The organism is Roseinatronobacter sp. NSM (assembly GCF_052379845.1).
In the GTDB taxonomy this organism is placed as follows: Bacteria; Pseudomonadota; Alphaproteobacteria; order Rhodobacterales; family Rhodobacteraceae; genus Roseinatronobacter.
Genome location: NZ_JBQTCF010000034.1, coordinates 1 through 44,306 on the forward strand (window position 1 = coordinate 1; position 44,306 = coordinate 44,306).

At 60.6% G+C, this 44,306-nt stretch carries 36 protein-coding genes and 1 pseudogene; 26 read left to right on the plus strand and 11 right to left on the minus strand.

All coding sequences use genetic code 11. The features are described 5' to 3' along the window. Nucleotides 1–116 precede the first annotated feature (116 nt). Nucleotides 117–854: pseudogene (locus tag ACTZWY_RS16230) on the plus strand (IS5 family transposase); the annotation flags it as partial. A gap of 168 nt (nucleotides 855–1,022) precedes the next feature. On the opposite strand, the gene ACTZWY_RS16235 reads toward ACTZWY_RS16230, so the two are convergent. After that, nucleotides 1,023–1,547 carry a gamma carbonic anhydrase family protein gene (locus ACTZWY_RS16235; RefSeq protein ID WP_444791786.1) on the minus strand — a complete coding sequence of 175 codons (525 nt, stop codon included), beginning with the start codon at nucleotides 1,545–1,547 and terminating at the stop codon, nucleotides 1,023–1,025. Beyond that, nucleotides 1,547–2,425 carry an NAD(P)-dependent oxidoreductase gene (locus ACTZWY_RS16240; RefSeq protein ID WP_444791754.1) on the minus strand — a complete coding sequence of 293 codons (879 nt, stop codon included), beginning with the start codon at nucleotides 2,423–2,425 and terminating at the stop codon, nucleotides 1,547–1,549. Before ACTZWY_RS16240 ends, ACTZWY_RS16235 begins: the two co-directional genes overlap by 1 nt. Nucleotides 2,426–2,522: 97 nt before the next feature. Here ACTZWY_RS16240 and ACTZWY_RS16245 point away from each other — a divergent pair, with 97 nt between their 5' ends. The 5 genes from ACTZWY_RS16245 (at nucleotide 2,523) to ACTZWY_RS16265 (ending at nucleotide 9,061) form a co-directional block, all read left to right on the plus strand. After that, nucleotides 2,523–4,979 (plus strand): penicillin acylase family protein, encoded by a 2,457-nt coding sequence (locus ACTZWY_RS16245; RefSeq protein WP_444791755.1) that lies wholly within the window; start codon nucleotides 2,523–2,525, stop codon nucleotides 4,977–4,979. A 153-nt stretch (nucleotides 4,980–5,132) separates the two neighbouring features. After that, the gene (locus tag ACTZWY_RS16250) at nucleotides 5,133–6,203 is read left to right on the plus strand and encodes an outer membrane protein transport protein (RefSeq protein WP_444791756.1); all 1,071 of its coding nucleotides are present in this window, start codon (nucleotides 5,133–5,135) and stop codon (nucleotides 6,201–6,203) included. Between the two features lie 122 nt (nucleotides 6,204–6,325). Beyond that, a complete protein-coding gene (locus ACTZWY_RS16255; RefSeq protein ID WP_444791757.1) occupies nucleotides 6,326–7,183 on the plus strand; it encodes an ATPase in 858 nt (285 codons plus the stop codon). 29 nt (nucleotides 7,184–7,212) lie between these two features. Beyond that, nucleotides 7,213–8,130 carry a homoserine O-acetyltransferase MetA gene (metA, locus tag ACTZWY_RS16260; RefSeq protein WP_444791758.1) on the plus strand — a complete coding sequence of 306 codons (918 nt, stop codon included), beginning with the start codon at nucleotides 7,213–7,215 and terminating at the stop codon, nucleotides 8,128–8,130. After that, nucleotides 8,105–9,061 (plus strand): alpha/beta fold hydrolase, encoded by a 957-nt coding sequence (locus tag ACTZWY_RS16265; RefSeq protein ID WP_444791759.1) that lies wholly within the window; start codon nucleotides 8,105–8,107, stop codon nucleotides 9,059–9,061. The genes metA and ACTZWY_RS16265 overlap by 26 nt, the downstream gene beginning before the upstream one ends. On the opposite strand, the gene ACTZWY_RS16270 is transcribed toward ACTZWY_RS16265, so the two are convergent. From ACTZWY_RS16270 to ACTZWY_RS16310, 9 genes are all read right to left on the minus strand, one after another. Continuing rightward, on the minus strand, nucleotides 9,051–9,833 hold the full coding sequence (locus tag ACTZWY_RS16270) for a sulfite exporter TauE/SafE family protein (protein ID WP_444791760.1): 783 nt from the start codon (nucleotides 9,831–9,833) through the stop codon (nucleotides 9,051–9,053). The two genes, ACTZWY_RS16265 and ACTZWY_RS16270, sit on opposite strands and share 11 nt — an antisense overlap. A 6-nt stretch (nucleotides 9,834–9,839) precedes the next feature. Next, nucleotides 9,840–11,288, minus strand: coding sequence for an IMP dehydrogenase (guaB, locus tag ACTZWY_RS16275; protein WP_444791761.1), 1,449 nt, complete (start codon nucleotides 11,286–11,288; stop codon nucleotides 9,840–9,842). 85 nt (nucleotides 11,289–11,373) lie between these two features. Further along, nucleotides 11,374–12,366, minus strand: a complete 993-nt coding sequence (locus tag ACTZWY_RS16280; RefSeq protein WP_444791762.1) for an SLAC1 family transporter — start codon at nucleotides 12,364–12,366, stop codon at nucleotides 11,374–11,376. Between the two features lie 10 nt (nucleotides 12,367–12,376). Next, nucleotides 12,377–13,036: a phosphoglycolate phosphatase gene (gph, locus tag ACTZWY_RS16285; RefSeq protein WP_444791763.1), complete on the minus strand. Its 660-nt coding sequence runs from the start codon at nucleotides 13,034–13,036 to the stop codon at nucleotides 12,377–12,379. After that, nucleotides 13,033–13,731 carry a ribulose-phosphate 3-epimerase gene (rpe, locus tag ACTZWY_RS16290; RefSeq protein WP_444791764.1) on the minus strand — a complete coding sequence of 233 codons (699 nt, stop codon included), beginning with the start codon at nucleotides 13,729–13,731 and terminating at the stop codon, nucleotides 13,033–13,035. The genes gph and rpe overlap by 4 nt, the downstream gene beginning before the upstream one ends. A gap of 161 nt (nucleotides 13,732–13,892) precedes the next feature. Beyond that, nucleotides 13,893–14,843, minus strand: a complete 951-nt coding sequence (gene lipA / locus ACTZWY_RS16295) for a lipoyl synthase (protein WP_444791765.1) — start codon at nucleotides 14,841–14,843, stop codon at nucleotides 13,893–13,895. 103 nt (nucleotides 14,844–14,946) lie between these two features. Next, entirely contained in the window at nucleotides 14,947–15,882 is a 936-nt protein-coding gene (locus ACTZWY_RS16300; protein ID WP_444791766.1) for a hydrogen peroxide-inducible genes activator, read from the minus strand. A gap of 317 nt (nucleotides 15,883–16,199) precedes the next feature. After that, nucleotides 16,200–19,649: a transcription-repair coupling factor gene (gene mfd / locus ACTZWY_RS16305; RefSeq protein WP_444791767.1), complete on the minus strand. Its 3,450-nt coding sequence runs from the start codon at nucleotides 19,647–19,649 to the stop codon at nucleotides 16,200–16,202. 58 nt (nucleotides 19,650–19,707) lie between these two features. Next, nucleotides 19,708–20,253, minus strand: coding sequence for a component of SufBCD complex (locus ACTZWY_RS16310; RefSeq protein WP_444791768.1), 546 nt, complete (start codon nucleotides 20,251–20,253; stop codon nucleotides 19,708–19,710). A gap of 224 nt (nucleotides 20,254–20,477) precedes the next feature. On the opposite strand from ACTZWY_RS16310, the gene gap (ACTZWY_RS16315) reads away from it, so the two are divergent. From gap (ACTZWY_RS16315) to ACTZWY_RS16410, 20 genes are all read left to right on the plus strand, one after another. Further along, nucleotides 20,478–21,482 carry a type I glyceraldehyde-3-phosphate dehydrogenase gene (gap, locus tag ACTZWY_RS16315; RefSeq protein WP_444791769.1) on the plus strand — a complete coding sequence of 335 codons (1,005 nt, stop codon included), beginning with the start codon at nucleotides 20,478–20,480 and terminating at the stop codon, nucleotides 21,480–21,482. Nucleotides 21,483–21,610: 128 nt separating this feature from the next. Next, nucleotides 21,611–22,030, plus strand: a complete 420-nt coding sequence (locus ACTZWY_RS16320; RefSeq protein WP_444791770.1) for a rhodanese-like domain-containing protein — start codon at nucleotides 21,611–21,613, stop codon at nucleotides 22,028–22,030. A 276-nt stretch (nucleotides 22,031–22,306) separates the two neighbouring features. Next, nucleotides 22,307–23,548 (plus strand): glycosyltransferase, encoded by a 1,242-nt coding sequence (locus ACTZWY_RS16325; protein WP_444791771.1) that lies wholly within the window; start codon nucleotides 22,307–22,309, stop codon nucleotides 23,546–23,548. Between the two features lie 284 nt (nucleotides 23,549–23,832). Next, nucleotides 23,833–25,101 (plus strand): nucleotide sugar dehydrogenase, encoded by a 1,269-nt coding sequence (locus tag ACTZWY_RS16330; protein ID WP_444791772.1) that lies wholly within the window; start codon nucleotides 23,833–23,835, stop codon nucleotides 25,099–25,101. Nucleotides 25,102–25,140: 39 nt separating this feature from the next. Further along, nucleotides 25,141–27,081 (plus strand): glycosyltransferase, encoded by a 1,941-nt coding sequence (locus tag ACTZWY_RS16335; protein WP_444791773.1) that lies wholly within the window; start codon nucleotides 25,141–25,143, stop codon nucleotides 27,079–27,081. A 40-nt stretch (nucleotides 27,082–27,121) separates the two neighbouring features. Continuing rightward, the gene (locus tag ACTZWY_RS16340; protein ID WP_444791774.1) at nucleotides 27,122–28,078 is read left to right on the plus strand and encodes a Gfo/Idh/MocA family protein; all 957 of its coding nucleotides are present in this window, start codon (nucleotides 27,122–27,124) and stop codon (nucleotides 28,076–28,078) included. Beyond that, entirely contained in the window at nucleotides 28,075–29,205 is a 1,131-nt protein-coding gene (locus tag ACTZWY_RS16345; protein ID WP_444791775.1) for an ankyrin repeat domain-containing protein, read from the plus strand. Before ACTZWY_RS16340 ends, ACTZWY_RS16345 begins: the two co-directional genes overlap by 4 nt. After that, nucleotides 29,205–30,359 carry a DegT/DnrJ/EryC1/StrS family aminotransferase gene (locus ACTZWY_RS16350; RefSeq protein ID WP_444791776.1) on the plus strand — a complete coding sequence of 385 codons (1,155 nt, stop codon included), beginning with the start codon at nucleotides 29,205–29,207 and terminating at the stop codon, nucleotides 30,357–30,359. Before ACTZWY_RS16345 ends, ACTZWY_RS16350 begins: the two co-directional genes overlap by 1 nt. A 4-nt stretch (nucleotides 30,360–30,363) precedes the next feature. Next, complete coding sequence (wecB, locus tag ACTZWY_RS16355) at nucleotides 30,364–31,413, plus strand: non-hydrolyzing UDP-N-acetylglucosamine 2-epimerase (protein WP_444791777.1); 1,050 nt, start codon at nucleotides 30,364–30,366, stop codon at nucleotides 31,411–31,413. Between the two features lie 259 nt (nucleotides 31,414–31,672). Beyond that, nucleotides 31,673–32,674, plus strand: coding sequence for a type I glyceraldehyde-3-phosphate dehydrogenase (gene gap / locus ACTZWY_RS16360; RefSeq protein ID WP_444791778.1), 1,002 nt, complete (start codon nucleotides 31,673–31,675; stop codon nucleotides 32,672–32,674). 175 nt (nucleotides 32,675–32,849) lie between these two features. Continuing rightward, the gene (gene rpoN, locus ACTZWY_RS16365; protein WP_444791779.1) at nucleotides 32,850–34,187 is read left to right on the plus strand and encodes an RNA polymerase factor sigma-54; all 1,338 of its coding nucleotides are present in this window, start codon (nucleotides 32,850–32,852) and stop codon (nucleotides 34,185–34,187) included. 237 nt (nucleotides 34,188–34,424) lie between these two features. Further along, a complete protein-coding gene (locus tag ACTZWY_RS16370; RefSeq protein ID WP_444791780.1) occupies nucleotides 34,425–35,960 on the plus strand; it encodes an ABC transporter substrate-binding protein in 1,536 nt (511 codons plus the stop codon). Nucleotides 35,961–36,088: 128 nt separating this feature from the next. Further along, the gene (locus ACTZWY_RS16375; RefSeq protein ID WP_444791781.1) at nucleotides 36,089–37,102 is read left to right on the plus strand and encodes an ABC transporter permease; all 1,014 of its coding nucleotides are present in this window, start codon (nucleotides 36,089–36,091) and stop codon (nucleotides 37,100–37,102) included. Next, nucleotides 37,099–37,992 carry an ABC transporter permease gene (locus ACTZWY_RS16380; RefSeq protein WP_444791782.1) on the plus strand — a complete coding sequence of 298 codons (894 nt, stop codon included), beginning with the start codon at nucleotides 37,099–37,101 and terminating at the stop codon, nucleotides 37,990–37,992. Before ACTZWY_RS16375 ends, ACTZWY_RS16380 begins: the two co-directional genes overlap by 4 nt. Further along, nucleotides 37,989–39,002, plus strand: coding sequence for an ABC transporter ATP-binding protein (locus ACTZWY_RS16385; protein WP_444791783.1), 1,014 nt, complete (start codon nucleotides 37,989–37,991; stop codon nucleotides 39,000–39,002). Before ACTZWY_RS16380 ends, ACTZWY_RS16385 begins: the two co-directional genes overlap by 4 nt. Next, nucleotides 38,999–40,018, plus strand: coding sequence for an ABC transporter ATP-binding protein (locus tag ACTZWY_RS16390; protein WP_444783163.1), 1,020 nt, complete (start codon nucleotides 38,999–39,001; stop codon nucleotides 40,016–40,018). Before ACTZWY_RS16385 ends, ACTZWY_RS16390 begins: the two co-directional genes overlap by 4 nt. Beyond that, complete coding sequence (locus ACTZWY_RS16395) at nucleotides 40,015–41,115, plus strand: C45 family autoproteolytic acyltransferase/hydolase (protein ID WP_444783164.1); 1,101 nt, start codon at nucleotides 40,015–40,017, stop codon at nucleotides 41,113–41,115. Before ACTZWY_RS16390 ends, ACTZWY_RS16395 begins: the two co-directional genes overlap by 4 nt. Further along, nucleotides 41,112–42,119 (plus strand): sigma-54 interaction domain-containing protein, encoded by a 1,008-nt coding sequence (locus ACTZWY_RS16400; RefSeq protein WP_444791784.1) that lies wholly within the window; start codon nucleotides 41,112–41,114, stop codon nucleotides 42,117–42,119. Before ACTZWY_RS16395 ends, ACTZWY_RS16400 begins: the two co-directional genes overlap by 4 nt. A 296-nt stretch (nucleotides 42,120–42,415) precedes the next feature. After that, on the plus strand, nucleotides 42,416–43,789 hold the full coding sequence (locus tag ACTZWY_RS16405) for an acyclic terpene utilization AtuA family protein (protein ID WP_444791785.1): 1,374 nt from the start codon (nucleotides 42,416–42,418) through the stop codon (nucleotides 43,787–43,789). Beyond that, entirely contained in the window at nucleotides 43,786–44,118 is a 333-nt protein-coding gene (locus ACTZWY_RS16410; RefSeq protein WP_444783167.1) for a DUF4387 domain-containing protein, read from the plus strand. Before ACTZWY_RS16405 ends, ACTZWY_RS16410 begins: the two co-directional genes overlap by 4 nt. Nucleotides 44,119–44,306 lie beyond the last annotated feature (188 nt).

The following is a 44,306-nucleotide window of genomic DNA, read 5'->3' on the forward strand; positions in this document are numbered from 1 at the left end:
GAACTTGAATGCGGGGGGTGTTCTCGTATGCGTCCATAAGAACACTCAATAACCGATCAGCCCGCTATCCAGCCAGACAGCCCTCGGCGAAGGCTTACTAAGAGCAGACGGACTTTGACAGACAGTGGGCGATCATTGCGCCCCTTGTTCCTCGCAAGGAGGGGGATCGTAGGCGCATTGGGGCCGACACTCGGCTGTTCCTCGACGCAATCCTATGGCTGGCGCGGGGGGCTTCACCCTGGCGCGATCTTCCCCCTGAACCCGGCAATTGGCGCAGAGTGCATTCGCGTTTACGGCGCTGGACGATTGCTGGCGCTTGGGAGAGCCTTTTCAAAGCGTTACGCACTGACCCGGACTTCGAATATGTCCTTGCCGATGCCACGATCTGCAAGACACATGCGGACGCAACCTCTCAAAAGGGGGGCTTGAAGCTGCCGGTATTGGCCGCTCCAGAGGCGGCCTGACGACCAAGATCCATGCCGCGGTCGATGCGCCAGGCCTACCGATCCGGTTCGCGATCACGCCGGGACATTGGGATGATTGCCCTCAGGCGCGGGGTCTGCTCGAAGGCCTCAGGGGCGTCAGCCACATGATCGCTGACGCGGCCTACGACGCGGATCACCTGTGCGGTTTCAGTGCCGACAGCCCCTAAGCAGCAGGCGCAGATCAAGCAGAACCTGAGCCGCGCGATCGACTATCCCATCGACAGGGCTCTCTACAAGGAGCGCAACCTTGTCGAGCATTTCTTCAATCAGGTCAAACGCTTCCGCCGCATCGCATTGCGTTGCGAAAAGGCAGTCAGCTCATCCACCGCCTTCGTAACTCTCGCCTGCGCAATGGCTTGGATTCGCTAAATGCAGACGACGCCTAACCCGAACAGCGCCCCACCCGAATTGACCAGTCGCGGCTTTCATTCTGGCAAAAATATCCACCGGGGTTTCTGAAGGGGGGCGTGCGCCCCTTCAGGCAGGGGGTTTGGGGGGCAGCCGCCCCCCAAGCCTCCTCCCCGAACAGGCCAGCATTCAAATCTCGCGCAAACCCGCCTTGAAGCGCGCCATATTCGCCCGGTATCCAGCCGCCGATTGCACCAACCGCGCGCGTGCGGCGTCATCCAGCGCGCGCACCACACGCCCCGGCGCACCCATCACCAGCGACCCGTCAGGAATTTCCTTGCCCTCGGTCACCAGCGCGCCCGCCCCGATCAGGCAGCCTTTTCCAATCACCGCACCGTTCAGCACTGTTGCCCCCATGCCAATCAACGACCCCGCACCTATGGTGCAGCCGTGCAAAATAGCCTTGTGCCCAATGGTGCAATCCGCCCCGATTGTCAGCGGATAGCCCATATCAGTATGAAGAACGCAATTCTCCTGAACATTCGTTCCCGCGCCCAGAACAATCGGTTCATTATCCCCGCGCAGGGTGCAGCCAAACCAGATTGAAACACCCGCCCCCAGCACGACATTTCCGATAACATGCGCCCCCGGTGCCACCCAGAAATCCCCGTCCTCGGGCAATTCGGGCCGCTGCCCATCCAGGTCATACAGCATCATTCCCCCCCGAATTTGCGCAAGCGTTCAATCAGGCTTGATGTGTCCCAACGCCCGCCACCCATACGCTGCACATCCTTGTAGAACTGGTCAACCAGCGCGGTCACTGGCAGGGACGCGCCCACATCCTCGGCCGCCGCCAGACAGATGGTCAGATCCTTGCGCATCCAGTCCACCGCGAATCCATGGTCGAATTCACCCTCCAGCATCGACGCGTGCCGGTTGACCATCTGCCATGACCCCGCCGCCCCCTGGCTGATCACCTCGACCACCGCGCGCCCGTCCATCCCTGCTTTCTCGCCAAAATGCAGCGCCTCTGCCAGCCCCTGCACCAGCCCGGCAATGCAGATCTGGTTCATCATCTTGGCAATCTGGCCTGCGCCGCTGTCGCCCATGCGTTTGCACACCCGCGCATAGGCGTCCATCACTGGCGCGGCGCGGTCAAATTCCGACGCGTCGCCACCGCACATGATGGACAGAACACCGTTCTCCGCGCCCGCCTGCCCGCCGGACACTGGCGCATCCACAAACCCCAAGTCCTGCGCGTGCGCCATTTCATACAATTCGCGTGTCACCTGCGCCGAAACTGTCGTATGGTCCACGAACACCGCCCCCGCTGCCATGCCCGCGAAAGCGCCGTCTTCCCCCAGACAGACGCTGCGCAAATCATCGTCATTGCCCACGCAGGCCATCACGAATTCGGCCCCTTGGGCAGCTTCGCGCGGGGTTTGCGCGCATGCGCCGCCATTGGCAGCCACCCAGGCTTCGGCCTTGGCCTGTGTGCGGTTATAGACAGTTACATCATGGCCCGCGCGGGCCAGATGGCCCGCCATCGGCCCGCCCATGACCCCCAGTCCCAGAAACGTGATTTTCGCCAATGCCCCGCCCTTTCCTATAGTTGTGATTGCGCTTGCGCTGCCCAGATACTAGGTATCATCGCCATACGCACCGTCAACCGAAAGCCGTTTTGCGCCCATGTTCACCCTGTTTCGCTGGCTTGTCTATTTTCTGTCCGGCTTGTTGGCCCTGACAGCGCTGGCGGCGCTTGCAGTCTATTTCTTCCTGTCGCGGTCTTTGCCCGACTATAACGAGGATTTTACGCTGGACGGCGTGAGCGCCCCGGTCGAGATTGTGCGCAACACCCATAATGTGCCGCATATTTTCGGGCAGGCCGACAGCGATGTTTTCTTCGGGCTGGGGTTTGCGCATGCGCAAGACAGGTTGTGGCAAATGCAAATCCTGCGGCGCACCGCGCAGGGGCGCTTGTCGGAAATGTTCGGCCGGCGCACATTGCGCACAGATGAACTGATGCGCAGGCTGGATCTTTACACCCTTGCGCGCGCCTCCTTCGATGTGCAGGACAGCGCCACACAAGACGCGCTGCGCGCCTATGCCGACGGGGTGAATGCCTGGATGCGGCTGGCATCGGACCGCGCGCGCGGTCGGGGTGCACCTGAATTCTTCATGTTCCAGACAGAAACCCCCCTGTGGCAACCCGCAGATTCGCTGGCCATTCTAAAACTGCTGTCTGTTCAGCTGAATTCCCAGATTTCACGCGAAGTGCTGCGCGCGCGTGCATCGACCTTGCTGGACAATGACCGGCTGCGCGACCTTATGCCCGACGCACACGGCGCGGGCATGGCCGAAGTGCCGGAATATTCCAGCCTGTTCCCGGACCTGCCCCCTGCAACGCAGATTGCAACGGTGGGCGACCCCTTGTCACCCATCAGACCCTACACACTGGCGGGCGCGTCCAACAGCTTTGCCGCTGCGCCTGCGCGCGCGGCGGGGGATGGCGCGCTGCTGGCGAATGATCCGCATCTGGAACTGACAGCGCCCGCGCTTATGTATCTTGCCCGTCTGGAATTGGCTTCCGGCGGGGTGATCGGGGCAACCATACCGGGAATTCCGGCCGTGCTGTCTGGTCGGTCCGCGGCCTTGGGGTGGGGTATAACATCGGCCTATGTCGATGATACGGATGTGTTCATTGAAGAACTAAACCCTGAAAACCCCGCACAATACCGCGCGCCAGACGGCTGGGCCGATTTTGAAACCCGCGGGTCCATTATCCGCATCAAGGACGAAGACCCGCTGACACTGACCTTGCGCTGGTCCGAAAACGGGCCTGTCCTGTCGGGCGCGCTGTATGATCTGGGCACCATCACACCGCCGGGGCATGTGGCCACGCTGGGCTGGACGGCGCTGACCGCGCAAGATACCACCATGACTGCAGCAATCCGCCTGATGGGGGCGCAAACAATCGAAGATGCCATCGATGCGGGGGAATTGTTCGTGGCCCCTGCGCAAAACCTGATGCTGGCCACGCGCGACCGCGTGGCCATGCAGACTGTCGGGCACCTGCCCCGCCGCGATGCGGACCACCAGACACAAGGGCGCATGCCCGCACCGGGCTGGGAACGCGCAAACCGCTGGCTAGGCACGCTGCCTTATTCGGCCAATCCGCGCTTCGTGGACCCTGAAGGCGGCATTTTGGGCAATACAAACAACAAGATCCTTGACCGCCCCTTTCCGTTGCATGTCAGCCATGACTGGGGCGATACGCAGCGCATAACCCGTTTTCTGCACCTGATGCGCGCGCGCAACGTCCATACCCGCGACAGTTTCATAGAAGCGCAGCTGGACACGGTCAGCCCTGCAGCGCGGCTGCTGCTGCCACTGGTGGCGGCTGATCTGTGGTTCTCGGGCGAGGCCGCACCCGCAGGCACCCGCGCCCACCTGCGCCAGCGTGCCCTAAGCCTGCTGGCCGACTGGAACGGCGAGATGAACGAGCACCTGCCCGAACCCCTGATCTATTCAGCATGGATGCGCGCCTTGCAAACCCGCCTGATCCGCGATGAGCTGGGACCGCTGGAAGATGCGTTCATTCACGTCAATCCAGATTTCATTGAACGCGTGTTCCGCAATAGGGACGGCGCGGGGCAATGGTGCAACGTGGTGCAATCCTCGGTGCGCGAAAGCTGCACCGAAATAGCGCTTCTGGCGCTGGATGAAGCCCTGCTGCGCCTGACAGAACGCTATGGCACATCGGTGGAAAGCTGGCGTTGGGGCGATGCGCATACGGCCACGCACCGCCACAGTGTGCTGGGGCAAGTGCGCGGCCTGCGCCCCTTCGTCAATATCCGCCATTCCACATCGGGGGGCGATCATACCTTGATGCGCGCGCGCACGTCCGGGCAGGACCCTGACCCGTTTGCGAATGTTCATGCCGCCGTTTACCGCGCTGTTTATGACTTCGCGGACCCCGAAAGTTCGGTGTTCATCCTGTCCACCGGGCAGTCGGGGCACCCGCTGTCGCGTCACTATGATGATCTGGGCGACCTGTGGCGGCGGGGCGAATATATCCCCATGACGCTGGACCCCGATCTGGCACGCGGGGGTGCGGTGGGGCTGACAATTCTGCGCCCGAATTAACGCGATAGTAACCGCATAGTTGTAACCTGGCCACAAATGCGTGGCGCGTGCCAAAAGTGACGCGAAGTCAGATGTGACAGTTTCACAAATAAGATGTCTACCTTGCCTTGCGGGTGTCAGAACACCCTGACGGCAAAGAAGGAGGAGCTTTCCGTGCACAAATATATCGCAGCGGGCCTTGTGGCCTTGGGTGCAAGTCCCACAATCGCAGGCGGCATCGAACGCACCCCGCAATCCATGAACATTCTGTTTCAGGAAGGGCGGTATCTGGAACTGGGCGCCACTTATGGCGCACCGCGTGTCAGCGGCAACGCCCCCGGTGCCACAGGCAATATCGCGCGCAACTTCTTTTCAGGGTCGATTGCCTATAAGGCGGATGTCAACGACCACCTGTCCTATGCCATCATCCTTGACCAGCCTTTTGGCGCAGATGTGCTGTATCCGACCGGAACCACAGCGCTTCTGACCGGCGCGACCGCGAAAATCAGCAATACAACACTGACAGGTGTTCTGCGCTACAAATTCGGCAACGGGTTCAGCGCGCATGCGGGGCTTCGCTCCTCCTGGACCAGCGGATCGGTCGGCCTGCCGGTGTTGGGGTATTCCATGTCCACCAATACCGATCAGGCTTTTGGCTATCTTGTGGGCGTCGCTTATGAAAAGCCCGAAATCGCCATGCGTGTGGCGCTGACCTATCAATCCTCCATCAAGCACACGTTCAACGCGACAGAAGCGGGACCCGGCCCTGTGCCGCAGGCCCAGACCCGCTTCTCTACGACCATCCCGGAATCCCTGAACCTTGAATTCCAGACTGGCATTGCCGAAGATACCTTGCTGTTCGGGTCCGTGCGCTGGATGAAATGGAAGGATTTTGTCATCGCGCCGCCGCAATACACAGCATCGCCCGCCACAACCGCGCCCCTGGTTGCGTATCAGAAAAATTCTGTCGCCTACACGCTGGGTGTGGGGCGGCGGTTCAACGAAAACTGGTCCGGGTCCGTCTCGCTGTCCTATGACACCGGCAACGGCAACCCGACCAGCAACCTGGGCCCGACGGGATCGCGCACATCTATCGGGATTGGCGCGTCCTATACGCTGGACGCGATGACCATCAGCGGCGGCGTTCAATACACCAAGCTGGGCAGTGCCACGACCAATCTGGGCGGGCAGTTCAGCAATAATTCGGGCATTGGGGCCGGGGTGCGCGTGGGCTTCCGCTTCTGATCCTGCTGCGCGATGCATTTCAAGGCCCCGACCCTGTGGCGGGGCCTTGATCTGTGGCATTGACCCCATCCCCACCTGTCGATAGGCAAGGTCACTGTATTGCGACCAAGGACCGCGCGCCCATGCTTTACCCCAATGCCCAGATCTGGCGAAACGCCCCCGCAAAGCGTGTCATGCTGTTTGGCATGTCCGGCCTTGGCAAAACGCATCTGTCCAAATTGCTGCGCGACGCGGGCGACTGGTTCCACTATTCCGTGGATTACCGCATCGGCACCCGCTATATGGGCGAATTCATTGCCGATAATTTCAAACGCGAAGCGATGAAAGTGCCGCTGCTGCGCGAATTGCTGCTGTCGGATTCGGTCTATATCAGTTCCAACATCACCTTCGACAATCTGGCGCCGCTGTCCACCTATCTGGGCAAACCTGGCAACCCCGATCAAGGGGGCTTGCCCTTTGATGAATACATGATCCGTCAGGACCAGCACCGCAGCGCCGAAATTGCCGCGCTGTCGGACACCCCCCATTTCATTGCCCGCGCAGGTGACCTTTACGGCTATGCGAATTTCATCTGCGACACAGGCGGGTCGATCTGCGAAGTGATCGATCCCGACAACCCGCAAGACCCCCTGATGTCGCGCCTTTCGGACCATGTGCTGCCGGTCTGGATAAAGGGGTCCGATGCGCATACATCCGAACTGATCCGCCGTTTTGACCGTGCCCCCAAGCCTATGTATTACCAGCCCGATTTCCTGCGCGATGCATGGTCTGCCTATCAGGATGAAACCAATCTGCCTGCAGACCGTATAAACCCTGACGCCTTCGTGCGGTGGACCTATGCGCGCGCCTTGGCCCACCGCGCGCCCCGCTATGGCGCGATGGCGCGGAACTGGGGCGTGACCATCACCGCCGAGGAGGTGGCGGCCATTCGCACCGCGCCTGATTTCACGGCCCTTATTGCCGGAAAACTGCCTGACTGACGCAAGACCTGACCAAGGAACAACCGCCCATGCCGATAAAGCTGCCCGCCACGCTGCCCGCCTTTGATGTGCTGTCCCGCGAAGGGGTCATGGTCATGTCGGACACAGACGCAGCCCGGCAGGATATTCGCCCGCTGCGCATTGGCTTGTTGAACCTGATGCCCAAAAAAATTCAGACTGAAACCCAGTTTGCGCGGTTGATCGGCTCCACCCCCTTGCAGATCGAACTGTCGCTGATCCGCATGTCGGAACACGAAACCAAGAACACCGCCGCCGAACATATGGCGGAATTCTACCGCCCGTTTCAGGATGTGAAGCAGGAACGCTTTGACGGGCTTATCATCACTGGTGCCCCCATAGAGCACCTGCCCTATGAGGACGTGACCTATTGGAATGAGCTGACTGAAATTCTGGACTGGACGCAAACCCATGTGCACAACACATTCGGGGTGTGCTGGGGCGGCATGGCCATGTTGTGGCATTTTCACGGAATCAACAAACACATGCTGGACGCCAAGGCGTTTGGTTGTTTCCGGCACCGCAACCTTGCGCCTGCATCCCCGTATTTGCGCGGTTTTTCGGATGATTTGCTTATTCCCGTCAGTCGCTGGACCGAATTGCGGCAGGCCGATATTGACGCAGTGGACGGGTTGGAGACGCTGATTGCCTCTGACCAAGCTGGCCCCTGCCTGGTGGAGGACCCAAAGCACCGCGCCTTGATGATTTTCAACCATTTCGAATATGACAGCACAACCCTGAAGGATGAATATGACCGCGACGTCGCTGCAGGAAAGCCCATAAATGTGCCGCAAAATTACTATCCTGACGACAATCCTGCAAAAATGCCCCTGAACCGCTGGCGAAGCCACGCGCATCTTCTATATGGCAACTGGATTAACCAAATTTATCAGACAACGCCCTATGACCTTGAAAATATCGGCCAGTAAATTTGCAGCGCTTGCGCTTGGTGCAGGCATCCTGACGGCCTGCGCTACTTTGGTGGAGGACCGTATGGCCCATGCCCAGACCCAACCCGAAGGGGCGTTCGTCACCCTGCCCGAAGGGCGGATTCATGCGATCATTCGCGGGCAAGGGCCGGATCTGGTGATGATTCACGGCGCGAATGGCAATGCGCGCGACTTCAGTTTCGACCTGATCGACCGCATGGCCGGTGATTTTCGCGTCATCGCGCTGGACCGGCCCGGTTTCGGGTTTTCCGATGATTTCGGCGGTCCGGAAGGGCCAGTTGAACAAGCCGATATTCTGCGCGCGGCAGTTGCGCAACTGGATGTGGACCGCCCCATTGTGCTGGGCCATTCCTATGGCGGTGCGGTTGCGCTGGCATGGGCCTTGCGCGCAGAAGGGGACGTGGCGGGCCTGACATTGCTGGCGCCCGCGTCACACCCCTGGCCGGGCGATCTGGGCTTGTGGTATCGCATCAGCGCGTCGGCACTGGGGCAATATGTCGTGCTGCCATTGGTGGCCCGGTTGGCACCCGCATCGGCGGTGGCATCAACACTGGACGGGGTGTTTGCGCCCAATCCCGTGCCGGACGGGTATCTGGATCATCTGGGCCGCGACCTGACCATGCGCGCCAGCCAGCTTTCGTTAAACGCCCGCCAGGTCAACAGCTTGAAAGCCTATGTCGACGGAATGGCCGCGGGGTATTCAGCGCTGACACTGCCTATAGAGGTGGTGCATGGCACTGCTGATGAAACAGTGGGCCTGTCCATTCATTCCGAACGGCTGGAACAGGATGTGGGTTCTGCAACCCTGACGCGGTTGGACGGGGTGGGCCATATGCCCCACCATTCCCGCCCCGAGGCTGTGGCAGACGCTATCTTGCGCACAGCGCAGCGCGCAGGGCTTAGCCGATAAACAGCGCCGAAACCCCGTCCCACACCAGTTTCAGGCCCACAAGCGTGACCATGACATACATCAGCGGATAGAACACTTCGGCGCGCATGCGTTTTACAACGGCTGCGCCCAACAGCGTGGCGATAACCGCCAGCGGCAGCATCATGACCGCCGAAATCAACGTCACATGGTCAAACTGGCCCAGCGCGGCATAGGGAACAACCTTGATCGCATTGACCACCGCAAAGAAAATCACGCTTGTGCCCGTGTATATTTTCGGGTCCAGCCGCAAGGGCAGCACATAGACCTGAAAGGGCGGGCCACCGGCATGGGCCACGAAACTGGTGAAGCCGGCAACAGTGCCCCAGACCCCGCCGCGCGCGCGCCCCTGCCCTTGGGCCGCGCCGCCAGACCGTGCCAGTGCCATGCGTGCCACAAACCCCAGCGCAACGACGCCCACAATCAACCGCACCAAAGCTTCGGACGTGAAGGCGGCGGCCATCGCGCCAATGGCAATGCCCAGCACCGCACCGGGCAGCAAATGCAAAAGCGTGGCGCGGTCAAACCAGCCGCGCCATGTCCACAGGCTCACCCCGTCCATCATCAGAAGAATTGGCAGCAACAGCGCCGCCGCCTGAACCGGGGACATGACAAGCGCCAGTATCGGCACCCCCAGCAACGCAAAAGCCCCGCCAAGCCCGCCCTTGGACAGGCCCACAAGGAAAACGGCGGCCAGCGCCGCCGCCAATGTGGGCCAGTCCCCAAACAGGGTCATCTGTGCCAACAGGGTCATATGCCGTTAGCCCAGCCTGTAATTCGGGCTTTCGCGGGTGATCTGCACATCATGGACATGGCTTTCCTTCAGCCCGGCATTGGTGATGCGCACAAACTGGCACTGGCTGCGCATATCGGCCACCGTGCCATTACCGGTATAGCCCATAGCCGCGCGCAACCCCCCCACCATCTGGTGCAGCACTGCGCCCACGGACCCCTTATAGGGCACCTGTCCTTCAATTCCTTCAGGCACCAGCTTGTCGCTGGCGGCGTCCTTCTGGAAATAACGATCAGCAGACCCGCGCGCCATGGCGCCCAGGCTGCCCATGCCCCGATAGCTTTTGAAACTGCGGCCCTGATACAGGATCACTTCGCCCGGGGCCTCATCCGTGCCCGCGATGGCACTGCCCACCATGGCGCAGCTTGCGCCAGCGGCAATCGCCTTGGCAAAATCACCCGACATCTTGATCCCGCCATCCGCAATGATGGGCACGTCACCCGCAGCGGCCGCGCAATCCATGATCGCGGTCAGTTGTGGCACGCCCACACCCGCCACAACGCGCGTGGTGCAAATGGACCCCGGCCCGATCCCCACCTTCACGGCATCTGCGCCCGCATCAATCAGCGCGCGCGTGGCGTCCCCGGTGGCGACATTGCCCGCCACGACCTGCGCGGCGGGTGCTTGCGCCTTGATACGTTCCACCGCGCGCGCCACCCCTTCGGAATGCCCATGCGCCGTGTCAATCACAACCAGATCGACACCCGCGTCAATCAACGCCATGGACCGTTCAAACCCCGCATCCCCCACGGTTGACGCAGCCGCCACGCGCAGCCGCCCCAGTTCATCCTTGCAAGCAGTGGGGTTCAACACCGCGCGGTCACTATCGCGCAGGGTCAACAACCCTGTAAGGCGGCCTTTATCATCGGTCACCAGCAGCTTTTCAATCCGCCGCGCCTGCATCAGGCTGCGCGCTTCCTCGCGGTCCGCAGGTTCGCGCAGAACAGCCAGATTATTGGCCGTCATCATCACCCGCACGGGCGTTTTGTCGTCACTGGCAAAACGCATGTCCCGGTTGGTCACAATGCCCAGCACGCGCCCTGCGTCATCGACCACAGGAAAGCCCGTCACGTTATAGCGTGCCTGCAATTCCTTGGCATCGGCCAGTGTCTGGTCAGGTTTCAGTGTTACAGGGTCATAGACAATACCAGACTCAAACCGTTTGACCCGGCGCACCGCATCAGCCTGTGTTTCAACATCCAGATTGCGGTGAATCACGCCCATACCACCCGCTTGCGCCATCGCAATGGCCATACGCGCTTCGGTGACCGTGTCCATTGCCGAGGACAGCAGCGGAATGTTCAACCTGATGGATTTGGTGACAAAAGTTGTGGTATCCGCCTGATTGGGCAGAACGCTTGATGCCGCAGGCACCAGAAGCACATCGTCGAAGGTAAGCGCCTCGCGAATCTCCATGACCGGCCTCCTTATGGGTGGATCGCTTGGCAGTTTCCTTTTTCACGTCTTGGTGGAAATGAAAACCCCTGTATCGGGGTTGGTATCAGGCCTCGGCAGCGTTGGTCCTGGCGGCCAATGTGCCGCCCGGCCACATTTTCAGCACCTTGTAGGCAATCACAGGCACCGCCACTGTCGCCACCCCCAATACAAGCCCCCCTGCCCAGAAAAGCGCGCCAACGCCCCCCGACACCATTACCAACGCTGTTGCAAATGCCACCAACGGGAACGTGAACGCCCCCCATAGCGGCGAAAACCCTGCCGCAGTCAGCCAGCGCAACGCGGCCAGAAGTGCTGCAAAGATCACGATTGCCAGCACCGCAAACCCTTGGGCAACATTGTCCATGCCAGCGCCCTGCGCCACGATGGTGAACAGACACGCCGGAGCCAGATGAATGGCCAGCAGCGGGCGCAGCGGCGCGGGCGGTATGCGGGTGAAGAGCTGGCGCAGACTGACGCCCCAGATTACCCCGGCAGGTCCCACCATGGCCCAAATGATCCAGCGCGCGATATCATGGTGGCCAAGCGCATTGGCCACAACCCCGCCGATGATGAACCCCACAAAACTCAGGTGGAACACAGGCGTGACAACGCGCCCCTCGGGCGGGCTGATGCGCAGCACATATACCAGCAGCCCCACCAGCCCAAGATGCAGCCCAAACGCGCACAGCGCCACCCCCGTGGCAAGCGCAGGGGCCAGGGGCGCCAAGCTGGCGGCCAGCAACATCAGCGACAGGCTGGCCGCCGCCAGCCCTGCCCGCCCCGGCAACACGCGCATGTCTTCCACCAGCACGGCCAGCCGCCGCGCCGGTTTCGCCAGATACGCCACCAGCGCAAACACGAACAACAGCGCCACGGCCCCAAGGATCATGTCGCCGATGGCTGGCGACAGGCCAAACATGCCCGAGGCTTCGCGCCACCCCAACCCCAGACCAAACAGCCCCATAATGGGCGCGAAAATTGCTGGCGGGGTGCGCCGCCCGAAGCCGGGTTTGGGAATATGAAGCGGCGGCGGCATGGGGCGGCGGGGTTGGGTCATGGGCGGGCTTTCAGCTTGGCTGGAACAACTGACCGGCCATCTGGCGGTAATCATCGAACCGGAAATGGTGAAACATCTGCTCAACCGGGGTGTTGCGGTAGCCTTGCGTATACAGGCCAAACCGCGCGCCCGCGCGCTGCGCCGTTTCCGCGTCAGTTTCACTGTCCCCGATATAGACGATGTCGCGCAAACTCAGCCCAAGCCCGGACACTACAGCCAGCAATGGCGCGGGGTCAGGCTTGGCCACGTCCAGACTGTCGCCGCCCACCACCACATCAAACATCGCGTCCCACCCCAGATGCGCCAGCGCCGCATGCGTGGGCCGCAAGGGTTTGTTGGTGCACAATCCCAGCGCCAGCCCATGGTCGCGCAATTGCGCCAGCATTTCGGGCACATGCGGATAAACACGCGTGTTCTCATGGGCACGTTCATAGAAATGCAAAAACCGCGCATGCAAATGTGCGGTCAGTTCGGGATCGTTGCGCCCTGTCACGGCCTGTTCCATGCGTTCCACGAAAACACGGGCACCGCGCCCCACGAAACTGCGCGATTGCTCAAAGCTGACAAGTGGCAGCCCTTCGCCCTCCAGAACCAGATTGGCCGCAGCATGAATATCAGGCGCGCTGTCAATCAGCGTGCCGTCAAGGTCAAAAATAACCGCGCGGATCACACTGCGACCCCGACAGCACCTTCTGCAGCGGCGCGAATGGCGCGGATATTATCCCCATAAGGCGCGGGGTGCTCCACCGATCCGCCCTTGAACACCGCAGATCCCGCAACCAGCACATCCGCACCCGCACGCGCCATCAGGGGCGCTGTGTCAGGCGTTATGCCCCCGTCAATTTCAATATGGATGGGCCGTGCCCCGATCATGGCGCGCAAACGCTGCACCTTGTCGGTCATGTCGATAAACTTCTGCCCGCCAAACCCGGGGTTCACTGTCATCACACAAACCAGATCCAACATATCCAGCAGGTTTTCCACACCGTCCAGCCCTGTTCCGGGGTTCAACGCCAGACCCGCTTTCGCGCCACTGGCACGAATGGCCTGCAAGGTGCGGTGAATATGCGGGCCTGCTTCCATATGCGCCGTAATGAAATCAGCGCCCGCCTTGGCGAACCCGTCAATATAGGGGTCCACCGGGGCAATCATCAAATGCACATCCATGACACCACGAATATGGGGACGGATGGCCGCGCAAGTGGCAGGCCCGAAGGTGATATTGGGCACAAAATGCCCGTCCATCACATCAACATGCACCCAATCCGCCCCCTGATCTTCCACCGCGCGGCACTCGGCCCCGAAATTGGCGAAATCAGCGGCCAGAATGGACGGCGCAATTTTGATGGCGCGCGAAAAGGTCATGATGCAGCACTCCTGAGTCGGCTTGTCGGCCTGTTCATAGCGCCCGATCAGGACAAATGCACCCCTTCACATCAGATCATAAAGCCGCAGCTGCCGGTTTCATCTTGCCACAAATACTCTCTGCCGAAGGCATACCACACTGCGTCCATGCGACACGGCAGCTACGCGCCCGCCAGCCTGGCCAATCGCGCATCGCGCAGGCGCGCGAAATCATCGCCTGCATGGTAGCTGGACCGCGTCAGCGGTGTGGCCGATACCATCAGGAACCCTTTGCCAAAGGCCGCTTTTTCATAGGCCTTGAATTCATCCGGCGTCACAAAGCGGTCAACGCGGTGGTGGCGCGGGGTTGGTTGCAGGTATTGGCCAATGGTAATGAAATCCACATCTGCCGCGCGCATGTCATCCATAACTTGCAGCACACCCTGCCGGTCTTCCCCCAAACCCACCATGATGCCCGATTTGGTGAACATGGACGGGTCCAGTTCCTTGACCCGCTGCAGCAAACGCAGGCTGTGGAAATAGCGCGCGCCGGGGCGCACCTCGGGGTATAGGCCGGGCACGGTTTCCAGATTGTGGTTAAACACATCAGGGCGCGCGGCAACCACGGTTTCCAGCACCGAGGGCGCGCATTTCAGAAAATCGGGGGTCAGAATTTCAATCGTTGTGTTGGGGCTGCGGTGGCGCACGGCGCGAATGGTCTGGGCGAAATGTTCCGCCCCGCCATCGTCCAGATCATCGCGGTCCACCGATGTGATGACCACATGTTTCAGCCCCAGCTTTTCCACCGCATGGGCCACGCGGCCCGGTTCAAACGCATCCAGCGTGTCAGGGCGGCCCGTGGCCACATTGCAAAACGTGCACCCGCGGGTGCAAATCTCGCCCATGATCATCATGGTGGCATGGCCCTGCGACCAGCATTCGCCCACATTGGGGCACCCGGCTTCTTCGCACACTGTGGTCAGCTTGTGCTCACGCATGATTTTATGGGTTTCGGCATACCCCTTGCCCCCCGGCGCCTTGACGCGAATCCAGTCAGGTTTCTTGGGTTGGGCCTGCACCGCGCGGTGGGCTTTTTCCGGGTGGCGCTGGTCAGGCAATTTCAAATCGCGCAAGGCTTCCCCTCCTGTGGACACTGCCAGCTTTCATCTAGCCCTATTTCGGGGCAAAAACAACGGGCACCGTTCAAGCCGGCCATGCGCTAGCTGCATGGCCGCATCACAGGGGCGCGCAGCATGTGCGGGCAGCGGCAATAAGCTCCTGTCCCGCCGCGCATAGATGCGCGCCCAGATCATCGAACCACGCCCCCCCATCGGACGCGGCCCGGCGCAACAGGGCGATCTGCCGGAAGGGTTCGGGCTGCCCAAAGCGCTGCAAGACAATGCCCTGCCCGCCTGCCGCTTCGGCGCGCACGGCAAGTTCGGGCAATAGCGTAAGTCCGAACCCCTGCGCCACCAGTCCGCACAGGGTGGACAGCGTGGATGCCCCCAGATCCAGCCGCGTCTGGCGCCGGTCAATCGCGCAAAAGGCCAGCGCCTGATCGGCCAGACAATGGCCATCATCCAGCAGTAACAAATGATCGGGGTTCAGCGTGGTCGGGTCCAGCGCATGGCGACCCTGTTCCAGTGCGCCGATGCGCCCTTCGGACCCCGCCAGCAGGAAGCAGTCCTGAAACAATGGCGCAATGACCAGATCAGGCGCGGGGGCAGGATCGGCCAGAACCACCGCATCCAGCCGCCCTTCGCGCAGGCCCGACAGCAGGTCGGCGGTCTGCGCCTCTCGCAGGCGCAGATCGCGGGTAATGTCGCCCGCGCGCAGCCGCGCAAGCGTTCCCGGCAACAGATAGGGCGCAATCGTGGGAATCATGCCCAGCGTCAACGCGGCCTGCAACCCCTGCCGCCGCGCTGAGGTTTCCAGTTCCATCGCTTCGGACAAAATGCGGTCCGCACGCGCCAGCACATCACGCCCCGCGCGCGTCAGGCGCACATCGCGCGGCAACCGTTCCACCAGCGCCACGCCAAGGATGGCTTCCAGTTCCTTGATCTGCATGGACAGGGCCGGTTGCGTCACATTAGCCAGGTCTGCCGCGCGCCCGAAATTGCGTGCCTGCGCAAGGGCACGAAAATAGGCAAGCTGTTTGAGGGTAACTTTCATAAGGCGGTCTTATCAAAAACGGCGCAAGATTGCCAAGTGTTCTGATTGTCGCGCCAGAGGGAACCGCAAGGCGGTTTCGCTGCCGCCTGAAGCAGTCACAATAGGCGCGGAATCAAGGGCGCAGCCCGCCGCGCCATCGGCGGGCCGTCCCGCGGCCTGCCGATGGCCTGATGGTGTGCCAAGCGCTTGAACGCAGGAATATGCCGCCTGCATAAAGTGCATCCCTTAACCGGCGGATCGGCAGCCCCCGGCCCGCCGATAGCGCGGGCTTTATCCAAGCCCGAACATCCATGACAGACCAGCCCCCCAACCACAGTCTAGCGTTTCACATCTGCCTTGACCGCCAGATCGCGCGCAATGGCGAAGGCCCCGCGCACGCGCTCCTTCTCGGTGCTCCAGTCGCGGCGCACGACAATCTTGTTGTCGCGCACTTTTGCCAGCCCCTGCTGGTCAGTCACGAATTCCACCAACCCAGCCGGATTGGCGAATTTATCGTTATGGAACTGGATGGTCGCCCCCTTTGGCCCCGCATCCAGCTTCGCAATGCCTGCGCGCTTGCATTCGGCCTTGATGCGCATGACCACAAGAAGCGTGTTCACTTCGCGCGGCAGCTTGCCAAACCGGTCAATCAGTTCGGCGGCGAACCCTTCCAGATCAACCTTGTTGGTCAGCCCCGATAACCGCCGATACAGGCCAAGGCGCACATCCAGATCGGGCACATAATCTTCCGGTATCAGCACCGGCACGCCCAGATTGATTTGCGGTGCCCATTGCCCGTCCAGGTCAGACACATCTGCAATCTCGCCCGAGCGGATTTTGGCGATCGTGTCTTCCAGCATTTGCTGATACAATTCATAGCCGACCTCGTTAATATGGCCGGACTGTTCTTCGCCCAGAATATTGCCCGCGCCGCGCAGGTCCATGTCATGACTGGCCAGATTGAACCCTGCCCCAAGGCTGTCCAGACTGGCCAGCAGGCGCAGGCGTTTTTGCGCCTGCGGGGTCAGCGGTGCGCGCGGTTTCGTGGTCAGGAAACAATAGGCGCGCGTTTTTGCCCGCCCGACACGCCCGCGTATCTGATACAGCTGCGACAGCCCGAACATATCAGCGCGGTGCACAATCATCGTGTTGGCGCGCGGAATATCAAGGCCGGATTCCACGATGCTGGTTGCCACCAGAACATCATATTTGCCATCATAAAAGGCGTTCATCCGTTCATCCAGATCGCCCGCCGCCATTTGCCCGTTGGCAGTAACATAGCTGATTTCAGGAACCTGATTGCGCAGGAAATCCTCAACTTCCGGCAGGTCGGATATGCGCGGCACCACGAAAAACGACTGCCCCCCGCGATAATGTTCGCGCAACAACGCCTCGCGCAGGGTCACAGTGTCGAATTCACTGACATAGGTGCGAATGGCCAGCCGGTCCACAGGCGGGGTCTGGATGATGGACAGATCCCGCACCCCCGTCAGCGACAATTGCAGCGTGCGCGGAATGGGCGTTGCGGTCAGCGTCAGCACATGAATATCGCTGCGCAATTCCTTCAGCCTTTCCTTATGGCCTACGCCGAAATGCTGTTCTTCATCAATGACCAGCAGGCCCAGATTGGCGAATTTCACGCCCTTGGCCAGCAGCGCATGGGTGCCTATGCAAATATCGACTGTGCCACGAGCCAGCCCGTCGCGGGTGGCGTTGGCATCCTTGGCCGACACAAACCGCGACAGCGGCTTGACCGTGATGGGAAAGCCGCGAAACCGGTCCGCGAATGTCTTGTAATGCTGGCGCGCCAGCAGCGTGGTGGGCGCAATGACCGCCACCTGAACGCCGGACATGGCCGCGATGAAGGCCGCGCGCATGGCCACTTCGGTCTTGCCGAACCCCACATCGCCGACCACCAGCCGGTCCATGGGGCGGCCACTGTCGAAATCATCCAGCACATCTTCAACCGCGCGCAACTGGTCATCGGTTTCGGCATAGGGGAAGCGGGCCAGAAATTCGTCCCACATGCCATCTGGTGCGGTGAATTGCGGCGCGCGGCGCAACTGGCGTTCGGCTGCGATGCGAATCAACTTGTCAGCAATTTCGCGGATGCGCTGTTTCAGCCGCGCTTTCTTGGCCTGCCATGCGCCGCCGCCCAGCTTGTCAAGCAACCCTTCTTCATGGCCATAGCGCGACAGCAGTTCAATATTTTCCACCGGCAGGAACAGCCGGTCCCCGCCTGCATATTCCAGCGCGATGCATTCATGCGGCGCGCCCATCGCCGTGATGGTTTCCAGCCCCGTATACCGCCCCACACCGTGGTCGACATGCACCACCAGATCACCGGGTGACAGGCTTTGTGCTTCGGTCAGGAAATTCTCGGCGCGTTTGCGCCGTTTGGCCCGCCCGACCAGCCGTTCGCCCAACACGTCCTGTTCGGAAATTACGGTCAGGTTCGGCGCTTCAAAGCCCTGATCCAGCGGCCAGACAGTCAGAAACAGCCGCCCCTTGGACGCAGCGCCCATATCGCGCGCGGTGGCGATGTGCTGCGCTGCCCCTGCGCCGTGATCTTCCAGCAGGCCCGCCAGCCGTTCGCGCGCGCCGTCCGAATGGCTGGCGATCACCACATCGCCCAGCTTGCGCCGGTCATTGACATGGGCGGCCAGCGCATCGAACACATTGGCTTCGGCCTGCCTTTCGGGGGCGAAACTGCGCCCCATCCGCCCGCCCGCATCCACAACACCCGGCCCCGGTGCGGTTTTCAGGGGCTGCAACTGGATGACGCGGCGCGACGACAGGGCCTTCTGCCATGCCGCTTCATCCAGATATAACTGTTCAGGCGGGCAAGGCTTATAGATGGTGTCCAGCCGCTTGCGATCGGCCATCGCTTCGCGGCGGGCATCATACTGATCGGCAATCCCGTCCCAGCGCGATAGGCGTGCCTGCGTGGTCTGGTCATCCAGCATGATGGACGCATCCGGCAGATAGTCAAACAGCGTTTCCATACGGTCATGGAAAAATGGCAACCAGTGTTCCATCCCCTGATGCTTGCGGCCCGCGCTGACCGCTTCATACAGCGGGTCATCACTGCCGGCAGCGCCAAACTCGATGCGGTAATTCTGGCGGAACCGCGTGATTGCGGCCTCATCCAGAATAATCTCGGACACGGGGGCAAATTCCACCACATCCAGCTTTTCCAGACTGCGCTGGGTGGCAGGGTCGAACCGGCGCGCCGCTTCCAGCACATCGCCGAACATGTCCAACCGCACAGGGCCAAGCTCACCGGGGGGGTAAATGTCGATAATGCCGCCGCGAATGGCATAATCGCCCGGTTCGGTCACTGTGGGGGCCTGGGTGAAGCCCATGCGCACCAACCAGCCGCGCAAGCCCCCCTCATCGATGCGCCGCCCGACCTGCGCGATGAAGGACGCGCCCGCCACCACATCGCGCGCGGGCACGGCTTGCATGGCCGCCGAAAGCGTCGTCAACAGCACAAACGGCCCCGGCACCCCATGAGCCAGCGCGGCCAGCGTGGCCATACGCGCGCTGGACACATCCGCATTGGGGGACACACGGTCATAGGGCAGACAATCCCATGCCGGAAAGCGCAGGACCGTCAGTTCAGGCGCGAAGAAGGCCAGCGCGCGGGCCATGGCCTCGGCGCGTTTGTCGTCGCGCGCGACATGCAGCAGGGGCGCGCCGGATTTTTCCAGCTCGCGCGCCAGCAAAACAGCGTCAAAACCTTCGGGCGCACCGCCCAGGGTGATTTGCGAATAGGTCTGTGTCATCGCGCCTGACCTACCCCGCGCTGATGCGGTGTCAATGCCTGAAATCCGCATCTTGCCCCTATATGGACAGCACCGAGGCCGTCATAACCCGCAACATACCCCAGATTGCGGTCAGGAAAATGATCACAACCCCCAGCAACTGCACCCAAAGCCTGTGACGCAACAACACACGCAGCAGCCTGTCTGCATCCAGCCTTTCGCGTTCAATCCGGAAGGCCAGCCGCAACACCATCAGGCGGGTTATCGTCAGCGGCAGCAGCAACAGAAACAACGCCTGCGCAAATTCCAGCCCATACACAAACGCCAGAACGAAGATCAGCGACATGACCGCAGTCACAAACCCCATGATCCAGTGGCCGATATGGCGCACCATCGCCAACATGCGCCGGACATGGATTTCAACCAGTATCTGCACATCTGCCAGTGTCTGCCCGCCATTGCGCCGCGCCTGAACGATCATGTCATAGGACACGCCAAGCACATTATGCGTGACCGCAGACCAGAACAGCGCAACCACAATCCAGAACCAGACCGAGGAAAACGACCGCATGTCGATCAGGCTTAGGATATTGTCAAGAAGGGCCAAAGCGTTCTGCTCCTGCATGGGCGGTATCATGGCACGGGCGGCACCCGCCCTACTTCTTGCAACGGCAGGGGGCGCGGCGCAAGGGGCGGGCCACTTGTCACAGCGCCTAATTGCGCGGCAACGTTAGCCCTATCAGTCCAAGATTGCGCTAACGTGTTCGCACGAAACAGGTTTTGACCCTTTTTTCGCCTTGATGTGCTGTCTATACCCACCCCTAAGCAGCACAGCGCGGAGAGTGGGACATGACAATCACAATTGGCATCAACGGATCCGGGCGCATCGGGCGCTGCACGCTGGCGCATATTGCCGAAAGCGCCCGCAATGACGTGGAAGTGGTCAGGATAAACGCCACCGGACCAATTGAAACCAACGCGCATTTGCTGAAATACGATTCCGTTCATGGGCGCTTCCCCGGAACCATCCGGGTTGACGGCGACACCATTGATCTGGGGCGCGGGCCAATCAAGGTGATGTCCACCTACAACCCCGAGGAACTGGACTGGGACGGGGTGGATGTGGTGTTGGAATGCACCGGCAAATTCAACGACCGCGACAAGGCGGCAGTGCATCTGGGGCGCGGGGCGTCGCGTGTGCTGGTGTCGGCCCCTGCCAAAAACGCGGATGCAACCATCGTGTATGGTGTGAACCATCGCAGTTTGCGCGCGGACCAGTTGGTGGTGTCCAACGGGTCATGCACCACCAATTGCCTTGCCCCGCTTGCAAAGGTGTTGAATGACACGATCGGCATTGACTCCGGTGTCATGACAACGGTGCACAGCTACACGGGCGACCAGCCCACACTGGACCGCCGCCACAAGGATCTGTATCGGGCGCGGGCGGCAGCCATGGCCATGATCCCCACCTCTACCGGCGCGGCCAAGGCCCTGGGCGAGGTGCTGCCGGAACTTGCGGGCAAGCTTGACGGAACATCGCTGCGCGTGCCCACCCCCAATGTCAGCGCGGTTGACCTGACCTTCTATGCGGGGCGCGATGTCACTGTGGAAGAAGTCAACGCCATCATGCGCGACGCCGCCAACGGGCCAATGGGGGCCGTGCTGGCCTATGACCCCGAACCCAAAGTGTCCATCGATTTCAACCACACGCCGCATTCATCCATCTTTGCACCCGACCAGACCAAGGTTGTGGGCGGGCGCATGGTGCGGGTGCTGGCATGGTATGACAATGAATGGGGGTTTTCGTGCCGCATGGCCGATGTGGCTGCCGCCATGGGCCGGTTGATCCACTGAACATGTCAGCGCAAGACAGTCCCAAAGGCCCGCCCCCGAAAGGCGGGCTTTTTCATGCGACGCTCTGCCCCCTTTCGCGCCACGCGCCACGTTGATACATATTCAAAAAATCATAAAGGATGTTGTGAATGCGCTGTTTTGCCCCGTTCCTGATTGCCCTGTCATGCCTGATCACACCCGCCAGCGCCGGTCAGGTGTTCACGGCGCAACCGTCCGCGCAGCAATTGCAGGACGCGCCAGTGCTGCTGGTTGATATTCGCCAGCCCCATGAATGGGTGGAAACCGGGGTTCTGCCGAACGCGCTTCTGTTGCCCTTTGACACGCCGGATACATTTCTTGCGGCGCTGCGCCCGCATTTGCAGCCCGGCCAGCCTGTTGCGCTGATCTGCCGGACCGGAAGCCGCACCAGCCGCGCGGCGCGCATTCTGGCCCAAGAGATGGATGTGCCCGTCATTGATGTGCAAGGGGGCATGTTCGGGCTGATGAATGCAGGCTATGCGCCCGAACGCCCCACACGCGCGCAGGGCTGCACCCTGTGCCAGCACTAGGCCCGCACAATCTATACCCGCTTTTTCCACGGGCTTTAGCGTTCATCAGCATTCGCACGCCCCAGCCTGACCCTGTGGGGTCGCGTATTTTGGCGCCCAAACCCATGTCCCAGTTTTGCGCAATACGCGCGAAGACCGGGAACAGCGTTGCCGCGGGGCGTTTGAACGCGGGCCTTGCTGTCTGGCGACATGCGCGATGGCTGGCGGCCCTCGCTTGCCCCTGTGTGGATGACACTGTAGGGAGGGACCCTGTAGTGTCGGCCAAAGAGATGCATCGTGACAATTCCCAAAGACATGGCCGATCCGGCAGCACCAAGAATTGCCATGATTGTCTGGAATACCTTCGATTCAGATGCGCGGGTCCAGAAGGAAATCGCAACGCTTAACAGGGCCGGGTATGTGGTCCATGTCTTTTGCCGCCGCGCCACACCGTCAGGCCCGACGACAGAACATCGCGGTCCCGGTCTGGTGGTCGAACGCTTCCCGCGCGCGACCGGGCGCGACACGCTGGGCGCGGCGGGTTTCGTGGCCGCACCGACACGCCGCAGCCGAGCAGGACAAATACTGCACATGACGCGCCAGCTTGTCATGCAACAGCAGATGGTCCGCGCCATGGTGGCAATCAGGCCCCGTGTGGTTCATGCACATGACCTGAACACCCTGATCCCGGCCTTGCAGGCCGCGCGCCGTGCGGGGGTGCCGCTGATCTATGATGCGCATGAATTCAACATGGACAGGATCGATCAGAACAACTGGCTGCGGCCCGCATTCCGCCGCCTCGAGGGGTATGCCCTGCGCCACGCGGCGCGGGTAATTGTCCCCTCGCCGGGGATTGCCCGTGCGCTGGCGCGGTTTTATGGCGTGCAACGCCCCGATGTTCTGGGCAACTGGCCAATGCTGGACACCACCCGCAAACCCTCCGCACAGGATTTGCGGGCACGTCTTGGGATCGGGGCGGAACGGGTTGTGGGCCTGTATCAGGGGGGATTGCAACCCCATCGCGGGCTGCATCATCTGGTTGCTGCCGCAGCCGGGGTTCCGGGTCTTGATCTGGTGCTTATGGGCGACGGGCGATTGCGCGATGCGCTGGCGGCCCAGATTACCGCACTGGGCACAAGCGCGCGGATACATCTGATGCCGCCAGAACCGCTTGATCAGTTGCTTGCGCTAACAATGACAGCCGATTTCGGGGTTCACCCCCTAGAGGCAAGTTGCCTCAATCATGCATATGCCAGCCCCAACAAGCTGTTTGAATATTTGCATGCTGGTCTGCCTGTCATCATGACCGACCTCCCCGAAGCGCGCCGGGTGCTGAATGCGGCCCCGGCAGGAAACCCTGCCATTCTGGTGCCACCGGGGGATCAGACAGCCTTGCGTGATGCGTTGCAAATGCTGACCAACACACCGAAGCGCCGCGCGGTTCTGGCCCATCGCGCAAAGGCCGCAGGTCAGATGTATTGCTGGCAAATGCAAGAAGACACCCTGACCCGCCTTTATCAGGACGTGTGCGGCGGGTGAATGCGGCGCTGCTTCGTCATGCGGCCCACCGCGCCAGTATACGCCCCGCAAAGGCACGCGGGCTGGCCCGGCAAAGGGATCATGGCCTTTTGTCCCCCGTCACGCGGCCCAAGCCCCGGCGCCTTGACAAGCGAAAGAGTTTACGAAACACGGGGGCCATTATAGGATATATTATCGCGGTGATGAAACAGCACACCGTCCGTATTTGTGGCATTTTGATGTGTTGAAAAAGAAGAATGGGCAGGCTTTTGAAAACCATACATAAAAAGTTGAAGGAACGGTCCGTGACCGTGGGAATTCTGGGGCTGGGCTATGTGGGTATTCCATTGTCGCTGGCCATTTCGGACAAAGGGCTGCGCGTTATCGGCTTTGATGTCAGTGAACAGCGCGTAGAACAACTGAACGCGGACCAAAGCCCGATCCGCCACATCCTGTCCGAAGACATTGCCCGCATGCGCCATCAGGGCTTCGAGGCCACAACGGACATGCGCCGTGCGGCTGAATGTGACGCGCTTATCATCTGTGTGCCAACCCCGCTGAACCGCCAGCGCGAACCTGATCTCAGCTTTGTGGTGGCGACGATGGATGCGATTGCCCCCTGGCTGCGCAAGGGGCAACTGGTATCGCTGGAAAGCACCACATGGCCGGGCACAACGGATGAGATTCTGGCCCCCTATTTCGACCGCGCCGGGTTGCGCATTGGTGAAGATGCATTTCTGGTCTATTCCCCCGAACGCGAAGATCCCGGCAATACGCAATTCACGACCCATTCAATCCCCAAGGTTCTGGGCGGGGTCACGCCCCAGTGCCTTGCCGCCGGTCAGGCCCTGTATGAGGTGTTCATTGACCGCATTGTTCCGGTCAGTTCGGCCCGCGCGGCAGAACTGGTCAAATTGCTGGAAAATATCCACCGCTCGGTAAATATTGGTTTGATGAATGAAATGAAGGTGCTGACCGACCGGATGGGGGTTGATATCTTCGAGATTGTCGACGCTGCCGCAACCAAGCCCTTCGGCTTTACCCCCTATTATCCGGGTCCCGGGATCGGCGGACATTGCATCCCGATCGACCCGTTTTACCTGACCTGGAAGGCGCGCGAATATGGGCTTCACACCCGTTTTATCGAACTGGCCGGCGAGATTAATGCAGGCATGCCCGATTATGTGGTCAACCGACTGATTGCGGCCATGAACGCACAAGGCAAGGCCCTGAAAAATGCGCGCGTGCTGGCGCTGGGGATTGCCTATAAACGTGATGTCGATGACATGCGCGAAAGTCCGTCGGTCTTTGTCATGGAGCGGCTGCAGGCATGGGGGGCCGAAGTGGCCTATAGCGATCCGCATGTCCCGAAGTTCCCGGACATGCGGGAACATGATTTCGACCTGTCTTCGGTTGATTTGACACCCGAAATTCTGGCGGGGTTCGATGCAGTGGTGCTGCTGACCGACCACAATGATTTCGACTACGCTATGATCCTGAAACATGCCCAGTTGCTGCTGGACACACGTGGCAGGTATCGCGGGCAATCCGCCCCCAATCTTTACAGAGCCTGATAGCGGGTTTTCCCAGCAGCCAAAAAGACGGATACCAAGATGAGCGAACCCAAAAGGATCCTTGCGTTTGTGCCAAACGGTGCCTCGACTGACAACAGGGTTGTGCGCGAGGCAGAAAGCCTGAAAGCGGCAGGCCATGATGTGCTGTTGGTTGGCCTGCGCCTGCCAAACCTGCCCGGGTCCGAAGCGTTCTCGCCCAAAGGCGTGCGGATACGAAGGATTGATTGGCAGTATCGCGCCTTTTCGCACATTGCTATGGTTTATGCGGCTATCTTGCTACCGTTGCTTGCAGCTGTCACGCTGGTTGCGGTTGTGCTGGGGTGGTATATCTACAACGGCGTTCTGGCCCCGCTGGCTGGCGCGCTGTTTAACGCAGTCAGTGATTTGATCAGACTTCTGGGCAACTGGTTTCACGGGCTGATCAGTTCATCGCAGGCCCCGCTATTTGCGACGGGCTACAGCATCGAAGACATCGCAGCCACGCATCCTATGGCCTATCACGTTGTTGTGGTGGTTATTCTTTACTTGATCTACCTTGTGTTGCGGCAGCCGTTCAACCGCTTTGGCAACGCGATCGGGCTGCTATATAAGCAGGTCATTAACAACCCGGCGATTTCGGTTGTTCGGCAAAAGGTGCGCTACGCCCGCAATTACGGCGAAAACGAGAATGTCCAGCAATACACATTGCTGGAATCGTTGCTGGCCCCGACAAACACGGCACAAGGTGGATTCCATGAACGGATTTCACACCATTTTGTCGCCAAATCACGCATTAACGGCTTTGTCGAAGCGGGCCGTGCGTTTCGCCCTGATGTCATCCATTGCCACGAAATCGGACCGCTTCCGGCAGCCATTGCGCTGAAAAAGGAACTGGGGTGCAGGGTAATCTACGACGCACATGAAATATATGACGATCTGGCAAATGCTTCTTCGCGCATGTCGGCAGCCCATCAGGCAATCCACAAAGAATGCTTGCCCCATGTCGATGGTTTTGTGACTGTCAACGAGGCGATTGCAGATTATTACGTCCGCACCTATCCCGCGCTGCCCAGTCCCGTCATAATGCCAAATTCCGTATATCCGAAGTCTGTCACCTATGACGGGCGGCTGCATGAGGCCGCCAAGCTGCCACAAGGGGCAAAGATCATCCTGTATCAGGGCGGGTTTTCACCCCACCGTGGTTTGCCTATCCTGCTTGAAGCGGCGTTCAGCCTGCCTGAGGACTGGTATGTGGTCTTCATGGGCCGTGGCCCGCTGGAAGACCAGCTTAGGGATGGGGCAGCCGCATTTCAGGCGGAAGCCCTGTCCAGACTGCGCAAAGGGCTGACGCTTGAGGCATTGGCCGATAACGACGATTTAGAACGGCTTACGACACTGGCGCAGGTAGCGGCTGGCGAGAATGGGACGCCCATCATGCGCGAAGTTCCGCTTGAAGAATTCGCCCTTTCCAAAGCGTTGGAGACAATGACCGAAGAAGACACAATCAAGGAAACCATCGGAAGAACAGTTGCCGAACTACGCGACGCTGAATATCAGCTTTCCGCCGAACGCAAGGTCCGCCGCATTATTGACAGCGTGCGTTTTTCCCGAAAGTTCGAAAAGGCACGCTTTGTGCCAATGGCACCGCATTCTGAACTTGTGGAATGGACTTCGGGCGGAACGATCGGCATCATCCCATATGAAAATATCGGCCTTAATCACTGGAACTGTTCACCCAACAAGATTTGGGAGTATCCCAATGCGGGGTTGCCAATTCTGGCATCGCGGCTGAACTACCTGACGCGCACAATCCAGAAATGGGATATCGGCTGGACCATCGCATCCGATCCGACAGTTGCCGAAATCGTCGCGGCCATTCGGGCAATCACAGACGCGGAACTTGAACAGAAACGCGCGGCTTGCAAACGCTTTATTGACGCTGACAATTATACATTGCACGAAAAACGTTTGCTTTCCCTGATGGACAAGGTTGCAGCATGACCATGGACGCGCAGACCACGCTAGATGAGGAGACCTGTTCATGACCACCCCCACCCGCTATGCCCTGATCGGTGCTGCCGGTTATATTGCGCCGCGCCATCTGAAAGCCATCCGAGAGACGGGGGGCACGCTGGTTTCGGCCTATGATATCAATGACAGCGTCGGGATCATGGACAGCCATTTCCCCGATGCCGCTTTTCATACCGAATTCGAGCAATTCGAAAGCCATATTCACGGCCTGCGCCAAGCGGGCGCGGGGGTGGATTATGTTGCGATCTGCAGCCCGAATTACCTGCACAAGGCGCATTCGGCCTTCGCCTTGCGCGCGGGCACCGATGCGATCTGCGAAAAGCCGCTGGTTCTGCACGCCGCAGATCTGGATGCGCTTGCCACGATCGAGGCCGAGACCGGCAAGCGGGTCTATTCAATCCTGCAACTGCGCCTGCACCCGGCCATCATTGCGTTACGCGAAAAGATCCACGCCGCCCCTGCAGGCAAGGTGTTCGATGTGGATCTAAGCTACATCACCTCTCGCGGGGCGTGGTATCATGCCAGCTGGAAGGGGTTTGAACACAAGTCAGGCGGGATTGCGACCAATATTGGCGTGCATTTCTATGACATGCTGCATTTCCTGTTTGGGGCGAATACGAAAAATATGATCCATCATCGCAGCGCCGACACGGCGGCGGGCTATCTGGAATTCGACCGCGCGCGGGTGCGCTGGATGCTGTCGATCAATCGCGCCAATCTGCCAGCGCAGACGCCCGCAGGGCAGACAACCTATCGTTCCATCACTGTCGATGGCGAGGAGATCGAGTTTTCCGGCGGATTCACCGATCTGCATACCCTCAGCTACAGGCATGTCCTGCAAGGCAAGGGGTTCGGCCTGTCAGATGTCCGCCCCGCCATCGAGATGGTCGAGCATATCCGCCACGCGCCCGTGCAACCGACCCAAGGCGCAGCGCATCCCGCGCTGGCCGGATTGGCCGCGCGATGAGTGGACAGGCGGCAAGCCGACCCTTGGTGGTCTTTGCGTATGCGTTCGCGCATCGCAAGACGCAGGATTTTCTGTTCGAGATGGTCGCTGCGGGATATCACAACCTGACCGTGATCGGTGCCCCCAAGGTGAAACTCGCCCATACGGATACAACAGTCTATTTCCGCAGCGGGCTTCGCCGCGCGCCACCGCTGAAGACAGAAGCGCTTTGTCGGGCACTGGACCTGACATATATAGAATGTGCGCATGACGATCTCAGGACAATCACCAAGGTCGCACAGCACTCGGGGGCACGCATGGCCGTTATCTCGGGGGCGCGCATTCTCAAACGCGACGTGATAGCGGCCTTCCCAGATGGCGTGCTTAACCTGCACCCCGGCAAGCTTCCTGAGACAGCGGGACTCGATTCCTTTTATTATTCCATCATGCGCAATGTCGTGCTTGGTTTCACCGCGCATTTCATTGATCACCGGATCGATGCCGGTCACCAACTGTTTTTTGAGGAAACACCGATCGGCCCCGGCGACACGCCCGAGATTATCCTTGAAAACAATTACCAGACCCAGATCCTTGGGCTGCGGCGTTTCCTGAAATTGCTGGCGCAAGACAAGCTTCATACCATACCCATCGACCGTCCGTCGAAAAACGAACCGATGTGCCCAGAAGCGAAGCGTGCAAGCCTTTTGCGGCTGCCGGAATGGGTGGCCCGGCGCTATCTCGACCAGCAGGCCCGGCGGCTGATCGCTGCCATCGAAGGCAACGATCCGGACATGGTTCAGGCTGTGCTTGATCACCATGCCGAGTTGGTCGCCCATCGCACCCCCGAGGGCTGGACCCCACTGATCGTGGCCTGCCACCATCAACGAAAAGCCATTGCCCGGCTTTTGCTGGAACGCGGGGCCGATCCCAACCTTGGGGGCGGACGCAACGGCACTACCCCGCTGATGTATGCCAAGACCGCGCTGGTGGGACAGTCCCCCCCCGACACCGGACTTCTGGAACTGTTGCTTTCGCACGGCGCCGGGATTGACCGGACCGATGCACTGGGGCGCGATATCTTTTTCTATCTGGAACAGGCCGGTGCCGATACTCTTGTGGCATGGCTTAAATCACGAAAGGCGCCCTGATGCAATTCATCGACCTTGCAGCCCAGCAAGCCCGCATCAAGGACCGGATTGACGCGCGCATTCAGGCGGTGCTGGCGCATGGCGGGTATATTTCCGGCCCCGAGGTGGCCGAGTTCGAGGAAGCGCTGGGGGCCTTTTGCGGTGCGCGTCATGTGATCGGCTGCGCCAACGGAACCGACGCGCTGGAATTGGCGATGGTGGTGCTGGGCCTCGGCCCTGGGGATGCCGTCTTCTGCCCGTCCTTCACCTTTGCCGCCACCGCCGAGGTGGTTCCGACCACCGGGGCCGTTCCGGTGATGTGCGACATCGACCCGGTCACCTACAACCTGTGCCCGGACAGCCTGACCCGCGCTGTGGCCCATGCGCGAAGCATGGGGTTGCGCCCTGCGGCAGTCACTGCGGTGGATCTGTTCGGCCTGCCTGCCGATTACGATGCGATCGAAGCACTCTGCGCCGCACACGGGATGGCGCTGGTCGCAGACAGTGCACAGGGTTTCGGGTCCATCTACAAGGGCCGGGCCAGTGGCACGATTGGCGATATCGCCACCACCTCGTTTTTCCCGGCCAAGCCACTGGGCTGCTATGGTGATGGCGGCGCGATCTTCACCGATGATGACGAAACCGCCGGGATCCTGCGCTCGCTCAGGGTTCATGGAAAGGGGGCGGACAAATACGACAATGTCCGCATTGGGCGAAATTCGCGTCTGGACACAATTCAGGCCGCGATCCTGCTGGAAAAGCTGGCGATCTTTGACGATGAACTGGAACGCCGGCAGGCCGTGGCCGCGCGCTACACGGCGGCGCTGTCGGGGCTGATTGACACGCCGGTGGTGCCCGCGGCGCTGCGCTCCAGTTGGGCGCAATACACGCTGCGCACCCGCCCCGGCCAGGACCGTGCCGCGCTGATGGGCGCGCTGAAACGCGCCGGGGTGCCCAGCGTCATCTACTACCCCCGCCCGCTGCATATGCAGACCGCCTATGCGGATTTCCCCCGCGACCCGGCCGGTCTGCCCGCATCTGAATCCGCCGCCGCGCAGGTCTTCAGCCTGCCGATGCATCCCTATCTGGGTGCCGAAGAACAGGACCGGGTTATTGCTGCGCTGCAGCAAGCACTTGCGGATCAGCACACCCTGACATCCACAATACCGGGATAGTTTCATGACTTTCAGAATTCTGACCATCGTTGGTGCGCGCCCGCAATTCGTCAAATGTGCCGCCCTGCGCAAGGTGATCGATTCCTCGGATCAGGTTGATGAAATTCTGGTCCATACCGGACAGCATTATGATTTTTCCATGTCTCAGGTCTTCTTTGACCAGTTGGGAATCCGCGCGCCCGAACATGCGCTGGGGATCAACGGCAAAAGCCACGGCGCCATGACCGGCGAAATGCTGGCCGCGATTGAGGGCCTGATCGTGTCGGAACGCCCCGACGCCGTGCTGGTCTATGGTGACACCAATTCCACACTGGCCGGGGCTTTGGCAGCGGCGAAGCTGCATGTGCCCGTGATCCATGTCGAGGCGGGCCTGCGGTCCTTCAACAAGCGCATGCCCGAGGAAATCAACAGGATCATGACCGACCATGTCAGCGATCTGTTATTCTGCTCCACAAGTGAAAGTGTGCGCAACCTGGCGAATGAGAATATTCATACTGGCGTGCACCATGTCGGCGATATCATGTATGACGTGACCCGCGCGGTTCAGGGACTTGTGCGCCCCGAACGCGCGCGCGACACTTGGGGCCAGCCGGGCAAGGGCCTGGCCATGTGCACCATACACCGCGCCGAGAACACTGCCGACCCTGCGCGCCTGCAACAGGTGGTGGAGTATGTGCGCAGTTTCGCGGGCAGCCATGTCATTATCCTGCCGCTGCACCCCGGCACCCGCGCGCGCATGAGTGCCGCGCAGATCGACCTGAGCGGGCTTACCGTCATCGACCCCCTGCCCTATCTGGAAACCCAGGAATTGCTGGCGGCCTGTGACCTGATCCTGACAGATTCCGGCGGCATGCAGAAAGAGGCCTATTTCCACGGTGTCGACTGCATTACCCTGCGCGATGAAACCGAATGGGTTGAAACGGTTGCCTGCGGCTGGAACAGGTTGTGGACCGTGGATGATTACAAACCACGTCGGCCCATTTCGGAATATGGCGAGGGGCGCAGTGCAGAGCGGATGGTGGAAATCATCAAACAATTTAACGGATATTCATAAATCAACCAACCTGCGCCCGCTCGCCAAGGTCGCGCCGGAAGCCCTGATTTCCCGCGCGCCAGGGTGCGGAACGCCTTGGAACGTTACAAACGCGGCCAGTCATAGTCGGTCAAAACAGCGTTGAGAACCGCCCCAAGGGCCACTGCCCCCTTGCTGCGCCGCAAGATGTTTTCCCGCTTGCCGCTTGATTTTCCTGCCCCGATCATGTTAGCGCAATCACAGACTTTGCATCCACGCTTCAAACATGGGGAATAGCCTGATGACCACACGTCTTGCCATTAACGGCTTTGGCCGTATCGGGCGACTGGTGCTGCGCGCCCTGGTCGAACAGAACCGCGATGATCTGGAAATCGTCGCCATCAACGACCTTGGCCCGGTTGAAAACAGCGCGCATTTGCTGCGCTTTGATTCCGTGCATGGGCGGTTCCCGACTGAAGTGACCGTTGACGGTGACTGCATCAATGTGGGGCGCGGCCCCATCAAGGTGACCGCCGAACGCGACCCTGCGAACCTGCCTTGGGACGATATCGACATTGTGCTGGAATGCACCGGCATTTTCACCGATGCCGAGAAGGCGAAGGTGCATCTTGGCCGCGCGGGCAAGGTTCTGGTCTCGGCCCCGTCCGGTGGCGCGGATAAAACGATTGTGTTTGGCGTGAACCATGACCAGTTGACCGCTGCGGACCGCATTGTGTCCAACGGGTCTTGCACAACCAATTGCCTTAGCCCGGTGGCCAAGGTGCTGCATGACACTGTGGGCATTTCGCGCGGCTTCATGACCACCATTCACAGCTACACGGGCGACCAGCCCACGCTGGACACCATGCATAAGGACATGTATCGCGCCCGCGCCGCCGCCATGAGCATGATCCCCACATCAACCGGGGCCGCGCGCGCTGTGGGTCTGGTGCTGCCCGACCTGAACGGCAAGCTGGACGGCGTTGCCATTCGCGTGCCCACGCCCAATGTGTCGGTTGTCGACCTGACATTTGAAGCGATGCGCGATGTCACCGCCGAGGAAATCAATGCCGCAATGATCGCCGCTGCGACCGATGGCCCGCTGAAGGGTATTCTGGGCGTCACCGACCAGCCCAATGTCAGCATGGATTTCAACCATGATCCGCGCTCCAGCATCTTCCATCTGGACCAGACCAAGGTTCTGGAAGGGCGCATGGTGCGCGTGCTGAGCTGGTATGACAATGAATGGGGCTTCTCAAACCGCATGCTGGACACCGCGGCGGCGATGGCGCGCGCCGTTTGACATAACCCGCGCGCGCGACCCAACTTGCGCGCGCGCGCCCCGGCCTTGGGCAGATGATCGTATCTGACCGGGGCCACCAGTATATGCGGCCCTGCCCGCGCCACGCAGGGCCATTGCGGCGCGTCTTGTGCAAAACCGCTTGACACTGTGATGCGCGCAGGACCACGTTTGCATCATGCAAAACGCCACGCACCACCAGCTTGACATGCGGCCCACGCGCCGGCTTGCCATGACCGGGGCGTTGCGTCAGGCGATTGATTTTCTGAAACTGGACAATCTGGCGCTGGCGCAGCGGCTTAAGGCGCTGGCAGAAGCCAACCCCGCCCTGGGATTGCGCAGCCTGCCCCCACAGCCGGACAACACGCCCCCCCCACGCGCGGCGGCACCGGTGGCGGGTGCGGGGGGCACTGCGCTGACCGAATTGCGCCTTGCGGCCCCTGACGCCAGCCTGCGCGACCATGTCGCAACCGAAATCGCAATCGCGTTTCGCACCCCCGAAGACCTGCGCATCGCGTCACTTTTTGCAGAGGCACTGGAACCCACGGGCTGGCTGGGCGAACCGCTTGCGACACTGGCGCGGCGTGCGGGCTGTGCCACCGACCACGCCGAGCGTATTTTGATGCGCCTGCAACAAATTGAACCCGCAGGCATATTCGCCCGCGATCTTGCAGAATGCCTGCGCCTGCAGGCCAGTGAACGCGGCCTGCTAACTGACGCCATGGCCACTGTTTTGCAGCATCTGGATTTGATAGCGCGCGGCAAAATCGACACGCTGGCGGAGCTTTGCAACACGGATGCAGGCCAGATCATGGGCCTGATCGGGCAGATCCGCAGTTTTAACCCCAAGCCGGGGCTGGTCTTTGCGCCCGTCGACACCCCGATCCGCCCGCCGGATGCCATTATCCATGACGCCGGCCCGAATGGCTGGCGCGTGGAGTTGAATGACGCCACCACCCCCGAAATCAAGCTGCGCACACCGCCTTCAGGCACAGCAAAGGATGACGCCTATGATGCTGCCCTTGCCGAAGCGCGCTGGATTTTGCGCGCGGTGTCGCGGCGCAATGCGACAGTGCTGCGCGTTGTTGGCGCCGTTGTGACGCTGCAATCGGAGTTTCTGCGCGCCGGGGTGTCGGGGTTGCGCCCCCTGACGCGCGTTCAGGTGGCCGAGCAGGCGGGATTGCACGAAACGACCATCGGCCGCGTGGCCACCGCAATGCTGGTCCAGACCCCCCAAGGCACATTGCCCCTGCGCAGCCTGTTCGGCCCTGCCCTGAAGGCCACCACTGACGCAGACGGCATTGCCGCAAGCGCCGTGCGCCACCGGTTGCGCGAAATCATCGCGTCCGAAGACCCCGCAGCCCCCCTCAATGACGCGGCCCTGGCCGATATTCTGGCCGCTGAGGGCATTCAGGTGGCCAGACGCACCATTGCCAAATACCGCGACATTATCGGGGCGGGGTCATCGCGCCAGCGCCGCAGCCGCTACAAATTGACGCGCGGCACGAACCGTTGAGGTGCTGTGTGCAACTTGTCCAGAATGCGTGAAAACCACGCGCATTGCGCAATCCCACGGCATGGAAAATTTCGTACAATCCGAATAACAACATAATAAATAAAGATTTTCTTGAAGCTTTTTACCTGTGATATTTTGGCATGATTACTGCATTAAACTGGTGCAGGTATATTCTTCGCCTGCCAATGCTAACCTTCGGCCATTCCGGCCGTCGGATGAAACAGGGAGACTCGGACCATGAGAATTTTCCACCGAACTCTTGTCGCTTCGGCCATTGCGCTTTGCGCTGTGCCAGCAGTTCATGCACAGGAGTTGATCGTTGGCTTTACCCGCGACGCTGATACGCTGGACCCTGCCAACCACCGAAACCGCGAAACCGAAACCATCATTCGCAACATCTATGACGGTATCCTGACGCGGTCTTCGGACATGCAAATTCATCCCGAAATTGCCGAAAGCTACACGCAGGTTTCCCCCACTGTGTATGATTTCACCATCCGTTCGGGGATCACGTTCCATGACGGGTCAAGCCTGACAATCGAGGATGTGAAATTCACACTGGACCGGATTGTTCAGGAAGGCGGCATGGGCAATGGCCAGTCCAGCCCGCGCGCCAGCCTTATGGGCCCTGTTGAATCAGTCGAGATACTGGATGACACCACCATCCGCATTTCCCTAAGTGAACCGTGGCCGCTGTTGCCTGCGATGCTGCCCCACCAGCAGATCGTTTCACGCGCCCATGTGGACGCTGTCGGGTCCGATGGCATGGCCACCCAACCCATGGGGTCCGGCCCGTTCCGACTGGCCGACTGGCGGCGCGGGGATTCTGTCGTTCTGGAACGGTTTGACGACTATTACGGCGGTGCAACAGGCATTCCCGAAGCTGGCCCCGCCTGCGTGGAGCGTGTAATTTTTCAGGTGATCCCGGAATCGGCGTCGCGCGTTGCCGCGCTGTTGTCAGGGGATGTGCATATCATCAACGAACTGCCGCCCCATTCCATGAATCAGGTCAATAACAGCCCCAATGCGCAGGTCATGGCTGTGAACGGCACGCGCAGCTTCTTTCTGGCGATGAACAATCAAGGCGAGATATTTGACGATGTGCTGGTCCGTCAGGCCGTGGCGCATGCGATTGACCGCGACCTGATCATTGACCGCATTCTGGGCGGCACGGCCACCACGATTGACGGCATTCTAAGCCCGGATGCCTTTGGCAAGAACCACGACTTGCCCAGCTATGCCTATGATCCCGACCGGTCCCGCGAATTGCTGGCGCAAGCAGGCTATCCTGACGGCATTTCAATCACGCTGGACACCGAAGGGGCGCTGCGCGACACGGCAGAAGCGATTGCATCGCTGTTGACCAATGCCGGGATCACCACGCGCGTGCAAGTTGGCGAAGGCACCTTGCTGACGCAGAAATGGCGCACGCAAGGCGGCGCGAAAGAAGGTGACATGTATCTGAGTTCGTGGGGGAATTCCACGCTTGACCCCTTCGACATTTTTGTGCCGACCCACCGCACTGATGACCGCGGAAACTCGGCAGGCTATGCCAACCCCGAACTGGATGCGCTGCTTGATGAAGCAGGGGTGGAACTGGACCGCGACAGACGCGCCGCACTGTATCAGCAGGCCGAAGCGCTGGTGAATGCGGACGTGCCCTATATCTATCTGTGGGTTCCCCAGGACCTGTATGGGGTGTCAACGCGCATCAGCAACTGGTCGCCCAGCCCGGACAGCCGCATCAACCTGCACCGGGCTTGCCTGAACTGATAAACGCCTGTTGCGCAGGGCAGCCCGGCTGCGCTGCGCAACATTCCGCGAAACCGCATACCAGCTGCCAAACGCGGCGCTGTGCATCTGCCCAAGGACTGTCATGTCCTTGTAACCCGGAGGACGGCATGACCTTGACCAAGCTTCTTGAACGACTGGCGCAACTTGTGCCCGTGCTTCTGGGGGTAAGCGTGATTGTCTTTGTGATGATGGCGCTGACACCGGGCGACCCGATCCAGATCATGATCGGTGATCAGATCGTCACCCCCGAACAAGAAGCCCAGATGCGGCGCGATATCGGCCTTGACCGGCCCATGGTAGAACGCTTCTTCGTTTTCCTTGGCAATGCGGTCCAGTTTGATTTCGGCCAAAGCTTCTATCATCGCCGCCCTGTGGCCGATGTTATTGTCGAACGCCTGCCCGCAACGATTGAACTGACGCTTGTAGCGATGATTATTGCGCTGGTGACTGCCATTCCGCTGGGGGTTCTGGCGGCGGTGCGCAAGAATTCCATCTTTGACCGTATTGCCACAGTGGGCGGCCTTCTGGGTGTGTCCTTGCCGGGGTTCTGGTTCGGTATTTTGCTGTTGATGCTGTTTGCAGTGCATCTCAATATCCTGCCGGTGGCGGGGCGCATCAACTATGGCATCAGTCAGGGGATCACGCCCTATACGCATTTTCTGCTGATCGACACCTTGCTGAACGGGCGTCTGGACGCGTTTCGCAATGCATTGGCGCATATTGCTTTGCCTGCAATCACGCTTGGCCTGCCCATGACCGCCATTTTGATGCGCGTCACCCGCACCGCCATGCTGGAAGTGCTGCGCGCCGACTATATCACCTTCGCACAGGCCAAGGGCCTAAGCCGGCAGCGTATCCTGTGGCGGCACGCGCTGAAAAACGCGCTTATTCCGACAGTTTCGGTGGCGGCCATTGAAACCGGCAGTTTGCTGGGGGGGAATATGATCATTGAAACCGTGTTCGGCTGGCCCGGTCTGGGACGGCTGGTGGTCGAAAGCATTTTCGTGCGCAACTACCCCTTGGTTCAGGCGGCAGTGCTTCTTTATGCGGTCATCTATGTGATGCTGAACTTCTTCGCCGATATTCTGTATACCATTCTTAACCCACGGGTGAAGCTGTGAGCGTGATTGAGCAAAGCCCCCCCGTTGCAGCCGAATCCCTGTTCCGGCGCAACATCGCCGCCTTTATGGAAAACCGCCTTGCCTTCGGGTCCGCAATTGTGGTGGTTCTGTTCATCCTGATGGCAGTTTTAGCGCCATGGATTGCGCCCAATGACCCTTATGCGACCAATCTTTTCTTTCGGTTGCAGCCGCCTGTCTGGATGGAAGGGGGGGACTGGGCCTATCCGCTGGGTGCGGATTCACTGGGCCGGTGCATCCTGTCACGCATCATTTATGGCGCGCGCATTTCAATTTTCATCGGCGCGGCGGTCATTCTGGTGGCCACAAGCATAGGTATTCTGGCGGGGCTGGCGGCTGGGTATCTGCGCGGCTGGGTCGATGTGGTGATTTCACGGCTGGTCGATATTTTGCTGGGCTTTCCCTACCTGATCTTTGCGATTGGCCTGATGGCCATGATGGGACCGGGCCTGGGCAATATTATCCTTGCGCTGGCCTATAAGGAATGGGTCATTCCCTGCCGCGTGGTGCGCGGGGAAACGCTGGTCACCCGCGAGCTGGAATATGTCGAGGCCGCGCGCGCCCTTGGCGCATCGGGCCGCCATATCATGCTACGCGAGATTTTGCCCAATATCCTGTCGCCGGTGATTGTGGTTGCCACCATCCGCATGGCCCATGTCATCATTCTGGAAGCGTCCCTGTCATTTCTTGGTCTGGGGGTGCAACCGCCAACTGCAAGCTGGGGTGCGATGGTGGCGGACGGGCGCGCCTTCATCCTTGAAAGCTGGTGGGTTTCAACCTTTCCGGGGCTGGCCATTTTGCTGCTGGTTCTTGCCATCAACGTGGCCAGCCAGGGGCTGCGCGACGCATTTGACCCGAGGTTTACAGAATGAGCGATCAGATCCTTCTGGAAGTGCGCGGGCTGCGCACCGTCTTTGACACCCGCGCCGGACAGGTTTGCGCGGTGGATGGCGTGGATGTCACCGTGCAGCGGGGCGAATGCCTTGGCATTGTGGGCGAATCCGGTTCCGGCAAATCCGTCACCTTCGCGTCGGTCATGGGCCTTGTGCGGTCGCCCGGACGGATCGAGGCAGGCGAAATCATCTTTGAAGGGACCGATCTGCGCAAATTGCCGCCACGCCAGATGCAGGCCTTGCGCGGGCGTGACATTGCCATGACGATGCAGGACGCGCTGACCGCGCTGAACCCAGCCCTGACCATCGGTCTGCAGCTTGCCGAAATGCTGGATGCCCATGCAGATGACCTGCCGCGCCGCGGGGCGGCACGCAGGCAGGCCATTCGCAAACGGTCGGTGCAAATGCTGGATCTGGTGGGCATTCCGTCTGCAGGCGACCGTCTGGGCCAGTATCCGCATGAATTTTCAGGCGGCATGCGCCAGCGGATCATGATTGCCATCGCGCTGGCCTCCAAGCCGCGCCTGCTGATCGCGGATGAACCGACTACCGCCCTTGATGTGACCATTCAGGCGCAGGTGCTTGAACTGATTTCGAACCTGCGCGCCGAACTGGGCATGAGTGTGGTGCTGATTACCCATGATCTGGGCGTGGTAGTCGAGCATTGCGACCGCGTGATGGTCATGTATGCCGGTCAGGTGGTGGAAGAAGGGCCAACAGACAGTGTTATTCGCGCCCCCAGCCACCCCTATACGCGCGGGTTGCTGGCATCGATTCCGCGCGCCGCGTTGCGGGGCCAGCCTATCCGCCCCATTCAGGGACAAGTGCCCGACCTGATCGACCTGCCGCCGCAATGCCGGTTTCTGGACCGTTGCCCCCATGCAGCCAACGATTGCCGCCATCTTATCGACATGCACCCCGCCGGGCCAGACCGCCGCGCGCGCTGCATCCGTACTGCACTTTTCCAGACCGAAAGGGCCAAGGCATGACCAGTGATCCCTTGCTGAAGGTCACCAACCTGACCAAAACTTATCAGGGCAGCCCCGGCGCCATTGCACGGATGCTTGGACGCAAACCTGTTCAGGTGCGCGCCGTGTCGGATGTGTCGCTTCAGGTGGCGCGCGGCGAAATTCTGGGGTTGATCGGTGAATCCGGCTGCGGCAAATCAACCCTTGGGCGGGCCATTTTGCGGTTGCACGAACCCAGCGCGGGGCGCGTGGACTTCGGCGGAACAGATGTCACATCCCTGTCCCCGCCCGACCTGAAGGCCATGCGGCGGCGCATGCAGATCATCTTTCAGGACCCCTACGCATCGCTGAACCCGCGCCGGACAGTGGCCGATATTGTGGGCCTGCCGCTGCAATTGCACGGCTTGGCCAAGGGCCGCGAGGATATGCGCGAAAAAGTGGCCGCCATGCTGGAAAAAGTGGGGCTAAAGGCAGGCCAGATCGACCGCTACCCGCACCAGTTTTCTGGCGGGCAGCGCCAACGCATAGGGATTGCGCGCGCGCTGATCTCCAACCCCGAATTCGTGGTGTGTGACGAACCTGTTTCCGCCCTTGATGTGTCCATTCAGGCCCAGATCATCCAGCTGTTGCTGGAATTGAAGCGCGAATTTCACCTGACCTATCTGTTCATCTCGCATGATATTTCGGTCATTGGCTATCTTAGTGACCGGGTTGCAGTCATGTATCTGGGCGAAATTGTGGAAATGGGCCCTGTCGAGTCGGTGCTGGCCGCGCCGCGCCATCCCTATACCCAAAGCCTGATGTCCGCTGTTCCAGAAGTGGATGGCACGCGCAAGGGCCAGCGCGTGCGCCTGACCGGCGATCTGCCATCGCCCCTTGACCCGCCATCAGGCTGCAAGTTTCACACCCGCTGCCCGCTGGCCACCGACATATGCCGCCAGCGCAAACCAGTGACCGAAACTGTGGCCCCCGGCCACAGCGCAGCCTGTCACCGCCTGTCAGAAAACCTGTCGCTTCTGGAAGGGGCTGCGCAATGACGCTGGCCAATGCCCGCCCGATGACAGTGCAAACCCTGTCGGGCACCGCCCATACCCGCGGCTTGGTGCAAGCCATGGGCGCAGACAGCGCCTTGCGCGACAAGGTTGCGCAGGCCACCGCCGCGCGCGTGCAGGTCCTGCGCAACGAAGGGCGCGTAACGGACGCCATGCTGACCTATGTGGCCACGCAGCACCGCTTCCACAGGACCCATGACCCCGATGGCATGGCGGAACTTGCGGGCATAGCCGAAGGGTTCGGGCTGCCGGAAGAAACGCTGTTCCTGCACCTGCATCTTGGCACATTGCGCGACCTGACCAATGGCGCCATTCTGTCGGGGGACGGGTGCAGTGCTTTTGCAGCGGGCGACGGACCAGACGGGCCGTTCCTTGCCAAGAACCGTGATTTCGGCGGGGTGCATCTGGGCGTGCAGCGCCTGTTCTGGCATGACGGGCCGGATATTGCGACGGGCGGCATGCTGTGCCTTGGCAGTCTGGGCAGTCCGGGGGCCTATTCCAGCGGGATGAACGCAGCCGGGCTGGCTATTGCCGACACCCAGATTGGCGCGCGCCATCATGGGGTTGGCTGGTTGCGCTATATGGCCATGACGCGGCTACTGGCCACCTGCGCCAGCGTGGCCGAAGCGCTGGACTGGCTGCGCGCAAGACCGCATGCGGGCGGGGGGTCCCTTATTCTGGCTGATGCCAGCGGGGCCACGGCTGCGGTGGAACTGGGCGCATCTACACTGGCCACCACCACAGGGGCGCGCAGCTGGCGCACCAACCACTTCCTATCAGCGCAGCTTGCGCAAGATACGCTGTTGCACGGGGGCGCCACCATCGACAGCAATTCCGCACAGCGCCTTGGGGCGCTGACACACCACCTGTCTGCCGCCCCGCCCACGCTGGCGCAAGCGGCACACCTGCTGGCCCTTCACCCCCATGACCCACAGGGCGCGCCCGTCTGCCAGCACCCCAACGCGACCGATGATACCAGCACCCTGTCATCTATCATCTTTGCAATCGCGTCGCGCCGCGTATATTTCCATAATGCAAACCCATGTGCAGGCAACTGGCATTGGGTTTGCCTACCGGAATGACGGCGCAACAGCATGGCGGGGAACGGATGGCCGATTACGGCAGCGAACTTATTGGAAACGACCCCAAAATAAAAACCCTGCGCCAGCTTGCCCGGCGCGTGGCCCGTTCGGCAGCGCGCACAGTTCTGATTTATGGTGAAACGGGCACCGGCAAGGGCCTTCTGGCGCGCATGGTCCATCAGGGATCACGCCGCGCCGACAAGCCATTTCTGGACATCAATTGCGCGGCCATCCCCTCAGGGTTGATGGAATCCGAATTTTTCGGCCATGAAAAAGGGGCCTTCACAGGGGCCAGCGAACGCAAGATCGGGCTGGTGGAAGCGGCAAATCACGGCAGTGTCTTTCTGGATGAAATCCGCGAGATGGACCCCCATTTGCAGGCCAAACTGCTTAGCCTTCTGGACACCCACCAGTTCCGGCGCGTGGGGGCTGTCAAATCCACCCATGTTGACCTGCGCTTCATTGCGGCCACCAACAAGGTTTTGCTGTCCGAGGTGATGGCCGGGAATTTCCGCGAAGATCTGTATTACCGGCTGCAGGTTGTGTCCCTGAACATTCCCGCCCTGCGCGAACGGGGAGATGATGTGCTTGTGCTTGCCCAACACTTCATTGAACGCTTCAACATGGCCTTTGGGCGCGACATTCGCGGGCTGGACCCTGAAACCGCCGATATCTTGCGCAAATACCCCTGGCCGGGCAATGTGCGCGAACTTGAAAACCTGCTGGAGCGGATTTTCATCCTTGAAGATGAAAACATCATCCTGCCCCGCCACCTGCCCGACCGCATTTTGCGCACGGTTCGTTCGGGCGCGCGCGTGATACCGCCCGCAGCAGAAGGGGCCGTCACCGCCAGTGGCGGTTTCCATGACGCCACCGCAGAATTTCAGCGCGGCCTGGTCATGCGCGCGCTGCAACAAAGCGGCGGCAACCAGCAAGACGCCGCAAGCCTGCTGCACCTTAGCCGGCACGCGCTGCGCCACCAGATGCAGAAGCTGGGCCTGTAGCGCCTTTGGCGGAAAACGGGTTCCCGGGTTTCCGGGTCGATTGCACCCCACTATCGTAAACCAAGGCGCGGCGCTTGTGCGCCAACAAACGCACGCGGCTGGTGCGGCAGTGCCCGCCCCACCCGATTGGCCCAGCAGGCGCGCGATTCGCGCACATGCGGGGTTTGCGCGCCCGCCAATCGCACATCCTGCCAAATAATTTTACAAAATCACTTCATTACAATGCACTACATGAAATGAAATTATGGCACGAAAGCTGCATATATATAACTGAAACGAATTTAAGAGAGGCAGATATGTCATCCATGAAGGTCATCAGCCCCAACGGGCATCTGGGGTTCGCCCCCCTCAAGAACGGCAGCTTCCAGTTGGGTGTTGCCGCCGCGCCTGACATCATTGCCGCGGATTCCGGCAGCGATGACATCGGCCCCGGCCCTTTGGGAAATGACACCTGCGCCAGCCCGCGGGCATGGCAGGAGCATGATCTGGAACTGATGCTTCTGGCCGCCCGCGAAAAGAATGTGCCCATGATCATCGGGTCCGCAGGCGATACCGGCACCAATAGCCGCGTTGACATGTATGTGCAGATCATCCGCGATCTGGCGGCCAAACACGGGCTTGCCCCCTTCCGGCTGGGGTGGTTCTATTCCGAGGTGGACCCCGAACGCGTGCGCGCCAGCATCCGGGCGGGTTCCGCCGTGCAAGGGCTTGATGCCCGCGCCGACCTGACCGAAGATGAACTTGACGCGACAGACCGCATTGTTGCCATGGCGGGCGTGCATCCGTTTTTGAAACTGCTTGAAGACGGCTGTGATGTCATCATCGGCGGCCGGTCCTCCGACAGCGCCATTTTCGCAGCCCCCGCGCTGCACCGGGGGTTTCCCGAAGCGCAGGCCTACTATCTTGGCAAGGTGCTGGAATGCGCCAGCTTTTGCGCGGAACCCTACGGGGCGAAGGAAACCGTGCTGGGTGAGATTACGCGCGACTGGGTGGATGTCACTGCCATGTCGCCCGAACAACGCTGCACCATCGCTTCAGTGGCCGGGCACGCCATGTATGAACGCTCCAACCCGTTCCATGAATTTGTGGCTGGCGGCATGCTGGACATGACAGACTGCCATTATGACCAGATTGCCGATAAAACAACCCGCGTGACAGGTATGAAATTCGTGCCGGCGACTGAAATTCGCGTCAAGCTGGAAGGGTCGGGCAAGGTCGGCGAACGCTTCGTCGGGATGGCCGGAATTCGTGATCCCTATACAATTGCCAATGTCGATGCCGTCATCGAATGGGCGCGCCAGCAAACCCGCGACCGTTTCGGGGATGAAGGCTGGGAACTGCATTACAATGTCTTCGGGCGCAATGGTGTGATGGGCGACATGGACCCCATGCGCGACAAGCCCGGCCATGAACTGTGCGTGGTGGTTCAGGGTGTTGCGCCCACGCTGGAGATGGCCGAAGAAGTGGCCATGACAGGCACGCGGCAATTGTTCTATGCCCGCCTGCCCGATGTGAAGGGCACAGCCGGGGGCGTGTCCTTTGTTCTGGACGAAGTCATGCGCGCCAGTCCCGCCTATCGCTGGACGCTGAACCACACTATGGCCGTGCGTGACCCGCTGGAACTTTTCCCGACCCATAGCGAAATCGTCACAACAGGAGCTGCGGCATGAACACCCCCACAAAGCTTGCCACCCTTGCCAAGACAATCCGCAGCAAGAACGCCGGAACGGACAAGATTACCTTTGATATCATCTTCCGCGAACGCGAGGCATATGACCTTGTGCGCCGCTCCGGTTCCCTGACCCGCGAAACCGTGTGTCAGGTGCTCAATATCGACCCCGCGCGCCTGACGGATTTTGTCGAATATGACCCCGGTCTGGCAATCAAATTCACCATTTTGCGCCTGCGCCCATCGGGCAGCGCGGGGGATGGGGATATTTTTGGCGCGCAGCAATACGCCCCCTTCCTAGATCTGGAAATCGACCTTTCGGGGGGCTGAACTACGGACTGAAACGGGGGCAAACGGGGCACATCCTGTAATCTGTCGCATTTGTCCCCCAAACTGGCATTTTATGCCCGCAAGGTGCAAATTTCCGCCGGTGGCAGCGCAAGGCCGCGCGCCTAGTGTCTCAAGTCCGACCATAACACAAGGACACCACGCCCATGACCGGACCCCTTGACGATATT

Excerpts from the sequence above, each read along its gene's own strand:
- ACTZWY_RS16235 (WP_444791786.1), bottom strand. The coding sequence starts at position 1,547 with ATGCTGTATGACCTGGATGGGCAGCGGCCCGAATTGCCCGAGGACGGG.
- ACTZWY_RS16300 (WP_444791766.1), bottom strand. The coding sequence starts at position 15,882 with ATGAAAGTTACCCTCAAACAGCTTGCCTATTTTCGTGCCCTTGCGCAG.
- ACTZWY_RS16385 (WP_444791783.1), top strand. The coding sequence starts at position 37,989 with ATGAGCGATCAGATCCTTCTGGAAGTGCGCGGGCTGCGCACCGTCTTT.
- ACTZWY_RS16375 (WP_444791781.1), top strand. The coding sequence starts at position 36,089 with ATGACCTTGACCAAGCTTCTTGAACGACTGGCGCAACTTGTGCCCGTG.
- ACTZWY_RS16310 (WP_444791768.1), bottom strand. The coding sequence starts at position 20,253 with ATGCAGGAGCAGAACGCTTTGGCCCTTCTTGACAATATCCTAAGCCTG.
- rpoN (WP_444791779.1), top strand. The coding sequence starts at position 32,850 with ATGCAAAACGCCACGCACCACCAGCTTGACATGCGGCCCACGCGCCGG.
- ACTZWY_RS16270 (WP_444791760.1), bottom strand. The coding sequence starts at position 9,833 with ATGACCCTGTTGGCACAGATGACCCTGTTTGGGGACTGGCCCACATTG.
- ACTZWY_RS16405 (WP_444791785.1), top strand. The coding sequence starts at position 42,416 with ATGTCATCCATGAAGGTCATCAGCCCCAACGGGCATCTGGGGTTCGCC.
- ACTZWY_RS16395 (WP_444783164.1), top strand. The coding sequence starts at position 40,015 with ATGACGCTGGCCAATGCCCGCCCGATGACAGTGCAAACCCTGTCGGGC.
- guaB (WP_444791761.1), bottom strand. The coding sequence starts at position 11,288 with ATGGAGATTCGCGAGGCGCTTACCTTCGACGATGTGCTTCTGGTGCCT.
- ACTZWY_RS16255 (WP_444791757.1), top strand. The coding sequence starts at position 6,326 with ATGCTTTACCCCAATGCCCAGATCTGGCGAAACGCCCCCGCAAAGCGT.
- rpe (WP_444791764.1), bottom strand. The coding sequence starts at position 13,731 with ATGACCTTTTCGCGCGCCATCAAAATTGCGCCGTCCATTCTGGCCGCT.
- ACTZWY_RS16280 (WP_444791762.1), bottom strand. The coding sequence starts at position 12,366 with ATGACCCAACCCCGCCGCCCCATGCCGCCGCCGCTTCATATTCCCAAA.
- ACTZWY_RS16410 (WP_444783167.1), top strand. The coding sequence starts at position 43,786 with ATGAACACCCCCACAAAGCTTGCCACCCTTGCCAAGACAATCCGCAGC.
- ACTZWY_RS16400 (WP_444791784.1), top strand. The coding sequence starts at position 41,112 with ATGACGGCGCAACAGCATGGCGGGGAACGGATGGCCGATTACGGCAGC.
- ACTZWY_RS16340 (WP_444791774.1), top strand. The coding sequence starts at position 27,122 with ATGACCACCCCCACCCGCTATGCCCTGATCGGTGCTGCCGGTTATATT.
- ACTZWY_RS16320 (WP_444791770.1), top strand. The coding sequence starts at position 21,611 with ATGCGCTGTTTTGCCCCGTTCCTGATTGCCCTGTCATGCCTGATCACA.
- gap (WP_444791778.1), top strand. The coding sequence starts at position 31,673 with ATGACCACACGTCTTGCCATTAACGGCTTTGGCCGTATCGGGCGACTG.
- ACTZWY_RS16265 (WP_444791759.1), top strand. The coding sequence starts at position 8,105 with ATGACCTTGAAAATATCGGCCAGTAAATTTGCAGCGCTTGCGCTTGGT.
- ACTZWY_RS16350 (WP_444791776.1), top strand. The coding sequence starts at position 29,205 with ATGCAATTCATCGACCTTGCAGCCCAGCAAGCCCGCATCAAGGACCGG.
- wecB (WP_444791777.1), top strand. The coding sequence starts at position 30,364 with ATGACTTTCAGAATTCTGACCATCGTTGGTGCGCGCCCGCAATTCGTC.
- gap (WP_444791769.1), top strand. The coding sequence starts at position 20,478 with ATGACAATCACAATTGGCATCAACGGATCCGGGCGCATCGGGCGCTGC.
- ACTZWY_RS16390 (WP_444783163.1), top strand. The coding sequence starts at position 38,999 with ATGACCAGTGATCCCTTGCTGAAGGTCACCAACCTGACCAAAACTTAT.
- ACTZWY_RS16245 (WP_444791755.1), top strand. The coding sequence starts at position 2,523 with ATGTTCACCCTGTTTCGCTGGCTTGTCTATTTTCTGTCCGGCTTGTTG.
- ACTZWY_RS16370 (WP_444791780.1), top strand. The coding sequence starts at position 34,425 with ATGAGAATTTTCCACCGAACTCTTGTCGCTTCGGCCATTGCGCTTTGC.
- ACTZWY_RS16335 (WP_444791773.1), top strand. The coding sequence starts at position 25,141 with ATGAGCGAACCCAAAAGGATCCTTGCGTTTGTGCCAAACGGTGCCTCG.
- ACTZWY_RS16345 (WP_444791775.1), top strand. The coding sequence starts at position 28,075 with ATGAGTGGACAGGCGGCAAGCCGACCCTTGGTGGTCTTTGCGTATGCG.
- metA (WP_444791758.1), top strand. The coding sequence starts at position 7,213 with ATGCCGATAAAGCTGCCCGCCACGCTGCCCGCCTTTGATGTGCTGTCC.
- mfd (WP_444791767.1), bottom strand. The coding sequence starts at position 19,649 with ATGACACAGACCTATTCGCAAATCACCCTGGGCGGTGCGCCCGAAGGT.